Origin of the sequence: Corallococcus silvisoli, from assembly GCF_009909145.1 — a bacterium.
Taxonomy (GTDB): Bacteria; Myxococcota; Myxococcia; order Myxococcales; family Myxococcaceae; genus Corallococcus; species Corallococcus silvisoli.
Window position 1 is genome coordinate 1 of record NZ_JAAAPJ010000026.1, and the last position, 57671, is coordinate 57671.

The 57671-nt window shown below is 70.0% G+C and carries 44 protein-coding genes; 26 read left to right on the plus strand and 18 right to left on the minus strand.

Going from position 1 to position 57671, the window contains the following annotated elements; translation table 11 throughout:
• Positions 1 to 537 precede the first annotated feature (537 nt).
• The 3 genes from GTY96_RS34395 (at position 538) to GTY96_RS34405 (ending at position 6059) form a co-directional block, all read left to right on the plus strand.
• Positions 538 to 3345, plus strand: coding sequence for a serine/threonine-protein kinase (locus GTY96_RS34395; protein WP_161666940.1), 2808 nt, complete (start codon positions 538 to 540; stop codon positions 3343 to 3345).
• Positions 3346 to 3456: 111 nt separating this feature from the next.
• On the plus strand, positions 3457 to 4827 hold the full coding sequence (locus tag GTY96_RS34400) for a KamA family radical SAM protein (protein WP_143908511.1): 1371 nt from the start codon (positions 3457 to 3459) through the stop codon (positions 4825 to 4827).
• Positions 4827 to 6059: a KamA family radical SAM protein gene (locus GTY96_RS34405; protein WP_161666941.1), complete on the plus strand. Its 1233-nt coding sequence runs from the start codon at positions 4827 to 4829 to the stop codon at positions 6057 to 6059. The genes GTY96_RS34400 and GTY96_RS34405 overlap by 1 nt, the downstream gene beginning before the upstream one ends.
• Before the next feature lie 30 nt (positions 6060 to 6089).
• Here GTY96_RS34405 and GTY96_RS34410 read toward each other — a convergent pair whose 3' ends face one another.
• From GTY96_RS34410 to GTY96_RS34420, 3 genes are all read right to left on the minus strand, one after another.
• A complete protein-coding gene (locus GTY96_RS34410; protein ID WP_143908513.1) occupies positions 6090 to 6671 on the minus strand; it encodes a hypothetical protein in 582 nt (193 codons plus the stop codon).
• 96 nt (positions 6672 to 6767) lie between these two features.
• Positions 6768 to 7106: a hypothetical protein gene (locus tag GTY96_RS34415; protein WP_143908515.1), complete on the minus strand. Its 339-nt coding sequence runs from the start codon at positions 7104 to 7106 to the stop codon at positions 6768 to 6770.
• Between the two features lie 124 nt (positions 7107 to 7230).
• Positions 7231 to 7779 carry a hypothetical protein gene (locus GTY96_RS34420; protein WP_143908516.1) on the minus strand — a complete coding sequence of 183 codons (549 nt, stop codon included), beginning with the start codon at positions 7777 to 7779 and terminating at the stop codon, positions 7231 to 7233.
• A 117-nt stretch (positions 7780 to 7896) separates the two neighbouring features.
• Between GTY96_RS34420 and GTY96_RS34425 the strand changes: the two genes are divergently transcribed.
• The 7 genes from GTY96_RS34425 (at position 7897) to recJ (ending at position 16862) form a co-directional block, all read left to right on the plus strand.
• Complete coding sequence (locus GTY96_RS34425; RefSeq protein WP_143908518.1) at positions 7897 to 9003, plus strand: SpoIID/LytB domain-containing protein; 1107 nt, start codon at positions 7897 to 7899, stop codon at positions 9001 to 9003.
• 9 nt (positions 9004 to 9012) lie between these two features.
• Positions 9013 to 10146: a tRNA preQ1(34) S-adenosylmethionine ribosyltransferase-isomerase QueA gene (queA, locus tag GTY96_RS34430; protein ID WP_161666942.1), complete on the plus strand. Its 1134-nt coding sequence runs from the start codon at positions 9013 to 9015 to the stop codon at positions 10144 to 10146.
• Between the two features lie 56 nt (positions 10147 to 10202).
• On the plus strand, positions 10203 to 11336 hold the full coding sequence (tgt, locus tag GTY96_RS34435) for a tRNA guanosine(34) transglycosylase Tgt (RefSeq protein ID WP_201756672.1): 1134 nt from the start codon (positions 10203 to 10205) through the stop codon (positions 11334 to 11336).
• Positions 11337 to 11487: 151 nt separating this feature from the next.
• On the plus strand, positions 11488 to 11838 hold the full coding sequence (yajC, locus tag GTY96_RS34440; protein ID WP_143908523.1) for a preprotein translocase subunit YajC: 351 nt from the start codon (positions 11488 to 11490) through the stop codon (positions 11836 to 11838).
• Positions 11838 to 13610, plus strand: a complete 1773-nt coding sequence (secD, locus tag GTY96_RS34445; RefSeq protein WP_143908525.1) for a protein translocase subunit SecD — start codon at positions 11838 to 11840, stop codon at positions 13608 to 13610. Before yajC ends, secD begins: the two co-directional genes overlap by 1 nt.
• Before the next feature lie 27 nt (positions 13611 to 13637).
• Entirely contained in the window at positions 13638 to 14801 is a 1164-nt protein-coding gene (gene secF, locus GTY96_RS34450; RefSeq protein ID WP_143908527.1) for a protein translocase subunit SecF, read from the plus strand.
• Between the two features lie 345 nt (positions 14802 to 15146).
• Positions 15147 to 16862 (plus strand): single-stranded-DNA-specific exonuclease RecJ, encoded by a 1716-nt coding sequence (gene recJ / locus GTY96_RS34455; protein WP_143908529.1) that lies wholly within the window; start codon positions 15147 to 15149, stop codon positions 16860 to 16862.
• Positions 16863 to 16905: 43 nt separating this feature from the next.
• Here recJ and GTY96_RS38080 read toward each other — a convergent pair whose 3' ends face one another.
• The 4 genes from GTY96_RS38080 to GTY96_RS34475 all read right to left on the minus strand — a co-directional run bounded on the left by GTY96_RS38080 (position 16906) and on the right by GTY96_RS34475 (position 20545).
• On the minus strand, positions 16906 to 17142 hold the full coding sequence (locus tag GTY96_RS38080) for a YHS domain-containing protein (RefSeq protein ID WP_255442942.1): 237 nt from the start codon (positions 17140 to 17142) through the stop codon (positions 16906 to 16908).
• Between the two features lie 192 nt (positions 17143 to 17334).
• A complete protein-coding gene (locus GTY96_RS34465; RefSeq protein ID WP_143908533.1) occupies positions 17335 to 18111 on the minus strand; it encodes a hypothetical protein in 777 nt (258 codons plus the stop codon).
• An 11-nt stretch (positions 18112 to 18122) separates the two neighbouring features.
• Positions 18123 to 19418, minus strand: coding sequence for a hypothetical protein (locus GTY96_RS34470; RefSeq protein WP_161666943.1), 1296 nt, complete (start codon positions 19416 to 19418; stop codon positions 18123 to 18125).
• Positions 19419 to 19441: 23 nt separating this feature from the next.
• Positions 19442 to 20545: a hypothetical protein gene (locus GTY96_RS34475; RefSeq protein WP_161666944.1), complete on the minus strand. Its 1104-nt coding sequence runs from the start codon at positions 20543 to 20545 to the stop codon at positions 19442 to 19444.
• 190 nt (positions 20546 to 20735) lie between these two features.
• Between GTY96_RS34475 and aspS the strand changes: the two genes are divergently transcribed.
• The 5 genes from aspS to GTY96_RS34500 all read left to right on the plus strand — a co-directional run bounded on the left by aspS (position 20736) and on the right by GTY96_RS34500 (position 27244).
• Complete coding sequence (gene aspS / locus GTY96_RS34480) at positions 20736 to 22553, plus strand: aspartate--tRNA ligase (protein ID WP_143908539.1); 1818 nt, start codon at positions 20736 to 20738, stop codon at positions 22551 to 22553.
• A gap of 148 nt (positions 22554 to 22701) precedes the next feature.
• A complete protein-coding gene (locus GTY96_RS34485; protein ID WP_161666945.1) occupies positions 22702 to 24003 on the plus strand; it encodes a carbohydrate porin in 1302 nt (433 codons plus the stop codon).
• A gap of 78 nt (positions 24004 to 24081) precedes the next feature.
• The gene (locus GTY96_RS34490) at positions 24082 to 25071 is read left to right on the plus strand and encodes a cupin-like domain-containing protein (protein WP_161666946.1); all 990 of its coding nucleotides are present in this window, start codon (positions 24082 to 24084) and stop codon (positions 25069 to 25071) included.
• Positions 25072 to 25400: 329 nt separating this feature from the next.
• A complete protein-coding gene (locus GTY96_RS34495) occupies positions 25401 to 26357 on the plus strand; it encodes a cupin-like domain-containing protein (RefSeq protein ID WP_328701101.1) in 957 nt (318 codons plus the stop codon).
• Entirely contained in the window at positions 26354 to 27244 is an 891-nt protein-coding gene (locus GTY96_RS34500; protein WP_161666947.1) for a hypothetical protein, read from the plus strand. The genes GTY96_RS34495 and GTY96_RS34500 overlap by 4 nt, the downstream gene beginning before the upstream one ends.
• A gap of 30 nt (positions 27245 to 27274) precedes the next feature.
• On the opposite strand, the gene GTY96_RS34505 is transcribed toward GTY96_RS34500, so the two are convergent.
• Together GTY96_RS34505 and GTY96_RS34510 are read right to left on the minus strand one after the other, a co-directional pair.
• Positions 27275 to 30058: a CHAT domain-containing protein gene (locus GTY96_RS34505; protein WP_161666948.1), complete on the minus strand. Its 2784-nt coding sequence runs from the start codon at positions 30056 to 30058 to the stop codon at positions 27275 to 27277.
• Positions 30059 to 30188: 130 nt separating this feature from the next.
• Positions 30189 to 31865, minus strand: coding sequence for a M14 family metallopeptidase (locus GTY96_RS34510; RefSeq protein ID WP_235686072.1), 1677 nt, complete (start codon positions 31863 to 31865; stop codon positions 30189 to 30191).
• A gap of 109 nt (positions 31866 to 31974) precedes the next feature.
• On the opposite strand from GTY96_RS34510, the gene GTY96_RS34515 reads away from it, so the two are divergent.
• The 3 genes from GTY96_RS34515 to GTY96_RS34525 all read left to right on the plus strand — a co-directional run bounded on the left by GTY96_RS34515 (position 31975) and on the right by GTY96_RS34525 (position 34469).
• Positions 31975 to 33039, plus strand: coding sequence for a hypothetical protein (locus GTY96_RS34515; RefSeq protein ID WP_161666949.1), 1065 nt, complete (start codon positions 31975 to 31977; stop codon positions 33037 to 33039).
• 184 nt (positions 33040 to 33223) lie between these two features.
• Positions 33224 to 33574, plus strand: a complete 351-nt coding sequence (locus tag GTY96_RS34520; protein ID WP_186002179.1) for a hypothetical protein — start codon at positions 33224 to 33226, stop codon at positions 33572 to 33574.
• A 142-nt stretch (positions 33575 to 33716) separates the two neighbouring features.
• Positions 33717 to 34469 carry a hypothetical protein gene (locus GTY96_RS34525; RefSeq protein WP_143908552.1) on the plus strand — a complete coding sequence of 251 codons (753 nt, stop codon included), beginning with the start codon at positions 33717 to 33719 and terminating at the stop codon, positions 34467 to 34469.
• A 9-nt stretch (positions 34470 to 34478) separates the two neighbouring features.
• Here GTY96_RS34525 and nth read toward each other — a convergent pair whose 3' ends face one another.
• From nth to GTY96_RS34540, 3 genes are read right to left on the minus strand one after another with little or no spacing between them, the layout of a single operon-like run.
• Entirely contained in the window at positions 34479 to 35117 is a 639-nt protein-coding gene (gene nth, locus GTY96_RS34530) for an endonuclease III (RefSeq protein WP_143908554.1), read from the minus strand.
• 10 nt (positions 35118 to 35127) lie between these two features.
• Positions 35128 to 36294: an iron-containing alcohol dehydrogenase gene (locus tag GTY96_RS34535; RefSeq protein WP_143908556.1), complete on the minus strand. Its 1167-nt coding sequence runs from the start codon at positions 36292 to 36294 to the stop codon at positions 35128 to 35130.
• 1 nt (position 36295) lies between these two features.
• Positions 36296 to 36613 carry an antibiotic biosynthesis monooxygenase gene (locus GTY96_RS34540; RefSeq protein WP_143908671.1) on the minus strand — a complete coding sequence of 106 codons (318 nt, stop codon included), beginning with the start codon at positions 36611 to 36613 and terminating at the stop codon, positions 36296 to 36298.
• 87 nt (positions 36614 to 36700) lie between these two features.
• Between GTY96_RS34540 and GTY96_RS34545 the strand changes: the two genes are divergently transcribed.
• The 3 genes from GTY96_RS34545 to GTY96_RS34555 all read left to right on the plus strand — a co-directional run bounded on the left by GTY96_RS34545 (position 36701) and on the right by GTY96_RS34555 (position 38489).
• Positions 36701 to 37594 (plus strand): 1,4-dihydroxy-2-naphthoyl-CoA synthase, encoded by an 894-nt coding sequence (locus GTY96_RS34545; RefSeq protein WP_143908558.1) that lies wholly within the window; start codon positions 36701 to 36703, stop codon positions 37592 to 37594.
• A gap of 317 nt (positions 37595 to 37911) precedes the next feature.
• Positions 37912 to 38103 (plus strand): hypothetical protein, encoded by a 192-nt coding sequence (locus GTY96_RS34550; protein ID WP_161666950.1) that lies wholly within the window; start codon positions 37912 to 37914, stop codon positions 38101 to 38103.
• 8 nt (positions 38104 to 38111) lie between these two features.
• Positions 38112 to 38489 (plus strand): hypothetical protein, encoded by a 378-nt coding sequence (locus GTY96_RS34555; protein WP_161666951.1) that lies wholly within the window; start codon positions 38112 to 38114, stop codon positions 38487 to 38489.
• A gap of 6 nt (positions 38490 to 38495) precedes the next feature.
• Here the strand turns inward: GTY96_RS34555 and GTY96_RS34560 are convergent, their stop codons facing one another.
• The gene (locus GTY96_RS34560; protein WP_161666952.1) at positions 38496 to 40559 is read right to left on the minus strand and encodes a lipoxygenase family protein; all 2064 of its coding nucleotides are present in this window, start codon (positions 40557 to 40559) and stop codon (positions 38496 to 38498) included.
• A gap of 331 nt (positions 40560 to 40890) precedes the next feature.
• On the opposite strand from GTY96_RS34560, the gene GTY96_RS34565 reads away from it, so the two are divergent.
• Together GTY96_RS34565 and GTY96_RS34570 are read left to right on the plus strand one after the other, a co-directional pair.
• Positions 40891 to 42921 (plus strand): lipoxygenase family protein, encoded by a 2031-nt coding sequence (locus GTY96_RS34565; RefSeq protein WP_161666953.1) that lies wholly within the window; start codon positions 40891 to 40893, stop codon positions 42919 to 42921.
• Positions 42922 to 42941: 20 nt separating this feature from the next.
• Positions 42942 to 44357: a cytochrome P450 gene (locus GTY96_RS34570; protein ID WP_161666954.1), complete on the plus strand. Its 1416-nt coding sequence runs from the start codon at positions 42942 to 42944 to the stop codon at positions 44355 to 44357.
• A gap of 18 nt (positions 44358 to 44375) precedes the next feature.
• Here GTY96_RS34570 and GTY96_RS34575 read toward each other — a convergent pair whose 3' ends face one another.
• From GTY96_RS34575 to GTY96_RS34585, 3 genes are all read right to left on the minus strand, one after another.
• Entirely contained in the window at positions 44376 to 45128 is a 753-nt protein-coding gene (locus tag GTY96_RS34575) for a 2OG-Fe(II) oxygenase (protein WP_201756670.1), read from the minus strand.
• Positions 45125 to 46198, minus strand: coding sequence for a bifunctional DNA-binding transcriptional regulator/O6-methylguanine-DNA methyltransferase Ada (gene ada / locus GTY96_RS34580; protein ID WP_161666955.1), 1074 nt, complete (start codon positions 46196 to 46198; stop codon positions 45125 to 45127). Before ada ends, GTY96_RS34575 begins: the two co-directional genes overlap by 4 nt.
• A gap of 148 nt (positions 46199 to 46346) precedes the next feature.
• Positions 46347 to 47378 (minus strand): 1,9-bis(guanidino)-5-aza-nonane synthase, encoded by a 1032-nt coding sequence (locus tag GTY96_RS34585; protein WP_161666956.1) that lies wholly within the window; start codon positions 47376 to 47378, stop codon positions 46347 to 46349.
• Between the two features lie 239 nt (positions 47379 to 47617).
• Between GTY96_RS34585 and GTY96_RS34590 the strand changes: the two genes are divergently transcribed.
• Positions 47618 to 50890 carry a C45 family autoproteolytic acyltransferase/hydolase gene (locus GTY96_RS34590; RefSeq protein ID WP_161666957.1) on the plus strand — a complete coding sequence of 1091 codons (3273 nt, stop codon included), beginning with the start codon at positions 47618 to 47620 and terminating at the stop codon, positions 50888 to 50890.
• A gap of 88 nt (positions 50891 to 50978) precedes the next feature.
• On the opposite strand, the gene GTY96_RS34595 is transcribed toward GTY96_RS34590, so the two are convergent.
• Entirely contained in the window at positions 50979 to 51965 is a 987-nt protein-coding gene (locus GTY96_RS34595) for a tetratricopeptide repeat protein (RefSeq protein ID WP_161666958.1), read from the minus strand.
• A 277-nt stretch (positions 51966 to 52242) separates the two neighbouring features.
• On the opposite strand from GTY96_RS34595, the gene GTY96_RS34600 reads away from it, so the two are divergent.
• Positions 52243 to 52818 (plus strand): class I SAM-dependent DNA methyltransferase, encoded by a 576-nt coding sequence (locus GTY96_RS34600; protein WP_161666959.1) that lies wholly within the window; start codon positions 52243 to 52245, stop codon positions 52816 to 52818.
• A 193-nt stretch (positions 52819 to 53011) separates the two neighbouring features.
• A complete protein-coding gene (locus GTY96_RS34605) occupies positions 53012 to 54148 on the plus strand; it encodes a serine hydrolase domain-containing protein (RefSeq protein ID WP_328701106.1) in 1137 nt (378 codons plus the stop codon).
• Between the two features lie 206 nt (positions 54149 to 54354).
• Here the strand turns inward: GTY96_RS34605 and GTY96_RS34610 are convergent, their stop codons facing one another.
• A complete protein-coding gene (locus GTY96_RS34610; protein ID WP_235686075.1) occupies positions 54355 to 57228 on the minus strand; it encodes a PQQ-dependent sugar dehydrogenase in 2874 nt (957 codons plus the stop codon).
• Positions 57229 to 57671 lie beyond the last annotated feature (443 nt).

The following is a 57671-nucleotide window of genomic DNA, read 5'->3' on the forward strand; positions in this document are numbered from 1 at the left end:
GAGAGTAGGTCGCTGCCGGATTCTTTTTGAAAGCCCCTGGTGCCTCATGGCGCCAGGGGCTTTGTCTTTGCGGGCTTCGGATCGCCTGCCGTGAACGCACGTGTTCGCGTTCGCTCGGCTTCATGCGCTCCTTCCTACAGAATGGCGCGCTGCGTTGTGTTGAGTCGACCTCGCTCGGAGTCCGCTGTCCAGAAGGTTCAGGAGCGTCGGGCAATCTCCTCATGTGGCGGTCCAAGAAGCGCGATTCGCTGGGGGGCGAACTGCCCTCGCGGATACCCCTCGGACTGCTTCGCCTGGCCTCTTGGGGCCGCCTGGGAGGGCCGCGATTGTGATCGGATCGGTGACGTTGGCGCGCCCCGCGAATGAGGGGTGGGTCAGCTCCAGGGCGTCTGGACTCCAAGTTCTCGGATTCCTTGGGGAATCGCGTCATTGTGGATGTTTGACCGCCGTTCCTACTGGATCTAGAGTCATTGCTCCCCCCGGTCTGCGCACCGCCTGCCGCGGTTCGTACTCGCCGGCGCCGGGCAGCCCCGCGAGATGAAGAAGCCGACCTTCTTTGGGAAGTACCTGCTCCTCGAGCGCGTCAACGTCGGCGGTATGGCCGAGGTCTTCATCGCGAAGGCCTTTGGCGTCGAGGGCTTCGAGCGCATCCTGGCCATCAAGAAGATCCTCCCGACGATGGCCGAGGATGACGAGTTCATCACGATGTTCATCGATGAGGCGCGAATCAGCGTTCAGCTGAACCACGCCAACATCGTGCACATCCACGAGCTCGGGAAGCACGAGGACGCGTACTTCATCGCCATGGAGTACGTGGCGGGCCGCGACGTTCGCACGCTCCTGGAGCGCTATCGCCGTCGCAAGGAGATCATGCCCACCGCACAGGCGGTGTTCATCGTCTCGAAGATGTGTGAGGGCCTGGACTACGCCCACCGCAAGAAGGACGCGCGCGGCCAGGATCTGCACATCATCCACCGCGACGTGTCTCCGCAGAACATCCTCGTCTCCTACGAAGGCGAGGTGAAGATCATCGACTTTGGCATCGCCAAGGCCGCCAACCGCTCTCAGAAGACCCAGGCCGGCATCCTCAAGGGGAAGTTCGGCTACATGAGCCCGGAGCAGGTCCGGGGCATGCCCATCGACCGGCGCAGCGACATCTTCGCGGTCGGTGTGCTGCTCTACGAGATGCTCACGGGCGAGAAGCTCTTCGTGGGCGAGTCGGACTTCTCCACGCTGGAGAAGGTGCGCAACGCGGACATCCCGCTGCCGCGGGAATTCAACCCGAACATCTCCTCGGGCCTGGAGAAGGTCGTCCTCAAGGCGCTCGCTCGCGAGCCCGAGGACCGCTACCAGTGGGCGTCGGACCTCCAGGAGGACCTGATGCGCTTCCTCCTCGCGGGGGATGCCATCTACTCGTCGAAGCACCTGTCCGGCTTCATGAAAGAGGCCTTCGCCGAGGACATGCTCCGCGAGGCCGAGAAGATGGAGCGCTATGCCTCCGTCGAGCGCCCCGACCAGATTGAGCACTCGGGCGTGACGGTCCCGCCGCCTGCGGCGGCGCCGCCGCCCCGCGCGACCGCGCAGAAGAAGTCTCCTGCTCCCTCGGCGTCGGGCTCTCCCGTGGGCCGCGCCTCCACGGCGCCTGCCCAGCCCGCGCCAGGCTACATCCCGCCGCCCACCGCCGAGGAGCTGGCGGAGATGGATGGCGCCGCGGACAAGACGCAGATCGTCGACTCGACGCACACGTTCCGCGCGCCCGAGACCCGCATCGCTGACAGCAGCGTCGTGGTGGATGACAGCATCACGGGCCGTTCGGAGAACCCCATCGACCGGGCCGGGCACCACACCAGTGCTTCTCCGTTCGCTCGCGACGATGCGCCGCGCGGCAAGGGCAAGAGTGGCCCCAAGTCGCAGGTCATCATCGGGGATGAGGGCGGCGAGGCCTATGCCGGCGCGACCATGATCGGTCCGGCTCCAACGGCTCCTCCCTCCCGCGGGCGTGGGGGATCGGCCGCCCCGGTGCTCGACCCCGAGGAAGAGGAGACGACGGGCAACATCACTCTCCCCGTGGGGTCCCGCCACAACGGGCTCCGCGCCCAGGCCGCCGACGAGGAGGACCCGGACGGCGCCTACGACGACCAGGGCGACGAGTTCGACCGTGGAGGCGAGGAAGACTACGGGGACGAAGGGCAGCAGGACGCGGACGAGCCGCCCTATGACGACGAGGCCGACGGCCCGGCGACCATTCCCCAGAAGGCTTCCAAGATGGCGAAGCCGGCCCCGGCCGCCAAGGTCGAGGCCAAGGCCAAGGCCAAGCCGAAGGCACCGGCAGGGCCGAAGAAGCCGCTTCCCAAGCCCGCCATCATCGGCGCGGCCGTCGCGGTGGCACTGCTCCTCATCGGGGGCGTCGTGGTGATGGTCCGTGGCTCGTCCACGGGCTCCGTCAACTTCATCGTGAACGCGATGAACGCCACCGTCCTCGTGGACGGGGAGCCGGTGATCGCCAATCAGGTCATCGAGTTGTCCGCGGGCCTGCACCAGGTGACGGCCTCCGCTCCCGGCTACCAGCCCGTGAAGCAGCAGGTGGAGGTCGTCGCGGGGCAGGCGGCGACCCCCATCCTCCTGGGACTGACGGCCACCGCGCCCACTCCCAAGGAGCCCGAGCCCAAGCCGCCGGAGCCGAAACAGCCGGAGCCCCAGGTTCCCCCCACGACGCCGCCCCCGGTCGTCGACAACACGCCCCCGCCCACGACGCCGGAGCCCCCGCCGCAGAAGCCTGTCGAGCCGCCAGCGCCGAAGACGTTCACCGCCGTGTTCGAAGGCCAGGAGGGCGCGGAGATCACGGTCAACGGCAAGTCCCTGGGCAAGCTGCCCGGGGCGAAGCTCGCGGACCTGGAGATCGGCAAGAAGTACACCTTCACGGCGAAGCGCTCGGGCTACAAGCCCTTCTCGGGCGACTTCCTGTCCGGCGGTGACACGGAAGTGCGCGTGGCCGTGGACATGGAGGCCGAACCCGCGCCCGAGCCGCCCAAGCCCACGCCGCCGAAGCCGAAGCCGAAGCCTCCCGTCGTCGTCGCGACCCCGAAGCCTCCGCCTCCTCCCAAGCCCGTGGCGGCCGCCGCGATGGGCAAGTTCGCCTGCAGCACGTCTCCAGCGGGCGCCCAAATCTGGGTGGATGGAAAGAACACGGGTCGGGTCAGCCCCGTCCCGCTGGGCAATCCGCTGTCGCTCGCCGTGGGCAAGCGCAAGGTCGTCTTCAAGCTCAACGGCAAGTCGACCAAGCCCCAGGTGGTGGTCATCGAGGCGGAGGGCGTGGCCAAGCTCATCAACGTTCCGGTGAACTGAGCGGACGGGCCAGAGGGCATCTTGTGCCCTCCGAGATTGTTGAGCAGGGATGGCAGGGGGCGGGCTATGACGCCCCGCCCACGACGCTCCTTACGTTGAGGTGATGTGTCCATGAACACGATGTCCACTCGAGCCAAGCCCGACGCTGGCCCCGCGCAGCAGCCCTTCACCTATCCACTCCGCAAGGAGTTCGTGGAGCCCGACTGGCGGCGCATCCCCGGCTACAAGGACGTCACCGCGGCGGAGTGGGAGAGCTCGGTGTGGCAGCGCAAGCACACCGTGAAGAACCTGCGCGAGCTGCGGGCGACGCTCGGGGCGCTGCTGCCCGACGACCTGGCGGCGAGCATGGAGCTGGACCAGAAGGAGCGGGCGACGATGTCCATCCTCGTCCCGCCCCAGATGCTCAACACCATGAACCTGGAGGACCTGTGGAGCGACCCGGTCCGCCGGTACATGCTCCCGGCGATCGCCGACCGCCGCACCGACTGGCCCAACCACCCGCGCGCCAGCCGTGACAGCCTCCACGAGGCGGACATGTGGGTCGTCGAGGGCCTGACGCACCGCTATCCGACCAAGGTGCTGGCGGAGATGCTGCCCACCTGCCCGCAGTACTGCGGCCACTGCACGCGCATGGACCTGGTGGGCAACGACGTCCCCCAGGTGTCCAAGCACAAGTTCGCGACCGGTCAGAAGGAGCGCTACGAGCAGATGCTGGACTACCTGCGCCGCACGCCCACCGTGCGCGACGTGGTGGTGTCCGGCGGCGACATCGCGAACCTGCCCATCCAGGCGCTGGAGCCGTTCGTCAGCGCGCTGATGGACATCCCGAACATCCGGGACATCCGCCTGGCCAGCAAGGGGCTCATGGCCCTGCCGCAGCACTTCCTCCAGGACAGCGTCCTGGCGGGCCTGGACCGGCTGGCGAAGAAGGCCGTGGACCGTGGCGTGGACCTGGCGCTGCACACGCACGTCAACCACGCGCAGCAGCTCACGCCGCTGGTGGGCAAGGCCGTGCGCAAGCTGCTCGACATGGGCTTCCGCGACGTGCGCAACCAGGGGGTGTTGCTGCGCGGCGTGAACGACAGTCCCAAGGCGCTGTTGGACCTGTGCTTCACGCTGCTCGACCACGCGAAGATCCTGCCGTACTACTTCTACATGTGCGACATGATCCCCAACAGCGAGCACTGGCGGCTGTCGGTGGCCCAGGCGCAGAAGCTCCAGCACGACATCATGGGGTACATGCCGGGCTTCGCCACGCCGCGCATCGTGTGTGACGTGCCGTTCGTGGGCAAGCGGTGGATCCACCAGGTGTCGGAGTACGACCGCGAGCGCGGCATCTCCTACTGGACCAAGAACTACCGCACGAGCGTCGAGGCGAACGACGCCGACGCACTTGATCGGAAGTACGAGTACTACGATCCCATCGACACGCTGCCGGAGTCCGGTCAGGCGTGGTGGCGGGAGCAGCCCAAGGCCGCGTGATGGATTCCTCCGCGGGCGCGCTGGCGCCCTTGTTCACCCGTCCCTCGCTCAGCGCGGAGGGGCGGGCCCGGTTGTTTCCCTCCGCGACCGACGCGGAGTGGGGCGACTGGCGCTGGCAGCAGCGGCATTCGGTGCGCAACCTGGAGCAACTGGAGCGCTACGTGCGCCTGACCCCGGAGGAGCGCGCCGGGGTGCAGGAGACGTCCTCGCTGTTCCGCGTGGGCATCAGCCCCTACTACCTGTCGCTCATCGATCCCGACCACGCGTCGTGCCCGGTGCGCATGCAGTCCATCCCGGTGCGTGCCGAGGCGCGGGTGCGGCCCGGGGAGCTGGAGGATCCGCTCGGCGAGGACAAGACGCGCCCGGAGGAGTGCATCATCCATAAGTATCCGGACCGGGTGCTGTTCCTGGCCATCGATACGTGTTCCGTCTACTGCCGGCACTGCACCCGGCGGCGCATCACCAAGGGCGGCGAGGCGGAGCTCACCAAGGATCAGATGCGCCGGGGCATCGACTATGTGCGCAACCACCCCGAGGTGCGCGACGTGCTCATCTCCGGGGGCGATCCGTTCCTGCTGAGCGAGGAGCGGCTGGAGTCGCTGCTCGCGCCGCTGAGCGAGATTCCGCACGTGGAGATGATCCGCATCGGGACGCGCGTTCCGGTGGTGCTGCCCATGCGGGTCACGGATTCGTTGGCGCGCCTGCTGCGCCGCTACGCGCCCGTCTACGTCATCACCCACTTCAACCACCCGAAGGAAGTGACGCCCGAGGCCCGTGAGGCGTGCGAGCGGTTGGTGGACCATGGCGTGCCGGTGGAGAACCAGGCGGTGCTGATGCGGCAGCTCAACTCGGATGCGCGCATCATCAAGGAGCTGTCGCACGTGCTCCTGCGCAGCCGCGTGCGTCCGTACTACCTGCACCAGATGGATGTGGCGGAGGGGTGCGAGCATCTGCGCACGCCCATCGCCAAGGGGTTGGAGATCCTCCAGCAGCTGCGCGGACACACCAGCGGGCTCGCGGTGCCGCACCTCGCCGTGGACCTGCCCGGCGGGGGAGGGAAGGTCACGCTCCAGCCCGACTACGTCATCGAACGGGGCGAGCGGGAGACGCTGTTCCGCAACTACAAGGGGCAGACGTACGCCTACCCCGAGCCCGAAGAGACGGATTGCTCCTGCCCGTACGACGAGGTGTGGCAGGCCCGGGCGCGGGAGCTGCGCGCCGCGGGTCGCTGACGGCCCCGAAGTCCTGGCGCGCGCTGGGAGCTACTTGCCGCGCTTGGAGCCCGACTTGGACGCCTTCCGGCCGGGGGCCGAGTGCGGGGTGCCGCCCGTGTCACCGATGTCCACGGCCGGCGCGGTCTCCAGCTTGGAGTCGACATCGACGACGGGGTCCGCCCCCTCCTCGGCTTCGAGCTCCACGGGGTCCGCGTCGCTGAAGCCCTGCTGGATGTGGACCTCTCCGTCGCCCTTGCGCTTCTTCGCCTCGGCTTCCTTCTCCGCCTTGGCCTTGTCGTCGAGCCGCTTGGACTCGTTGGCGACGCGCTGGTTGTCCTCGGGCGTCATCCGGGCCGTGTAGCCCGCGTACTCCTTCGCGGAGACGCCGTGCTTCTCCATGACCTTGGCCGCCTCCTCCTGCTGGGCGCGGATGGACTTGCCGCGGTCCTCGTTGCTCATCTCCGACGGTTTGCGGTCGCCGTACTCGGCGTTCACCTTGGCTTGGGCCGCGGCCTCATCTCGCTGGATGGCGGCCACCTTCTCCGGCGTCAGTCCTTCCTCCTCCGCGAAGGCAGGGGTCGCCAGCACCAGCGACGAGGCAGTGAGCATCAACGAGAGACGGGGGATCATGGGGAGGCTCCTCAATCGGACCCATCATAGGCATGGAGCCCGAGGGGACGCATGGGCGAGCGCCTCCCGGTGGGCGGTTCTTCGCCGCGCGCCAGCTCAGGGGGCCTGACAGCGGGTGCAGCCGTCTCCGGCGCCCGCGCACTGCTCGCGTGCCTTGGCGCAACGCGGCGGCAGGTCGTCGCGGTCCGCGTTCCGGTCCACGAGCCCGCAGAGCCGCTCCGCCGTCGCGCAGGTCTTCGCGGAGACGTCGCACTGCTCCGCGCAGCTCATGTTGTCTTCCTGCTCGCGTGCCCGGAGCTCGTCGAGGCGCGCCTCGATGCCGTCGATGGCCGCGTCGTCATCTCCGGCCACCCGCGTGTCCACGTGCTTCGCGCAGCCCGTCAGCGCGAATCCCACCAAGACGAAGAGGGCCATCCACGACCGGGTCGCTCGCATGCCCTACCCATATGCGCCCGCTCCGGGCCGCGTCCAGTCGCCCACTCCCTCGGCTGGGTTCGGCAATGGAGAACGGGTCCTGGGGAAGTGGGGGGCGCTCACCGTGGAGGGCGTGGGCCCGGGGTCAGCGTCGTTCCGGTGAGCGCATGCGGCGCTCGGGTCTGGGGTCTGGCTCCGGGGGCCGGGTCCAATACAGCCAGGCCGTCAGGGCCAGGAGCGCGGCCACGGCCAGCCGGCGCAGCCATTCCTCCCGGGCCCTTCGGGGGGAGTCCGCGTCCGCCTGCGCGGCCTGGGCCAGCGCGGCCTCCACCTGCGGCCCTGCTTCATGCATCCGCCGGCACAGCTGGGCCACCGGGGCGAGCGCGACCGGAACAGGGGCGGTGTCTCGCTCCACGGCCGCGGCCAGCATGCGCTCCCAGGCGGCGGCCTCCTCCGCGCTCTCCGGAGGCCTCGCGGGCTGCCCCGCCTGCCGGGCTAGCTCCACGCCCGCTCGCAACAGGAGCACCGAGAAGGCGTCGCTCGAAATCCCGTACCAGGTCGCGCACTCCTCGAGCGGGCGGCGCTCCACGAGCCGGCGGACCAGCACGGCGGACGCGCGGGGCTCCAACTCGCGCAGGGCCGCGACCAGGGCCTCGGGGGGGAGGCGGGCGGCATCGGGGACGGAGGGGGTCATTCGGGGCTCCATTTTGCGCCATCCGCCGGGGGATTTCGCGGCCTCATCCGCCCCGGCGCGTCCGGGCCCCCGGCCGATTTCTTGAGGCGGATCGCCCCGCCCCTAGACTGTTCAACCATGTTGCAACGTGTGGCATTGCTGCTGCTCCTGCTCGTGTCGTCGCGGGCGTCCGCCGTGGAGACGATGCGCATTGCCATGGACGACCCCGGAGACGAGGTGCGCGTCAGCGGGCGCGGCCTGGGCTTCGGACCCGATGCCGAAGACGGTGCCTTCGTCGCCATCACCGCCGGTCAGGCCCAGGTGCGCCGCCGCAATGGGCGGCTGGAGGTCAACGGGGCCCCCGTCATTGGCGACGCCATCCGCTTCCGAGGCGGCATGGAGGCCTCCGACGCGGGCGGGCCCGGCAACGAGCCCCTCAAGGCCGGCAGCGCGCAGGTCCGCGGCGACGTCGTCGTGCGCCTCTACCGGGACAGCCTCCAGCTCATCAACGTCATCCCGCTGGAGGACTACCTCGCCGCCGTGCTGGGCAGCGAGATGCCCGTGTCGTTTCCCCTGGAGGCGCTCAAGGCCCAGGCCGTCGCCGCGCGCACTTACGCGCTCCAGAAGAAGCTGGACTCCTACGGCGCCGCCTTCCACATGGGCAGCAGCGTGCTCCACCAGGTGTACGGCGGGGTGAACCGCGAGGACGCCAAGACGCGCGCCGCCGTCGAGGCCACCCGCGGCGAGGTGCTGACGTACGACCTGGCGCCCATCGAGGCGTACTTCCACGCCTCCTGCGGCGGCCACACGGAGTCCGGCCAGGACGCCCTGCAGCGGAACCTGCCGTACCTCAGGCCCGTCGACTGCCCGTGCGGAAAGCTGCCCGCCAGCCGCTGGTCCGCGACCCTCTCCGAAGCCGAGCTGCGCAAGGCCCTGAAGTCCTCCCCGGAGGGGCTGCGCGTCACCGGCCGCACGTCCACGCACCGGGTGACCCGCGTGACGCTGAAGGACGGCACCGTGGTGGACGGCGTGCTGTTCCGGCGGAAGCTGGGCTACACGCGCCTCAAGAGCCTGGACTTCGACGTGGAGGCGTCCGGCAAGGACTATGTGTTCACCGGCCGTGGGTTCGGCCATGGCGCGGGCCTGTGTCAGTGGGGCGCCAAGGCCTTCGCGGACCAGGGCCGGACGTACCGGGAAATCCTCTCCCACTACTACCCGGGCGCCGAGTTCCAGCAGCTCTACTGACCGCTCTGGATGGGTTCCCCAGGCGGCGCGGGGGCTGCTACAAGCGCTGACCCCGTGTCGTCCCTCCTCTCCGACTACGATTTCGAGCTCCCCGAGGCGCAGATCGCCCAGGCCCCGCTGCCCCACCGGGACGCGTCGCGCCTGATGGTCGTCAGCCGTGCCACCGGCGCCTGGAGCCACCAGCACTTCACCGACCTCGTGGACCTGCTTCGCGAGGGCGACCTGCTCGTGCTCAACGACGCGCGCGTCATCCCCGCTCGCCTGCTGGGCCAGAAGAGCGGCACCGGAGGCCGCGTGGAGCTGCTGGTGGTCCGGCCCGCCGCGGCCGCGACGCTCACCTCCGCCGCGCTGGGCGGCGCGCCCGAATCGCTCGACTGGGTCTGCCTGGGGCAGGCGTCCAAGGGGCTCAAGCCCGGCCAGTCCGTCACCTTCGCCGGAGGCCTGTCCGCCGAGGTCCTGGAGGCCCTGGGGGGAGGGGAGTACCGGGTGCGCTTCCATGCGGCCCCGGGCGCGTCGCTCGCCAGCCTGTTGGAGGCCGCGGGCCGGCTGCCCCTGCCGCCGTACATCACCCGCGAGCCCGGCGCCGCGGACGCGGAGCGCTACCAGACCGTGTACGCCCGCGCGTCCGGCGCCGTGGCCGCGCCCACCGCCGGGCTGCACTTCACCGAGGACGTGTTCGCGCGGCTCGCGGCGAAGGGCGTGGGGCGCGTGGAGGTGACGCTCGACGTGGGGCCCGGCACCTTCCTCCCCGTGCGCGAGGAGGTGCTGGACAAGCACCACATGCACCCGGAGCGCTTCACCGTGCCGGAGGCCACGGCCGCCGCCGTGAACGGCGCGAAGGCGGAGGGCCGCCGGGTGGTCGCGGTGGGCACCACGGTGGTGCGCACGCTGGAGTCCGCCACCGACCCCCAGACGGGCCGGCTGAGGGCCGGGCCCGGGGAGACGGCGATGTTCATCCGCCCCGGCTATGTCTTCCGCCAGGTGGACGTGCTCCTCACGAACTTCCACCTGCCGCGCTCCACGCTGGTGATGCTGGTGAGCGCGCTCCTGGGCCGGGAGCGCACGCTCGCCGCGTACCAGGAGGCCGTGCGCGCGGGCTACCGGTTCTTCAGTTACGGCGATGCCATGTTGGTGAAGGAGTGAGTGCCGTGGTCGACGAGCAGCGCAAGGAGAAGGGCGATACCCGCGTGCCCCCGGGGCTGGTGCGCTTCGAGCTGTTGCACGAGGACGCCGGCACCCAGGCCCGCCGCGGCCGGCTGCACACGCCCCACGGCCCCATCGAGACGCCCATCTTCATGCCCGTGGGCACCGTGGGCAGCGTCAAGGGCGTGGGCCCGGACGACCTGCTCGCCCTGGAGGCGCAGATCATCCTGGGCAACACCTATCACCTGATGCTGCGCCCGGGAGAGCCGCTCATCGGAGAGATGGGCGGCCTGCACCGCTTCATCTCCTGGGACCGCCCCATGCTCACGGACAGCGGCGGCTTCCAGGTGTTCAGCCTGTCGGAGAAGCGGAAGATCACGGAGGAGGGCGCCGCCTTCCAGTCGCACCTGGACGGCTCCCGGCACTCGCTGTCGCCGGAGCGCTCCATCGCCATCCAGGAGACGCTGGGCGCGGACATCATCATGGCGTTCGATGAGTGCCCCCCGTCCACCGAGGACCGCGCCTACCTGGAGAAGTCCCTGGCCCGCACCACGCGCTGGCTGCACCGGTGCGTGAAGGCGTGGAGCCGGGAGCGCTCGTCGCTGTTCGGCATCGTACAGGGCGGCCTCCACGAGGACCTGCGCAAGCGCCACGCGGAGGAGGTGTGCGCGGTGGACCTGCCCGGCTACGCGCTGGGCGGCTACTCCGTGGGCGAGGCGCCCGAGGCGATGCACGCGGGCGTGGCCTACTCCGCGCCGCTCCTGCCCCGCGACCGCCCGCGCTACCTCATGGGCGTGGGCACGCCGCTGGACCTGGTGACGTGCGTGGAGCACGGCGTGGACATGTTCGACTGCGTGCTGCCCACGCGGTGCGCGCGCAACGGCCTGCTCTTCACCTCGGAGGGCAAGCTGGTCATCCGGAACGCGGCATACGCCAGGGACCCGCGTCCCGTGGACCCGGCGTGCTCCTGCTATACCTGCCGCACGTTCAGCCGCTCCTACCTGCGCCACCTCTTCGCGGCGGGGGAAATCCTCGCGATGCGGCTCAACACGCTGCACAACCTGCACTACTTCCTGGACCTGATGGCCCAGGTGCGCCGGGCCATCGCCGAGGACCGTTTCGCGGCGTTCGCCCGGGACTTCCGGGCCCGGGCCCACGCTCAGGAAGCCGAGCGCAAAGGCGGCCGGTGAGCGGCCAGAGGCTTTGCCACGCTTCCGGCGTTCACTTGCTCACATGGGGCGCCCTTGCTAAGAGGCCACCCTTTCGGATGATTTGCCCCCACCCGTCCGCCGGGTCGGGGCGCGCTTTCCGAGTCCTCCCTCTCAAACGACGAGGCAGTGTGTGGCTGACAGTTTCCTGATTCTCGCGCAGGCCGGGGCCGGTTCTCCCCTGGGGACCTTTGGCTTCCTCGCCGTGCTGGTCGCCATCATGTACTTCGTGATGATCCGCCCCCAGCAGAAGCAGCTCAAGGAGCACCGCGCCCTGCTCGCGGGGCTGAAGAAGGGGGATGACGTCGTGACGCAGGGCGGCATCCTCGGGCGCATCCATCAAGTGGATGACACCACCGTGACGGTGGAAGTGGCCAGCGGCGTGCGCGTGCGCGTGCTGAAGTCGGCTGTCAGTGCGAAGGGGTCCGTTCCGGTGGCCGGGGCCCCGGCGACGACCCCCGCCGAGAAGAAGGAGGAGAAGTAATGGACCGCGGCTGGTGGTGGAAGTTCGGAATGATTGTCGCGGTGACGCTGGGAACGTTCTGGTTCCTCGTCCCGACGTACTACTCGCTGGTGGTGTTGGACCGCTCCGAGCGCAACAACATCGCCGTGCTGGAGCAGCGGCTGCCCAAGTGGGCGCCCCCGGCCAGGTACCGCCTCAACCTGGGGCTGGACCTGCAGGGCGGCATCCACATGGTCATGCGCGTGGACACCAAGACGGCCCTGCAGAAGCGCACCGAGCGCCGCGGCCAGCAGATCGCCACGTACGTCAACGACAAGAAGCTGGGCGAGGTGACGGCGGACACGGATCCGGAGCGGCTGCAGCTGACGCTGACCGCGAAGGACCCGGCGACCATGGACGCCATCCAGAAGGAGGTCCTGGCCACCTTCACCGACTTCTCCCTGGACTCGCGCAACGGCGGCACGCTGGTGCTCAAGCCGGACGAGGGCCAGGTGAACCGCTTCCGCGATGAGGCCGTGGACCAGGCGATGCTCGTCATCCGCCGCCGCATCGACAAGTGGGGCGTGGCGGAAGTGGACGTGCGCAAGCTGGGCACGGACTCCATCCAGATCTCGCTGCCCGGCCGCAGCAACCCGGAACAGGCCAAGGAGCTGGTGGGCACCACCGCGCAGCTGGAGTTCCGGATGGTGGACGACACCAACCCGCAGGTGTTCGCGCAGATGTTCCAGCAGCACCCGCCTCCGGCCGACAGCAAGATCACGCTGGTGGATGACGAGGGCTTCCCGCAGCTGTCCTCGCCCAACCGCGAGGCGCTGCTGGCGTACGCGAAGGACAAGACGCCGGAGGGCCGCGACGTCGTGACCCAGTGCGTGGCGAACCCGGTGAAGAAGAACGACTGCCTGTCCTACCGCAGCTACCTGCTGGACAAGAACGTGCCGCTCACGGGCGAGAGCCTGTCCGGCGCGGATGCGTCCGTCAGCCAGATGAACGAGCCGGAGGTGAACCTGGCGTTCGATCCGGCCGGCGCGCGTGAGTTCGAGAAGCTGACCGAGGCCGCCGTGGGCCGCCGGATGGCCATCGTGCTGGACGACAACGTGCACACCGCCCCGCGCATCAACGAGAAGATTGGCGGCGGCCGGGCGCGCATCACCATGGGCCGCGCCGGCGCGCGCAGCTTCGAGGAGTGGCTGGGCGAGGCGCAGACGCTGGCGCTGGTGCTCAAGGCGGGCGCGCTGCCCGCGCCGGTGACGGTGGGCGAAATCCGTCAGGTGGGCGCGACGCTGGGCGACGAGCTCATCAAGAAGGGCAGCCTGGCCGCGCTGGTGGGCCTGGCGCTCGTCGTGGTGTTCATGGCGGTGTACTACCGCAAGTCCGGCCTCATCGCGGACGTGGCGCTGCTGCTCAACGGCCTGCTCATCCTGGCGGGTCTGGCGTTCTTCAACGCCACGCTGACGCTGCCGGGCATCGCGGGCTTCGTGCTCACGCTGGGCATCGCGGTGGATGCGAACGTGCTCATCAACGAGCGCATCCGCGAGGAGCTGTCCCACGGCAAGTCCGCGCGCGCGGCGGTGGACCAGGGCTACGACCGCGCCTTCTGGACCATCTTCGACGCGCACGTGACGACGCTCATCGCGGGCTTCATCCTGTTCTTCACGGGAACGGGCCCGGTCCGCGGCTTCGCCACCACGCTCATCGTGGGCCTGCTGGCGTCGCTGTTCACGTCCATCGTCGTGACGCGCGTCATCACGACCTACTTCGTCCACGGCCGTAACGCGCAGTCGGTGTCCGTCTAACCGGCCCAGGCGCCACGGGAACCCGCCATGCAGATTCTCAAGCACAAGACGAACTTCGACTTCATCGGCAAGCGCAAGCCGGCCCTCTTCATCTCCACCCTGCTGAACCTGGCCATCATCGTGGGCATCGCCGCGGTGGGGTTCAACTTCGGCGTGGACTTCGCCGGCGGCACGGTGGTGGAGCTGAAGTACGACACGCCCACCACCGCGGAGCAGGTGCGCGAGCGCGCGCAGGCCGGCGGCCTGCACGACGTCAGCGTCCAGGGCGTGGGCGCGGCCGAGGAGAACTCCTTCCTCCTGCGCATGGGCGGCGTCACGCAGCTCACCGAGGAGAACGCGGAGCACGCCAAGGCGGCCATCCAGGGCCTGGGCGAGACGCGCAATGTCTACGCCGACATGGCGAACGGCATCGTCAACTTCCGCTCCGTGAAGCCCATGTCCGTGGAGGCCGTGAAGAAGGCGGTCGAGGGCGCGGGCATCGGCGTGCAGGAGGTGCGTGACCTGGGCGCGAACCAGGGCGGCACGGGCTACGACTACCAGGTCGTGGCGAGCGGCATGGCGGACAAGGTGTTCGCCGCGCTGAGCGCCGGTCTGGACAAGCCCAACTTCGAGCAGCGCCGCGTGGACTACGTGGGCCCGCAGGTGGGCAAGCAGCTGCGCAACCGCGGCGTGATGGCGCTCGTGTACTCCATGGTCGCGATCCTCATCTACGTGGCATTCCGGTTCGACTTCAAGTTCGGCCCGGGCGCGCTGCTGGCCATGCTCCACGACGTCATCATGGTGGCGGGCTACTACCTGGTGAGCCGGCGCGAGTTCAACCTCACGTCCATCGCCGCGCTGCTCACCATCGTGGGCTACTCGGTGAACGACACCATCGTCATCTACGACCGCATCCGCGAGGACATGGCCAAGTACAAGGGCAAGCCCCTGCCGGAGGTCATCAACATCGCGGTCAACGACACGCTGGGCCGCACCATCCTCACCTCCGGCGTGACGGCGCTGTCGCTCATCGGTCTGCTCATCTTCGGCGTGGGCGAGATCTTCGACTTCGCCATGGCGATGCTGGTGGGCATCCTCGTGGGCACGTACTCGTCCGTGTACATCGCCAGCCCGGTGGTCATCTGGCTGGACGAGCGCGCGCACTCCCGCGAGGGCCACTCGGGCACCAAGCACGAGGCGAAGGCGGCCTGAAGCCGTCCCGGTTCGTGACGCCTTGAAGTGACGAGGGCCCTCCTCCCATCCGTGGGAGCGAGGGCCCTTCACTTTTTCGCGCGAGGCCGGCGTGCTCGACGCTCGCGCTCCGCGTGAGGGGCGCGCTCCGGTGCGGTGCCGATGCGTGAAGTCCTCGTCGTCGAGGACGCGGGACGTGCCGCGCACGCCGACGGGTGCGGCCTGGGGGCCGGGCACCGCGCACCCGCGGTGCAGGTGGACGGCGGGAAGGCAGCCGAGTGTGTGTCTGAACGGACGTGCAGGAGGGTGGTGTGAGTGGTCGGGTTGGACTGCCTTGGTCGGACGTCTGAGGTACTGTCTTCTTCCATGCGGTGGTTGCTTCCAGACGTCGTCGAGCAGGAGGTGGGTTCGCTTGCGGGTGAGCTGTCGCTGCACCCGTTGGCGGCAAGGGTGTTGCTCCACCGGGGCTACCGCACGCCCGAGGCGGCATCGGCCTTCCTGTCGGACCGGCTGGCGGACCTGCCGGACCCGTTCCGGATGAAGGGCATGGGCCCCGCGGTGGAGCGCGTGCTGCGCGCCGTGCGGCTCAAAGAGAAGGTGACGCTCTACGGGGACTACGACGTGGACGGCGTGTCCTCCACCTCGCTCATGTACCTGTTCCTCAAGGAGCTGGGCGCCACCCCCGCCACGTACATCCCCCACCGGCTGGACGAGGGCTACGGCCTCAACCTGGGCGCGGTGGAGCGCATCGCGCAGGACGGCACGCGCCTGCTGGTGACGCTGGACTGCGGCATCACCTCCGTGGCGGAGATCGCGCGCGCGAAGGAGATGGGCCTGGACGTCGTGGTGGTGGACCACCACACGGTGCCGCCCACGCTGCCGCCCGCCACGGCGGTGCTCAACCCGCATCAGCCCGGCTGCGAGTACCCCACCAAGGTGCTGTGCGCCGCGGGTGTGGCCTTCAACCTCTGCATGGGGCTGCGCAAGCGCCTGCGCGATGACGGCTTCTTCGCCACGCGCAAGGAGCCCAACCTCAAGGCGCTGATGGACCTGGTGGCCCTGGCCACCGTGGCGGACGTGGTGCCGCTCACCGGCGCCAACCGCATCCTCGTGGCGCACGGCCTCCAGGAGCTCTCCCAGGGCCGCCGCCCCGGCATCCGCGCGCTGAAGGAGGTGGCCGGCCTGGAGCCGGATGCCGCCGTCACCGCGGGGCAGGTGGGCTTCCGCCTGGGGCCCCGCATCAACGCGGCGGGCCGCCTGCATGACGCGTCGCTGGGGCTCCAGCTTTTGTGCGCGGACTCCGTGGAGACGGCGCGCTCGCTGGCGCAGGTGCTGGACCGGGCGAACGCGGAGCGCCAGGGCATCGAGAGCAGCATCCTCACGCAGGCGCTGGCGCAGGCGGAGGAGCACCGGGACGCGCGCGGCTTCGTGCTCTACGACGAGGGCTGGCACCCCGGTGTCATCGGCATCGTCGCGTCGCGCGTGGTGGAGCGCTTCCACCGGCCCACGGTGATGGTGGGCGTGAAGGACGGCGTGGGGAAGGGCTCGGCGCGCAGCATCGAGGCGTTCCACCTGTACGACGCGCTCACCGGCTGCGCGGACCTGCTCACGCGCTACGGCGGGCACAAGCACGCCGCCGGCCTCACCGTGGACGCGAAGCAACTGCCCGCCTTCCGTGAAGCCTTCGCGAAGATCGCCCAGCAGCGCCTGACGCCCGAGGACCTGATTCCGCGCTGCCGCGTGGACGCGGTGGTGAATCCCCGCGACCTGGACGCGACGGCGGTGGAGTCCCTCCAGCGGCTGGGGCCCTTCGGCCAGGGCAACCCGGAGCCCGTGCTGGTGCTGCGCGGCCAGACGGCCCGGCCGCGCGTGCTGCCCGCCAAGTCCGGTGTCAGCGGCGCGGGCCACCTCAAGCTCGCCCTGCTGGACGCGCCGGAGCTGGACGCCATCGGCTTCGGCATGGCGGATCGCGTGTCGCTGGTGGAGGGGCCGGTGGACCTGGCCTTCCAGGCCGGCTTCGACACCTTCCGGGGGCAGCGCAAGCTGTCCCTGCGCCTCAAGGACGTGCGTCAGGCCGCCTGATGCATCCCCCTGGGGCTTCTGGAGCCCCGGGGCGATGTCCGCGCTACGCGAGGCCCCAGCGCACCCGGCCGGGCGACATCAACGCCCCGGCCCGCGCCAACTCGTTGAGGCGGAAGCGCTCCGCCTGGCGCTCGAAGGCGGAGCGGCAGCCCTCCGAGCAGAAGAAGTACCGCCGCCGCTTGTACTCCGACGAGGGGTGGCCTTCTGGCGTTTCCAGGTGCCTGCCGCACACGGGATCCCAGTGCTTGCCGCCCTGCCGCTGCTCGTGCTCACCCTTCACGGTCCACCTCCCTCCGGCGCCCTGACTCCCCCAACCCCCGGCGACGTAAGCAGGGGGCATGCCAGGGAAGCGTCTCCTGGCACCGCCAATCCGAGGGAGCAAGGCCAGGGCATGGAGTGAGAAGAAAGTTCAACCCCCGCGTCCGCTCCCCGGCGGGGAAGGGAGCGGGGGCCAAGGTTCATCCGGGGCGTTCTAGAAGCCGACGCCGGCGCTGGCGCCCAGGAAGATGTCGTTGGCGTAGCCTCGGCGCAGCCCCATGGCCTCCAGTCGGAAGGTGAGGTGCAGCGAGCGCGACAGGGCGGGGCGCCCGCGCAGGCCGACGCCGTACTGGATGAGGGGCTTGAGGCCGTTCACCTTGGTCTCGTTCTCACCAATGGTGATGCCGGTGTTCTGGTAGGCGAGGCCGGCGCCTGCCTGCAGGTAGAAGCCGAAGGGCGAGTCCCCGAAGCGGAACAACCAGGCGGGCGCGAGCGTGAAGTAGTGAAGCCGCGTGTCCCCCTTGATGAATTCCGTGCCGTCACTGAGGCTGCCGTAGAGCCAGCGCAGGTCCGCGAAGAGGGCTTCGCGCAGGGTCTCGTTCTCCGTGATGAGCGAGCGGCCGAACTCCCAGGTGGCGCGCACGCCCAGGCCGGGGCGGTTGTCGGAGAAGTCGCCGCGGGCGCTGTCCACCATCAACAGTCCGCCCACCAGCTCCACCGCGACGCCCAGGTTGGGGTCGTCCAGGCGGGCCATGCGATGGAAGCCGTCGTCGTTCTCCCGCTCGGCGGCTTCGCGGAACTCGTCCGTCTCGTCCACCAGCTTGCGGCGTCGGTCGTAGGCGTCGTCGTCGTCCTTCTGGGCCTTCTTGGCGTTGCGGTCCGCCACGTCCTCCGGGTAGGCGTAGGGGTCGTCGTCGTCCGCGCTCTGGGCGAGCGCGGCGGGGGCGAGGAGCAGGCCGCCAGCGAGGCAGGCCTTGAGCCAGGTGTTCAAGGGAGCGGGCCTCACTGGAAGATGTTGGGGCAGGTGGTGCCGCCCGCGGTGCTGGGCGGGCAGAGGTTGTCGCCGATGAGGTCAGCGCGCGGGATCTGCAGGTGATCCATGAACTCGTTGCAGACGGCCTTGCGCAGCTCCAGGTCGGTGATGTGCGAGATGATGGCGCTGGCGGGGACGGCCAGCGTGAACAGCGACTGGTTGCCCAACACGAGCTGGCTGAGCTGATAGATGCCCGGGTTCGAGGGGTCCGTGTCGTAGTACGCGGAGACGATGGCGCGCTGCAGCTGCGCCTCCTGCCCGCTGGAGCGGCCCGCCTGGTAGAGCGCGGTCGCCAGCAGCGTGCCCACCTGGTACTCGCTGCCCTCGCCGGAGAAGGAGCCCACGTCCAGGCCGTAGAGCCTGTTGTACAGCAGCGCGCTCATGCACCGGTTGCCATTGGACAGGTCGCGCGCGTCCGTGACCGCGGAGAACGGGCCGCCGTCGAAGGAGGACGCGAGGAAGCGCGGATCACACCCGCTGGGGCTGCGGCAGGTGGCGCCGTAGGCGTGGTAGTCCGCCAGGCCCTCGTCGAAGGACTTGAGCACGTTGGCGCCCGGGCTGGGGCTCTCCGCCGACCAGGTGGACAGCGACACGGGCAGCGACTGGGTGGCGTACGCCAGCCGGTTGAAGACCAGGTGCGAGTACTCGTGCGCCATCACCGCCGCGTTGAGCGGCAGGGGGGCGCGCTGGATTTGATCGAACGGCAGCACCAGGAAGGACTGGAGCACCGGGTAGAAGATGGCGTTGTCGCGCGCCGGCTCCTTGCTCGACTGCGCCTGGATGAACTCCGGGAAGTAGTAGAGCCTGGGCGTCGGTTCGAACGACGCCACCTTCACGTTGGCGACGGTGCGGAAGTACTCGTTGGCGCGCTCGAGGTTGTAATACGAGGTCACCATGTTCCAGGAGTGGAAGTCCGCCGGCCAGAGGACGTCCTGGCCCGTCGTCGGGTCCTTCTGGCTGATGTAGCTGGCCTTCACGTCGTGGCCGGTCTTCTTGAGCAGCACATCCTCGAGGGTGTCGACCGTGGCGTTCTGGAGCGCGGGGTCGTTCGCGTCGATGACGATGCGAGCGCCACCCTGGAGGTCGCCGACGCTGCCCTTCAGGCCGACGATGTCCTCGATGGTGGTGAGTTCGACCTGAGTGGGGACGTACTGGCCGTTGCTGGAGCGCGCGAGGACGGAGACCCGCACGGGGGCCTCGCTGTCCGGCGCGCAGCCGGCGGCCAGGGTCAGCCCGACGGCGGCGGTGATGACTGTTCGGAGCATGACGCCGTTTTACTCCGGACCGCTCAGAACGTGTATTCCCCTCCGAGTGTCAGGAGTCCGGAGGACTCCGCCGGGCCGTCCTCCGGGACGTCCCGCTGGAGGGCCACGGAGGCCCACATCCGCACCGTTTCCCCCAGGCGCACCGTCCACCGGGTGGCCACCACATGGGCCACGCCCTGGGTGGGGACGTACCGGGTGAAGGCGTAGGACAGCTGGCCGCGCAGCGCGGGGCCCAGCCGCCAGGTGAGGGACGGCTTCACGTCGAAGCGGGCGGGGGCGGAGGGGAAGCCGGTGCCGGCGTTGACTTCCTCCAGGCGCCGGGTCACGGCCGTGCCCAGGTCGCGCAGCTGCCGCCGGCGCAGGCGCGCCAGGAGCTTCCGGGTGGCGACCTTGCTCTCCAGCTGGGCCTCCAGGGTCGCCGTCTCCGCGTCGGTGAACTGGCCCGCGGTGAGCGGGTCCTCGCTGTAGAAGGAGAAGCCCCCGCGCAGGCCCAGCTCCCAGCGGGCGTCCCAGATGAGCCGGCCCCCCAGGGTGGGCCGGGCCGCCCAGAGGATGTCCTCCTGCGCGTACCGCACGCTCCGGGTGTCGCCGGCGATGGTGAGGAGCTGGCGGCGCAGCGGGTAGCGGCTGACGCCCAGGCCCGCGTCCAGGCCGTACTCCCAGGTGGCGAAGCCGGCGGAGTCCCAGGCCGCCCCCAGCTGCAAGGACTGGCTGCTGTAGCCCGTCCGGGCGGTGAGGCCAGGGATGTCGAGCCGGGGGTACTCCGGGGTCAGCTCCGTGTCGGAGCCCTTGCCCAGGCCCACGCTGACGGCGCCAGACACGAGCCAGTGGTCGCCCGCCAGGTGATCCACGCCGACGGAGAGTTGGTGGGTGGCGGCGGTGCCGGACTCCGGCCGCGCCCCGGTGTAGCCGAGCGTGAGGTAGGTCGCCTCGCCCACGCCCACATCCCCCAGCAGGCTCCAGAGGGCATCGCCGTGGCCGGCGCTCGCCTCGAGCGTGAGCGAGCTGTCCGCGCGCTCCGCCCCGGCGGCGGTCCCCGGCCCCCACAATGCCCACAACACGAGCCCGGCGCGGGCGCACGCGGCCATGCCCCCGGACCTGCGACGGATCTCCTGGTCCCCCTGCATGCCCCCATCAACCCGGAAGCCGGCGCAGGGTTGCGGGGATGGGCCGCCTTGCCTGCTCCAATGCCCATCTTCCGAGGAGGATCCAGGGGTGGACGCAGCGGGGCGTGAGCCATGGATTCCTTGACGCGTCGTTTCCACGATCCGCTATGGTGCCCGGCCTTCTCTCCCGAACCAAACGCAGGCGGTCCCCATGGCAGTTCCGTTCATCTCCGAGGTCAAGCGTACCCATACCTGCGGTCAACTCACGGCCGCGAACGTTGGCGAAGAGGTGGTCCTCTTCGGCTGGGTGCACAATCGCCGCGATCACGGCGGCGCGGTGTTCATCGACCTGAGGGATCGCGACGGGCTGACCCAGGTGGTGTTCGAGCCGGACAGCAAGGAGGCCCATGAGACGGCCGGCCACCTGCGCCTGGAGTACTGCGTCGGCATCAAGGGCAAGGTGCTCTCGCGCGGCAAGAACGTGAACCCGAAGATGAAGACGGGGGAGATCGAGGTGAAGGCCTCGGACCTGACCATCTTCAACCGCTCGGAGCCCACGCCGTTCCTCATCGAGGACAACGTGGACACCTCCGAGGAGAAGCGCCTGGCCCACCGCTACCTGGACCTGCGCCGGGGCCCCCTGCAGAAGACGTTGATGACGCGCTCGAAGATGAACGCGCTCACGCGCTCGTACATGGTGGGCAACGGCTTCCTGGAGCTGGAGACGCCCTTCATGGGCAAGTACACGCCGGGCGGCGCGCGCAACTTCCTGGTCCCCAGCCGGCTCAACCCGGGCAAGTTCTACGCGCTGGCGGAGAGCCCGCAGCTCTACAAGCAGCTGTTCATGGTCGCGGGCTTCGACCGGTACTTCCAGATCGTGAAGTGCTTCCGCGACGAGGACCTGCGCCTGGACCGGCAGCCGGAGTTCACGCAGATCGACGTGGAGATGAGCTTCGTCACCCAGGACGACATCTTCACCATCATCGAAGGGCTGCTGAAGAAGCTGTGGGGCGAGGTGCTGGGCCTGGACATCCCGACGCCGTTCCAGCGGATGGACTTCTACGAGTCCATGGCGAAGTACGGCAACGACAAGCCGGACCTGCGCTTCGGGCTGGAGCACGTGGTGCTCACGGACGTCATCCGCGAGCACGGCGCCGCGGGCGGCGTGCCGATGATGTGGGACGCGGTGCAGGAGAAGGGCATCGTCAAGGCGATGGTCGTCCCGGCGGAGAAGGCGCTGTCCCGCGCGGAGAGCGACAAGCTGGAGGACTTCGCGAAGCAGGCGGGCGCCCGCGGTCTGGCGCGCGCGAAGGTGGGCGAGGGCGGTGAGTGGACCCAGTCCCCGCTGTCCAAGACCATCACCCCGGCGCTGCGGCAGGCCATCAACCAGGCGTGCAACGCGAAGACGGGCGACCTCATCCTGTTCCAGTTCGGCAGGGAGTCGCTGGTGCACACGGTGATGGCGAACCTGCGCGTGCACGTGGCGAAGAAGCTGGGCCTCATCCCCGAGTACGGCAGCGGCGGCCAGTGGCGGTTCCTCTGGGTGGTGAACCCGCCGCTCTTCGAGTTCGACGAGGAGACGAACACCTGGGCGGCGGCGCACCACGCCTTCACCCGTCCGCACGACGAGGACGTGCAGTACCTGCTGACGGATCCGGGCCGCGTGAAGTGCCACCGCTACGACGTGGTGCTCAACGGCTTCGAGATCGGCGGCGGCTCCATCCGTCTGCATGATCCGAAGGTGCAGGCGGAGGTCTTCCAGGCGCTGGGCATCCAGGAGGAGGAGGCGCGCACCAAGTTCGGCTTCCTCCTGGACGCGCTCAAGTTCGGCGCGCCTCCGCACGGCGGCATCGCGCTGGGCATGGACCGCCTGGTGATGTTGCTGACGGGCGCGGAGTCCCTGCGCGACGTGATTCCGTTCCCGAAGACGAAGACGGGCACGGACACGATGACGGGCGCCCCTGGCGACGTGGACGAGAAGCAGCTGCGCGACCTGCACGTGCGCACGGTGCCGCTGCCGCAGAAGTAGCGGGGACGGCGGTGCGGCGACGCCGGGTGGAGGACACTCCCGGCGGGCCGCTCCGTCGCGTGCCACACCCCGGCCCCTTCAAGAGGGCGGGGGCCGTGGCCGGTAGGGGACGGATGGCCCCCAGGCCCAGGTGGACATCCTTGCGGCCGTGACCATTGAGGACCCCGAGGCGTGCGAGGGGGAGGTCGCGATGCGGGGACGGTCCTGGGTGGGATGGCTGGCGGCGTGGGTCCTGCTGTGCGCGGGGCCAGGGTTCGCCGCCGACTCCGAGACGAAGATGACTCCGGGCCTCACCGACAGCCTGGGGGGACCGCGGGGGCTGCTCTTCGAGATGGGCATCTCCACCCAGCTCCGCTACGTGACGGAGCTGGCCTACAACGCGCGCGGCGGCAAGGGACACGCCCTGCGGCAGGCGGGCCAGCTCGACGCGCAGCTGGGCCTGGACATGGAGAAGCTGGCGGGCCTCCATGGCGGCACCTTCCAGTTCACCTTCACGTACCGCAACGGCAACAACCTGGGCGCGGACATGGACCTGGGGACGCTCCAGCTGGTGCAGGAGGTGTACGGCCGCGGCAACGTGGGGCGCCTCACGCAGCTCTGGTACGAGCAGCTCTTCTGGGGCGACCGGGTGCACCTGAAGCTGGGCCGCGTCACGATTGGCGAGGACACGGCGGACTTCCCCTGCGACTTCCAGAACTTGAGCTTCTGCGGCGCGCAGCCGGGCAACATCGTGGGCAACTACTGGTTCAACTGGCCGGTGAGCCAGTGGGGCACGCGGCTGCGCGTGGACGTGGCGAAGGTGGCCTACGTGCAGCTGTCCGCGTACGAGATCAACCCGCGCAACCTGGACGAGGCCTTCTACCTGGGGCGCTTCCACGGGGCGACGGGCGTGATGCTGCCCCTGGAGCTGGCGTGGACGCCGAAGTTCAGCGCGGGCCGGCTGGAGGGCACCTACAAGCTGGGCGCCTGGTACGACACGTCCAACGCGCCCGACGTGCTGCTGGACGACGTCGAGCGCGACGGGCGCTATGGCGTGTACTTCGTCGCGCGCCAGCAGCTGACCCACGTGGCGGGCGCGGAGAACAAGGCGCAGGGGCTCAACGTGTTCCTGCGCCTGACGAACACGGACCAGAACACGTCCGCCCAGGACAGCCAGTACACGCTGGGCCTGGGGTACACCGGCATCTTCGGCCGGGCGGATGACGACGTGGGCTTCGCGCTGGGGCGCACGCACTCCAACGGGCGCTACGTGGAGGCCCAGCGGCTGAAGCAGCAGCAGGACCCCACCGTGCTGGTGCCCCGGCCGGAGTACCTGGGCGAGCTGTACTACAGCCTCCACGCGACGCCGTGGCTCGTGCTGCGGCCCAACTTCCAGTTCATCCGCCCCGGCGCCGACGAGACCTCGCGCAACGTCATCGTGCTGGGCCTCAAGGGCGCGCTGAGCCTCTAGGCGGCGCCCTGGCCTTCGGTGCATGTGGGGGAAGCCCCCCCTTTCCGTGCCGCTTCACGGCTGGCCTAGAGTGGCGCGATGGCCCTGTCACCCGCGTGGGATGCGTGGCTGTCGGAGAACCTGCTGCGCGGCGTGGCGGCGGAGGCGCTGGCCCGGACGCTGGTCGCCGGAGGGGTGGCCCCGGAGGAGGCTCGCTCGGAGGTGGCGCGCGCTGGCCGGCACCCGGCGGTGGAGGCCGGGGCCCGGCATGTGGCGCTGAGGGCGGAGGTGGCGTCGCTCCTGGAGGTTCGCTCGGCGCTGCATGCGCAGGCGCGCGCTGGGGTGGAGCGGCGCAGGGGCGTCTCCGCAGGCGAGTTCCAGGCCCGCTACTACCGCGCGCACCGCCCCGTCGTCCTGGAGGACTTCCTGGAGGGCTGGCCGCTCCTGGAGCGCTGGCGGCCGGAGGCGCTGGCGCGTGAGCTGGGCGACGTGGAGGTGGAGGTCATGGCGGGCCGCGACACCCGCGCGGACCACGACCTGTCACCGGATGGGTGCCGCACGGTGATGCGGCTGGCGGACTTCCTCCACCGCCTGGAGCACGGCGGCCCCACCAACGATCTGTACCTCACCGCGCGCAACTTCGCGCTGGAGCGGCCGGAGCTGCGCCGCTTGTTGGACGACGTGCAGCCGGCCCCCGGCTTCCTCCAACCCCAGCCTCCACCCGGAGGCATCAAGCTGTGGGTGGGGCCGGCGGGCACTCGCACGGCGCTGCACCATGACGTGGACTCGGTGCTGTTCTGCCAGGTGCACGGCCGCAAACGCTTCTGGTTGATTCCGTCCTTCGAGACGCCGCGCGTGTACAACCGCGAGCATGTGTGGAGCGCGGTGGATGCGGCCGCGCCTGACCTGGCGCGCTTCCCCGGCTTCGCCACGGCCCACGTGCACGAGGTGGTGCTGGGCCCGGGCGAGATGCTCTTCATCCCCGTGGGCTGGTGGCACCAGGTGCATGCGCTCGACGTGAGCGTGTCGGTGACGTTCCAGTCGCTGGACGTGCCGGGTGGCAACGCGCGGTGGCACACCTCCGGATGAGGTGTGCCCCGGCTGGGCCGATGCTAGCCGTTGATGTTTTCGACTCGCGGCGTTTCAGGAAGGGGCGGCGTGGGCGGCGGCGGCGTGGGCGCGGGCGGCTCGGGGGCCTTCTTCCGGCGCGTCTCGTCTTCGCTAGGGGCTGGCGGGGGGTTCGGGACGATGAGATGTGCGTTCGCAGGAGTGGTCATGGAGTCCGCTCTAGGTGGATGTGGACAACCCAACAGGTCCAGCCCGATTCGAGGGGTCCGGCGATGAATTCCACCATTCCCCCCAGAATGAAAACGTGGCTCGCGGAGAACCTTGTGCGTGGGGTCCCCCATGAGCGGCTGGTGGCTCGGCTGGAAGCGGCGGGCGTGGCTCCGCAGGTCGCCTGGGAAACGGTTCGCTCCGCGGAGGCGCACCCCGCGGTGATGGGCGGACGCGGGCGCGCGGCGCGTCTGGGATTGCTGGAGTCGTTGCTCGCGGCGCGGTCGGGATTGCGACGGCAGGGGGCTGCCGGGGCGCGGGTGGAGCGGCGGTCGCGGCTGTCTCCAGACGCGTTCTTCACGGACTACTACCGGCGCAACCGGCCGGTCGTCATCGAAGGGCTGATGGAGGACTGGCCCGCGCGGAAGCGGTGGACGCCCGCGTGGCTGGCCGAGCACTTCGGTGACGAGACGGTGGAGGTGATGGCGGGGCGGGAGGCGCAGGACCTGCCGGACCTCCACGCGGACCTCCTGCGCCGGGAGGTGCCGCTGCGGAAGTTGCTCGCGGGCTTCGCCGATGCGCCGAGCAACGACATGTATCTGGTGGCGCGCAACAGCCTGCTCCTGCGCGCCGCCTTCCGGCCACTGCTGGAGGACCTGCGCGCGCCCGCGGGTTACATCCAGCCGGAGTTGCACGGGCCGGACCGCGTGCACGTGTGGCTGGGGCCCGCGGGGACGCTGTCCAACCTGCACCACGATCACCTCAACGTCCTCTTCTGCCAGGTGTGGGGGCGCAAGCAGGTGTGGCTCGCGCCGTCGTGGGAGACGCCGTGGATGTCCAACGTGAACGGCTTCTACAGCGCGGTGGACGTGCTGGCGCCGGACACGGAGCGCTTCCCGGACTTCGCCCGCGTGGCGCTGCACACGGTGGAGGTGGGGCCGGGAGACGCGCTCTTCATTCCGGTGGGATGGTGGCATGCGCTGCGGGCCCTGGAGCCGAGCCTGTCCGTGACGTTCGTGAGCTTCGAGCAGACACCTGGCCTCAACACCTGCTGGCGCGAGGGCTGGTTGGGCCCCCTGCCTCCGGAGGAGCACCGATGAAGACGCCGCGCGACGTGCAGGCGGGGCCTTCGCCCCTGACTCCCGAGTGGCGGCGCTGGCTGGTGGAGAACCTGCTGCGCGGCACGCTGCCACGGGAGCTGGTGGCGGCGCTGGAGAAGGCGGGGGTGGGCGCGGAGGACGCGAGGCGCGCGGTGGAGGCGGAGCAGACAGAGCCCTTCGTCGCCGGGGCGCTGCGCGCGGTGGGCATGCAGCGCAAGCTGGAGGGCCTGCTGGATGTGTATTCGGAGCTGTTCCAGCAGACGGAGGGGCCGCCCCGGGTGGAGCGCCACGAGGCGCTGACGCCCGCCGTGTTCTTCGAGCGCTACTACTTCGAGAACCTGCCCGTGGTGCTGCGGCATGACTGGAGTGCTTCGCTCGAGCAGGAGGCGTGGACTCCGGCGCGCGTCGCGGCGTTGTTGGGCGAACGGGCGGCGAAGTACGCGTGCTGCGTCCCCCTGTTCGATGAACCCCGGTGGGAGCCGTTGGTGCGCGGCCTGGCGTCGCCTCGGGGGTATGCAGCGGAGGAGGCTCGGGCGTGCGAGCCGCGCCTGTGGTGGGACCCGCCAGCGGCGGAGGCCCCGCTGCGGGCCGCGCGGCGCAACGTGCTGCTGGCCCAGGTGCATGGGGTGCGGCGGCTCCAGCTCGTCCCGGCGTTCGAGCTGCGGCGCGTGGCTGCTTCCGACGAACCTGGGGATGCGCCCTTGAGCCTGGACGTGCTGCTGTCGCCCGGGGAGCTGCTCCTGCTTCCGGTGGGGTGGTGGTACGGCTTCACCGCGCCAGACGGAGGCGTCGCTGTTTCGTTCGAGGCCTTCGCGCTGCCGGAGCCGAATGTCACGTGGGACGTCGACGCGGAGCCCCAGCCTTCGCCCTTGCCCCCGCGCGACTGAGGGGCGTCTTGGGTAGGAGGGCCCGCGCGGCTACTGGTACAGCAGCACCTTGTCCACCCACCGGATGCCGGGCTGCTTCTGGTGCCAGTCCAGGCGTTCGGCGCGCAGGGCCTGGGCGGGCTCCGTGCCGGCCTGGATGCGCTCGCGCACCGCGCGGAAGAACGCCCCCGCGTCGTTGGGGATGTCCGACGTGGCCGCGAACACGGCGCGGGCCCCCGAGGCGACGAAGGCCTGCGGCAGTGACTTCGTCTGATGCAGGAAGGGCGCGAGGTGGGCCGCGCTACAGGCGCCCAGCACCACCAGCGGCGCGCCATGCAGGTGGCGGCGGCGCAGCTCCTCCGCGGTGAGGCCGTAGCGGCCATCCGGCTGCGGCGACAGCGCGATGACGGTGGCGTCCGACAGCGCGCGGTCCACCACGCCGTGCGCGTGGATGTCGATGTCGGTGGCCTGCTCCATGGCCTCCAGCACGTGCTCGGGCGTGGCCTGCGCGCCCTTGAGTCGCAGCAGCCGCTGCGCTCCCGCCAGGTCCGCCTCCGCCGCCGAAGGCAGTCGCGCCAGCCGCAGCGTCGACGGTGGCTCCACGTCCGACACCACCACGTGCAGCGGCGGCTTCGCGGGGGACGCCGCATGGGTGTCCGTGCCCACGCGGTAGCTCCAGGCGAGGTCCGGCGGGAGGATGCCCGCGCGGCTGTCCAGGGGCGGCGCGGCCAGCACCGCGACGCGCGAGCAGCCGCGCAGCAGCTCCACCAACTCGGCCGGCACCAGCCCCGTCAGGTCATCGCGCAGGGGCTCCGTGCGGGAGGCGTCGTAGTGGCCTTGGAGCTGGCCTTGGGGCCCACGCACGACCGCCACCGTGCGCTCACCCTCCACCGCCGCCGCCAGGACGCAGCCCTCTGGCACGGAGACCTGGAGGCTCTCGGCCACCACGTCCATCGCGTCGCGGAAGGCGCCCACCTGTCCCGCGCTCACCGCGAGCGTCTGGAAGGCCACCGCCCGCGCGTCGCGCGCGTCCGCGTTGGTGCGCAGCAGCGGCTCCGCCTCCGCGATGGTGCGGCGGAGCACCTGCTGGCCCTCGCTCCAGTCGCGGTCCACCGTGAAGCGGCCCAGGATGAGCGTGGCCAGCACGCGCCGCCCCGCGTTCTCCCGCAGCGGCGTCACCCGCGCCAGCTCCGCCTTGAGGCGCGCCTCGTCGGACGGACGGGGATCCAACCGCGCCAGGTCCGCGAGGATCCACGCGCCTTGCAACCCGGGTGTCTGGCCGCAGGCCAGGGCCTCCTCCATCTCCTGCCGGGCCTCCCGCGGACGGAAGCGCATCAGCGCCAGCGAGGCCAGGTTGCGGTGGACCTGGGTTCGCGCGATGCAGTCGTCCGGTTGCCGGGCCAGGGACTCGGCGAGGTAGGCCCGCGCGAGCGCCACCCGCACCTGGAACCGCGTCGCGTTGGCCAACATCACGAGCGCGGTGCCCTCGCGGTCCCACTCCCCCAGCGCGGCGGCCTCCTGCCACGCGGCCCTGGCGGACTCCTCGGCTTCCACCAGCCGGTTCGACGCGGTCGCGCGCTGGCTCAGCCGCACGAGCAGATCCACGCAGCGCAGGTGCAGCTTGCGCGCGCGGCACTCTTCCAGCGCCTCCCGCAACCGGTCTCCGCCCTGGGACTCCTGTCCCGCCAGGTCATCCAGCCGGGCCCCTTCTTGCGCCAGCCGCGAGAGGATCCATGGGTCCCTCTCACCGTGCATCAGCGCGTGCAGCTCCTCCTGGGTGCGCGCCACGCTCGGCGCGCGGAGCAGCGCGCCCAGCAGCAGGTCCCGGGCCGTGCCCTCCTGGCGCAGCCGTTCGACGAGGCCCTCGGGGCTGGGATGCTCCTCCCGCACCAGCTTCGCGTACTCGCGCGCGAGCGGCGCCCGGCGCGTGAAGTCCAGCGCGGCCACGCGCTGCACGGTGTCCTGCAACACGGAGGTGTCCCCGGACGCGTGGTCCAACACCCGCGCGAGCGGCCACAGCTCCTGCACCCGCGAGGGCTCCTCCGCGGTCGCCAGCAGTTCGTAGAAGGACTCGCGAGCCAGCCCCGGGAAGCGGGCCGCGGCCTCCACCGGCAGGGGCGCGGTGGGTGAGCGCGACCGGGCGAGGAACGCGTCGCGCGCGGCCTTCCACGCGGCGGCCCGTGCCCCCAGCCGGGAGCGCAGCGCTCGCGCCTGCTCGCGCGCCTCGTCGCTCCAGCCGGGCTCGCCCTTCGCGGCCACTGCCTCGAAGGTGGTGGCCGCCAGGAGCGTCAGGCCCAGCTCGCGCGCCATCACCGCCCGGTTCCAGCGCGCCTGCGGGTGGTCGGGCATGGCTTCGAGCGTGGCGTCCAGCAGCGTCAGGGCCTCGTCGGGGCGCTCCCGCAGGAGCGCCACGGCGGCCAGGTCGCTGTCCCGGTCCAGCGAGGGCGGCGTGCGCGTCAGGTACGCGAGCGCCTGCTCCGTATCGCCGTGCAGCAGGTAGCTGAGGCCCAGGCCGTGCGTGTCGCCGCGCTCCTCCAGGCGGGACAGCGCGCCCAGGGGCACCGGAGGGGGCACGGCGTCCCGAGCGCGGGGCGGGACATAGGGCCGGTAGGCGTCCGCGGCGGGCCGGCTCAACCGCACCTCCAGGGGGCGCGTGGACGCATCCGACAGCCACAGCGCGGGCAGCTCGGGGCGCGGGTCCCATTGACTCCAGAGGCGCACCGCGGCGAAGCCCAGGGCCACGCACAGCGTCAGGGCCAAGCCGCCCCCCACGCGCGTCATGCCTGTGCGCCCCGGAAGGCGCATGCCTCGGGGCGTGACCAGCCAGCCAGCCATCTGGGGCCTCCCGCGTGCCCCCGCCTGTCCTCCGCGGGTCTTGCAGGCGACAGTCTAGGGCGAATCCCGCCGGGCACGACAGGGCCCGGGGAAAAGCACGCGGAGGCGCCGGAGGCCGGACGGCGGGGACCTACTCCACCTTCAGGGGCGCGCGCGTGGACTCCACGACCCGGTGGATGGGGTACAGCTCGCCCACGGTGAGGCTGTCGTCCAGGAACTGCCAGCGGCAGAGGCCGTCATCCGAATGCGGCTCCAGCAGGTAGGTGATGAGCGTGCCGGTGCGCTGGTCGGTGGGGACCTTGAGGGTGCCCGCGGGGAACTCGCGCTCGGAGCGCTCGGGGGCCACGGTGAGGATGGTCTCGAAGCGCACGGGCTTGGGCTTCTGGCTGAGCGGGACTTCATCCTGCCCCGGCGGCGGCACGTTGGCGGCCACGTCCGGGCTGAAGGTCTGCTCGCGGCGGGCGATGCGGTAGCTGTCCACCTGGAAGCGCTGCGCCTGGGCGAGCTTCTCGAAGCGGATGCCGTGGCCCTCCAGCCGGGAGGCGAGCGACGCGGGCACCAGGTACGCGGACGGCGTGCTCACCGACTGCGTGGGCACGAAGGTGCGGTAGTGCGGCGTCTTGTAGACCTTGCGGCGCTTGCCCGGGTAGCGCCGGCCTTCGATGCTGGCCTCGTCGAAGGAGTGGATGACGGCGGTGTCGTCGCCCAGCACGTAGGCCGGGTAGTCGAACACCAGCGCGCCCTCCGCGTCGCGCTGGGCGACGCCGTAGTTGATGCCCACGAGGTCCTGCACGTCGGGCGTCTTGCCGCGCGCGATGATGGCCGCCTCCTCGAAGTCGGTGGCGGCGCGGTAGGCCTTGGCGTAGCGGGCGGCGTCGCGGATCAGCTCCAGCACCCACGCGCGGATGACGGCGACGCGGCGGGGGAAGTCGATGTAGCTGTACGTCTCCAGCAGCACGTCCAGCCGGCCCAGCAGGCCGCGGTAGTGGCTGCCGAAGCGGGGCAGCGCGGGGTAGGTGTGCCAGCCGGAGCGCGGGTCGCCCTCCTTGCGGAAGTTGCCGTACCAGAAGCTGTCGAAGCCGTGCTTCTTCTTCACCGCGGCGGACACGCGCTCGGCCAGCTCGCGGTTGTAGCCGCGCGAGGTGTGCATCAGGGTCGCGTTGCCGTGGGGGACGTCGAAGGTGAGATCGAAGCCGTGGATGCTGCCGTCCGTGGTGTGGCAGTCCACGAAGAGGTGCGGCCACCACGCCTGATACAGCTTCGCGAGCGCGCGCGTCTCCGGCGCCTCCTGCTTCATGTTGTCGCGGTTGAGGTTCCAGCCCTCGCCGGTGTAGCGCGTGCCCACGCCGCCGGGCGGGTTCACCTGGCCCTCCAGGTTCTTCAGGTCCAACGCGCGGTTGCCCTTGCTGATGCGGTCGTTGCCGTCCGGGTTGAAGTTGGGGACGAACACGAGGCACAGCCGGTCCAAGAGCTTCTTGCCCAGGGAGGTGAGGGTGAGCTCGCGCGCCAGGGCCTGCAGCGCCTCCTTGCCCTCCACCTCACCGGAGTGGATGTTGGCCTCCACCATCACGATGAGCTTCTTCTGCTTGCGCGCCAGCTCCGGCGTGAAGCACTGGCGGTCGCTGAGGATGAGCGACACGAGGGGCTGGCCTTCACCGCTCTGGCCGAAGTCCACGCGCTTGGCGAGCTTCGTCTGGCCGCAGAGCGCGTCGACGAAGGCGACCACGTCGGCGCTGCGGGAGGTTTCCTGATAGTCGGTGGCTTCCGCGCGGGTGCGCAGCTGGGAGATGGGCATAGGTGCGCGCATCCGAGCGCTCCGGCCATGCGTCGTCAAGCGCGCCAAGCGGGGCCACCTTGCCGCACCGTGGCGGTGTCCCATATGAGACCGGACGGAAAGTGTCACTCGAGGGGGCTTCATGATGCGGGCTGGACACCGGCGCGGGCATGTCCTGGGCGCGCTCCTCCTGGGGTGCGCGGTAGGGGTCGCCGGGACGGGGTGCAAGCGGGATGCTCCCGCGGCGAGCACGCCCCTGGATGCGGGCGTGGCGGCCGTGGCCGTACCCGACGCGGGGAGTCAGGACGCGGGCGCGGTCGAGAAGGTGGCGAAACCGTTGCGGTTCTCGGACGTGGCGCTCACGCGCAGCGGCGACGACGTGGCGGTGACGTACACCCTCACCAACCCCGGCACGGCGCAGGGGCGTGGCGACGCGTGCCTGTCCCTGCACGACGAGCACGGGCGGGGCATCGACGCGGTGAAGCTGGGCAGCATCACCGTGAAGGGCGAGACGACCGACACGTTCGAGGACCGGGTGCGGGTGAGCCGGGGATTCTGGACGCAGGCCCGCTCGCTGCTGCTCTACACGACCTCCGCGTACTCCTGCTCTGCGGGGATCCTCAAGCCGACCAGCGAGGTGTCGCGGTTGCTGCCGTCGGGTCAGCCTGCTCCGGCGGGGACGCCGGCCTTCCAGGCGCCGGAGGACGCGACGGCGGCGGACTTCGCGGTGTCCAACATCCGGGTGAGACAGGATTCGGAAGCGGGCGAGTACCTCATCACGTACACGGTGAAGAACCTGACCGCGCGGCGCGTGTCGGGGGCCGGGTGCCTGCGGGCGTACCTCACGGAAGGTGGCCGAGGCGTGGAGGAGGACCGGGTGGGCGACTTCAGCCTCCCTCCGGGAGGTTCGGAGACGATCACCGACTCCATCCTCTTCGACGACGAGCGGCACTGGGATGAGGTCCAGGTGCTGCGGCTCTTCACGGGCCCCTATGGGTGCGCGACCGACGTGAGCGAGGACAACGCCGGCACCGCGTTCAACAAGCCCGCGGACGTCCATGCTCCGCCGTTGAACGAGGACGGGCCGGAACGGGACTCGATCGAGCTCAATGGGATTCCGAGCGAGGAACCCGCGTCGGACGAGGAGGCCCTGGCTCCGACCGAGGACGAACCCGAGGACGAGCCTCAGGACGAGCCCACCTACTGAGGCTTCGCCGCCCAACGCGCCTCGAAGCCGTGGGAAGACATTCCCTTCCGGTGAGGCGCCTCGGGTCAGGGCCTGACGGGCGAGCGGCGCCCCCTGTCTGTCCGGGCGGGGGAGCGGGACTCCGTCTGGATGCGGGCGTGCCTACGTTTGAGCCCAGAGGGCCGGGACCCTCGGGGAGACCATCATGTGGACACGCCGCTTCAACGGGCTCGTCGTGCTGGGGGTGATTGGAACCGTGGGCTTCGCGGTGGGCTGCAACGAACGCCAGCAGCAGACCGTGAACGAGAACGCACGTCAGGCCGGGCAGCAGGTAGGCGAGGCCGCCCGGGACGTCCAGCACGGCGCCCACCGCGCCGCCGAGAGCGTCCGCGAGTCCAGCCGCGAGGCCGCGAACGGCTTCCGGCAAGGAGTGGGCGGTTCGGGGCACACGGGCCCAGAGCAGCAGAAGCCGGGCGAACCCTGCCAGAACGGCCAGGACGCCGGCCGCGACCCAGGCTGCCCCCACGACGGCGCTGGTCCCCAGGAACAACGCTGAGACGCACCCGGCCAGACACCCTCCGTCCGTGGGGTGTGTTTGAATGTGAACCATGGATGTGGCCCCTGTCCTCCGTGGTCCCCGTGCGTCCCCTGGCCGTTGGCTGTGCCTGTGGCCGTTCCTGTTGATGACGGTTGCCTGCGTGACGACCGGCCAACCCCGTCACATCCCCACCTTGCAGGAGCGCTGCGAAGGCGGGAGCCCCTCGGCCTGCGAGACGTGGGGCCAGCAGCTCATGGTGGACAACCGGGTGGAGGAGGCGGATCACGCGTACGGACTGGCGTGCGCGACGGGCTCCACCTCCGCCTGCGTGACACAAGGCAAGCTCCGGCTGGAGCACGGCGACGTGACCGGCGCGGAGCCGCCCCTGCGCAAGGCCTACGACGACGACACGGAGGAGGGCGCGCTGGCGCTCGCGGACCTCGAGGACGCGCGCGGGGATGCGGAGGCCGCTTCGCGGCTGCGCTGGGAGGCGCTGGCCATCGACAAGTCGACGGTGGAGTTCGGCCTGGGCTGGCGCGTCCCGTGGTCGGGCGGCTTCGGCATGTCCATGGACTTGAACGTACAGCCCATGGGCCTGAAGGCGCGGCGGCTGGTCCTGGGGCTCAACCTGGGGCTCGAACACGAGCTGGTGTCGCTCAACGCCACGGTGGGCTACCAGCACTTCGTGACGAACTGGTTCGCGCCCTACGGACGGGCGCTCGTGGGGCCCACGCTGAGCGGAGCGCGGGGCAGCACGGTCAACCTGGGCGTCGAAGCGGGCGTGAAGGTCTTCGGGGGCCCGCTGGGCCACCTGGGCGTCGCGCTGGGCGGCTCGCTCGATGGCGCCTCCTACATCGTGTTCGAGCTCGGCATGGACTGGGTGCTGGCGCTGATGGTGGCCGCGCACATGTGACGCGGCGGCTCAGGCCGCGACGCCCAGCTTCGGGCACACGTCGTCGAGGACGCACTCGGCGCACTTGGGCTTCTTGGCGACGCAGGTGTAGCGGCCGTGCAGCACCACGGCGGGGCCGAAGAACGTCCAGTCGTCCTTGGGCACGAGCTTCATCAGGTCCGCCTCGATGGCCTCCGGCTTCTCCTGCTTGGACAGGCCCAGCCGCTGGCTGACCCGGGCCACGTGCGTGTCCACGATGATGCCGGACGCCTGCTGGAACGCGGTGTTGAGCACCACGTTGGCCGTCTTGCGCGCCACGCCGGGGAGCGTCACCAGGTCCTCCATGCGCGGTGGCACCTTGCCGTGGAAGGCGTCGAGCAGCGCGCGGCTCATGGCCTGCACCGTCTTCGTCTTCTGCTTGTAGAAGCCCGTGGGCTTCAGGTCCTCCTCCAGCTCCGCGGTGTCCGCGTCCGCGAGGGCCTGGGGGCCGTCGTACTTCTTCCACAGCTCGGCGGTGACGCGGTTGACGCGCTCGTCCGTGCACTGCGCGGCCAGGATGGTGGCGACCAGCAGCTCGAAGGGGGTGTTCCAGTTCAGCTCGTACTTCGCGTCGGGATACTTCTCGCGCAGGCGTTCGAGCACCACGGGGACGAGGGCGGTGGGTTTCATGGGTGGGTCCTCACATCGACCGTTCGACGAGCGTCGTCAACTCCGCATCGGTGAGCGCCAGCGGATTGCCCTTCATGCTGCTGGCGGCGCGGGCCTTCGTCACCAGGCCGGGCACGTCCGCGTCCGCGAGGCCCATGTCGCGCAGGCCCCGGATGCGCACGGCGTGGACCAGGTCCTTCACCCAGGCGATGCCGTCCTCGGCGCGCGCATTCGACTGGCCGGTGAGGATCCCCGCCAGCTCGCGGAAGCGGGGGAGGGCGGGGTGGTCCGGGGCGCGGGCGCGCAGGGCCTCCAGGTTCACCTCCAGCGTGGCCCCGAGCAGCGCGGCGCACAGCGCTCCATGGGGCGCGCCGAGCATCCCCCCCAGCGGCGCCGCGAAGCCATGCACCGCGCCCAGGCCCGCGTTGGCGAGGCACAGGCCGCCAAGGAGGCTGGCGATGGCCAGGTCCTCGCGCTCCTCCGGGCCGGGGCCGTGGAGCACCGCCTTGCGCAGCGAGCGCGCCGAGCGCCGCATGCCTTCGCGCGCGAGCGCGTCCGTGAGGGGCTGGGCGCGCACGGAGACGAACGGTTCAATGAGCTGCGACAGCGCGTCCAGGCCGCCCGCGGCGAGCACGGCGGCGGGCGCGTGCTCCAGGAAGTCCGGATCCACCAGGGCCACGCGCGGCAGCATCATGGGGCTGCGCAGGCTGGCCTTCACGCCCGCCTCCTTCGAGCCCAGCACCGCGTTGCGGGTCACCTCGGAGCCGGTGCCCGCCGTGGTCGGCACGGCCACGAACGGCAGCGGCGGCTTCGTCAGCGCCTGTCCGCGCCCGATGACCTCCAGGTAGTCCAGCGGGTCGCCCCCATTGGCAGCGAGCGCGGCGATGGCCTTGCCCGCGTCGAGCGCGCTGCCACCGCCCAGGGCGACCACGGCATCGCAGCCGGCCTCCACGGCGGCGGCGGTGCCTTCACGGGCGAGCTCGACGGTGGGCTCGCCCGCGACGCGGAAGGGGACGGACGGGATGCCCAGGCGTTCGAGTCCGGCGCGGGTGGGCTCGGCGCGGCCAGGGTGGGTGCCGGTGACGAGGAGGACCTTCCGTCCGCCGAGCCCGCGCACGAGGTCGGGGAGCTCCGCGAGGCGGCCGGGGCCGAAGAGGACGCGGGCGGCGGTGGCGAACTCGAAGCTCGTGGGGGGCATGTCACCAGCCCGCGTCGTCGGGGAAGCGGTTGACGAAGCGGCGGGCGGCGCGGGGCTCGGCCATCATGGGGGCCACGGCGTCGCGCCAGGTGAGGTAGTGGGCGGTCTGCTTGTGCGCGGCGGGGGCGTCGGGAGCGCGGTAGACCTCGACGAGGACGAAGCGGGTGGGGTCCTCGGTGTCCTGGCAGAAGTCGAAGCGGGCGATGCCGGGCTCCTTCACGCTCTCGCGGGCGTTGGCGAGGGTGGCCTGGAGGAAGGCGTCGACGTGCTGGGGGAGCACGCGCACGTGGACATGGACGACGAGCAGGCTCGTGGGCATGGCTCGCACGGTAGCGCGGGCGTCCCCGAGCGGAAACCGGTAGGGTGCCGGGCCGTTCACTCCCTCATTTTCGGAGCAAGACCGCGCATGGTTTCGGACCTCTTCGACGCGTCCCGCTGGCAGGCGGTGGAAGGCTTCAAGTTCAAGGACATCACGTTCCACCGCGCGGTGGACCAGGGCACGGTGCGCATCGCGTTCAACCGTCCGGAGGTGCGCAACGCGTTCCGTCCGAAGACGGTGGACGAGCTGGCCCGGGCGTTGGAGGCCACGCGGTTCATGACGGACGTGGGCGTGGTGCTGCTCACGGGCAACGGGCCCTCGCCGAAGGACGGCGGGTGGGCGTTCTGTTCGGGAGGGGACCAGCGCATCCGCGGCAAGGACGGCTACAAGTACGAGCCGGGTGAGGACGCGGCGGATCCGGCGCGGCTGGGGCGGCTGCACATCCTGGAGGTGCAGCGGCAGATCCGCTTCCTGCCCAAGGTGGTCATCGCGGTGGTGCCGGGCTGGACGGCGGGCGGCGGGCACAGCTTGCACGTGATCTGCGACATGACGATCGCGAGCAAGGAGCACGGCATGTTCAAGCAGACGGACGCGGACGTGGCCAGCTACGACGCGGGCTACGGGTCCGCGCTGCTGGCGCGGCAGGTGGGGCAGAAGCGGGCGCGGGAGATCTTCTTCCTGGGCCAGTCCTACACGGCGGACGAGGCGTTCCAGATGAACGCCATCAACGCGTCGGTGCCGCACAAGGACCTGGAGAAGGTGGCGCTGGAGTGGGCGGCGGAGATCAACACCAAGAGCCCCACGGCCATCAAGATGCTGAAGTATGCCTTCAACCTCCCGGACGACGGCCTCGTGGGCCAGCAGCTCTTCGCCGGAGAGGCGACGCGTCTGGGCTACGGCACGGAGGAGGCGCAGGAGGGCCGCGACGCGTTCGTCCAGAAGCGCAAGCGCGACTTCAAGCGCTTCCCCTGGACGTACTGAGGCACGCGCCCCAGTGATGGAGATGGGGGACTCGGATGCGCTCGTTGAAAGGAACGGTGCTCCTGCCTCTCTTGCTGGGGCTTGGGTGTGCACATGCCCCGGGACCCGCCGCGCGCTCGTATGTCATCGCGGACTCCTCCGAAGGCGTGGGAGCCGCGCTCGCGACAGGCGGCGCCGGCACACGGGATTGCCAAGCGGAACATGAGGCCTGCTTCCGAGAGTGCTGGACGAGGAGCCGTCCTCCGTATCCACACAAGCACGACGAGTGGTACTACAAGCGATGCACCGCGGATTGTGGAAAGGCTTTCAACGACTGCGTGGATGAGCAGGAAGAGGCTGCGTCCAAGGCTCGACGCGTGGAGTTCGACAGCGTTCATCAAGCCAGGGACTGGCTGCTTGAACACAAGTCCGAAGTCGCACTTGGCACGTTGGTCGTTGTTGGCGGAACGGGTTTCATCCTGACCCTTGGCGCGGCTGGAACTTTGATCCTGGCGCCCTTTGCCCTGTAGGGACAATCGTGGCCTATAACTCCAACTTTGACGTGGATGCCGTGATGGCGATCCTGGGGACCGTGGGCGAGCAGTTCCAGGACGGAGCGCCCGAAGACGAAGCCCTCCGGATCGCGGCGGTGGCGCTACTCTATGTCCGCGACAGCGGGAAGCTGGAGGACTACCGCGAGTACTTCCGGAGGTTCTTCGTTCCAGCCACGGAGTCGATCTCCGTGGTCCAGTCATTCTCGACGACAGCAGAGGCCGACGCCTGGCTCGCTCAGGGGCAGGTACAGGAAGGGGACCTCGTTCGGGTCGCAGGGAAGGGCTTCCGTGTCATTGCTCACAGGAAGGGCGGCGGGCTGATGTTTCTTCGCACGCCGCTCCCTGACGAAATGGCGCCCTGAACACGGTCAGATGTTGATGCGGGAGCTGACGGTCCGGACATCCAGGCCCAGGGCCGCGAACTGCGCGGCATGGGCCCGGAGCAGCTCCAGCAACCGGGGATGCACGTCTTCATCCTCGTTGGACAGGATGAAGCCGTAGTTCGTCTTCGACAGCATCCAGGAGATCCACAGCATCTCCGTGGCCTCGTCCGGCGTGGGCGCGACGTCCAGGTCCTCCTCCGTGGACAGCGCACCCCCCTTGCCCCAGCGCAATCCCAGACACGCGTACAGCACCTCTCCCGCGTCCTCCCACTGGAGGTTGTTCGCCCAGGCATGCCGGAACGTCGCGAAGAAGATGACGTAGCGGCAGAGGTTCTTCAGCGCCTCCAGCTCACCGGGCTGGGGAGTGTCGGTCCGCGTCACCGCGCTCACGGCCCGGGGCGGCGGCTCCGCCACCTTCGCGTCCAGGTCCATGCGCTCCGAGCGCACGAACCACGGCGCCTCCTTGCCCGGCACCCGTGCCCTCAAATACCGGCACACGAACGCGGGCGCCGAATGCGCGACGAGGTCGTCCGAGAACCGGCGCACCTCCCGCCACTGCTCCTCCACCGCCGCGCCGTGCTCCGCGAAGAACGCGTCCACATGCTCCCCGAGCAGCTTCCAGAAGAGCTGCCCCGCCTGCGCGTACCGGTGCCCCTCGCACACCGGCGTCGCGGGCGCGAAGCCCTTCCAGTCGTAGCTGCCCAGCAGGTGCTCCAGCCGCTGGTTGATGCCTGCCTCCGTCAACGCGCTGGCCCGCGTGATGTACCCCGTGGGCCCCACCAGGAACCCGTTGGCCGAATGGTTGATCAACACCACCTCGCGCAGGTGCGGCATCAGCAGCCACCGCAATGGATTGCGCCGCAGGTTCCGGTGCGCGGCGATGGCGTATTGCTCGACGTTGAAGTGGCACTGGCCCAGGTGGTTGCCCAGCTCCACGTCCAGCGTCGCGCTCACCCGCGCCATCCGCTTCGCTGCCTCCCAATCCGCGCCGTCTCCGGGCGCGAAGGAGCGGCGGGTCACCGGTGAGCCGGGCGCGGTCGCGCCGGGCTCGCGCATCCCCAGGATGATGCGCTGGGGCATCAGCCGGCCTTCCTCCAGGCGCAGCCGGAGGTCCACGTCCGGCAGACAGTGGACGCCGTCCTGTTCATAGGCATTCCACGGCAGGTACAGCCGGAAGGCCCGCGGGTCGCCCGGCGCCTCCGGGTCACGGTCCAGGATGCTGGAGAACATCCCGTTGAGCAGCCGCTCACCAAACCACGCATCACTCCGCGAGGAGCCCGGCGCCTGCTGCTCCATGCGGACCGTCATCGACTCCGGATACTCCGCCTGGATTCTCGCGAGGCTCGGCGCCTGTCCCAATCGAATCTGGAGTTGATGCTGCCGCTTCACCAGCTCGATGGGCGCGACGGCCTTGAGCATCGCCAGCGCCCGTCCCGGCGCATACGCCGTGGGCGGCGTGCCTTCCTCCACCACCAGCAGCCGCGCCAGCGGCGTCGACGGGTCGTATTCCCAATACGGCAGCCGCAGCGTCCCGAAGTCGTACTCCAGCCCGGCATGGTCGTCCGGCCCACGCTCCGTGCCGATGCGCCGCCAGTCCTCCACCACCCGGCCATCCTTCCGGAACGTGTGCTGGGGCTCGAAGAAGCGCAGCTCCAGGTCCGGCAGGTCGCCTTCCCCCGCATCCGCGGGGTCGTAGCGGATGGCGAAGGTGCCATCCGCCGCCGTGAAGCCCTCGCCCAGGAAATCATCCGGCGTGCCGAAGTCCCGGTCCCACAGCTCGACCTTGAGGTGATGCAGGGGAACGGGGCCCTGGGGCCCGTCCACCTCGAACACGAGCCGACCCGTGACGACCGCGGGCAGCGCGGACGGATCGCGGAGCGCTCGGGGCGCACGCACGCGCTTGACCAGATCGCGGCTCACCGCCAGCCGCTGCTTCAGGTCGAGCCCCGCGTACCACCGGGCCAGCTCGTCCGCCTCCAGGAGCGGAGGCTCCGGTGCGCGGGATGTGAAACCCAACGAGGCCATCAGACGGCGCCAGGCGGACGACATCAGCTCCACACCTCGGTTGCATCCGTGGTCAGGACCGACCCTCGGGAGGTATGGCGGGAACCACCTTCGCTTCGGGTGTCGCGGGGAGCGGACTTCATCAAGCGGCGAAGGTAACACGGCGCCCCTTCACCCTGGCACTTCCGTGACCCCGCCCCCCTCGCGCCCCTACGGCAAACCCATACATGGGCGCTCGCACTGAAGGGCAATCCGGTATCAATTTCAAAGCATGCGCGAAACGTCACGCACCCGTGCCTCCACGGTGCGCGGCCATTGCTTGTCCGTCGCTATTTCACCGGCGTACTTTCGGCGTTACGTGCTAGTGGGAGATTCCATGCCTGTCGATTACACGCTAACGATTCGCACGAGTTCGAAGCTGGGCGCGGGAACGAACGCCGCCATCTCCGTGGTCCTGGTGGGCACCAAGGGTGAGAGTCAGTCGCACCTGTTGGACAAGCGCTTCCACAACGACTTCGAGGCTGGGGCGGTGGATGCGTACACCGTCAAGACCGACGACCTGGGCGACCTGCTCCTGCTCCGGTTCTCCAATGCAGGAGGGGGCGTCGGCAGTGACTGGCTCCTCGACTCCGTGACGGTCACCGCCACGGGGAAGCTCTGGTTCTTCCCGTACTACCGCTGGGTGCTGGGCCGGTCGACCGCGGAGGTCCTCAATGGCATCGCCCGGCTGCCACAGCAGGTCGAGCACGAGCGGGAGCTGGCGGCCCGTCAGGAGCTGATCCAGGCGCGTCGGAAGATGTACCCCTGGCGTCCCGCGGAGGCCACCGCCGGCCTGCCCGGCGCGCTGGACATCACCGCGACACAGCCGCTCCCGAAGGACGAGCTCTACCGGGGCCTCGTGGATGGCAGCTATGAGGTCGTCATCGCGAAGACGCTCGCGGCCATCAAGCTGCACATGCCCGTGCTCAGCAAGGCGTGGAATGGCCTCGTGGACATCTTCGACTTCTTCAAGAGCATCGAGCTGCCCAAGCTGGCCCAGCGCTGGCAGGACGACTACGAGTTCGCCCGACAGGCGGTCCAGGGCATCAGCCCTGTTCACATCCAATCCGTCACTTCGTTGCCGGAGGGCATGCCCCTGACGGACGAGGAGCTGCGGGGCCTGCTCCCTCCGGGCATGTCGCTCCCGCAATCGCTGGCGGCGAAGCGTGTCTTCCTGCTCGACTTCGAGATCCTCGGCGACGTGCCCATGTTCAGGAAGGTCGACAAGCATGGCGTCGAGGAGCGCCGCTGGGCGCCCGCGTCCCGGTGCCTGTTGCTCCTGGATGAGTCGCACCAGCTGCGGCCCATCGCCATCCAGCTCGGGCGCGACCCCGCGGTGGACCCGGTGTTCACGCCCAATGACAGCCAGCATGACTGGATGGCCGCGAAGATCTACGTCCGGTGCAGCGAGGGCAACACGCACCAGATGGTGGGCCACGCGCTCCGCACGCACTTCGTGGCGGAGCCGTTCGTCATGGCGACGATGCGCAACCTCCCGGACCCGCACCCCGTCTACAAGCTGCTGCGCCGCCACTTCCGCTACACGCTCGCCATCAACGAGGGGGCGCGCAAGGGCCTGCTCGACGCGGGCGGCGTGTTCGACGACATCATCGCCACGGGCGGTCCCGACCAGGGCCACCTGTTCCTGGGCAAGAAGGGCTACAAGGCCTGGAAGCTCTCGGACAACAAGCCGCGTCCGGACATCGAGCGCCGCGGCGTGCTCGACCCGGCGGTGCTCCCGCACTACCCCTACCGGGACGACGCGCTGCTCCTGTGGGACGCGCTGGAGGAGTACGTCGGCGGGGTGCTGGGGCACTTCTACACCTCCGATGACGCCCTGGTGCGCGACACCGACATGCAGCACTGGTGGAAGGACCTCATCGCCCACGGGCTGCCGTTGGAGAAGCTCCCGTGCTCGGAGCTGACGCGCGTCTCCGACCTCACGGACATCCTCACCACCGTCCTCTTCACGGTCAGCGTCCAGCACGCGGCGGTGAACTACCTCCAGTACGAGCACTACGCCTTCGTGCCCAACGCGCCGCTGTGCATGCGCCAGGCGCCGCCGCGCAAGAAGGGCGTGCTCGGCGCGAACGACATCGAGGCGATGATCCCCTCGAAGTCCCAGATGCTCTGGCAGGTGTCCGTGGGCCGCGCCCTGTCCAGCTTCGGGGATGACGAGGAGTACCTGCTCCACGAGGGCGGGTGGCGCGAGGACTACTTCCAGGAGCCGGAGCTGCTGGCGATCCGCGACCGCTTCCACTCCCGGCTGCGCGCGCAGAGCGAAGCGGTCAAGGCACGCAACGCGAAGAGCGCGGTGCCCTACACCGTGCTTCAGGCCGACCGCATCCCCTGCGGCATCACCGTCTAGCGCCGTCCGGAGACCCCACCGTGCCCAACCTCATCTCTCGCGGCATCTTCAACCTGCTCTTCGGTTCGAAGCGCAAGGCGTTCGCCTCCCTCCCGGGGCCCCCGCCGGGAATCCTCGGCACCGCTGGGGACTTCCTGGGCGCTTCGCCCTGGGACGTCTGCGCGCGCTACGGCCGCGAGTACGGTGGCGTCACCCTCATCTGGATGGGACCCAACCCCGGGTTGGTCCTCAACGACCCCGCGCTCATCGCGGAGGTGTACGAGTCCCCGCGCCGGATGGAGTTCGAGAAGGGGAACATCAGCGAGCAGATCCGTCCCACGGTGACGAACGACACGGTCTTCATCGCGAAGCTGAGCGAGGACTGGGCGGAGCGGCGCCAGATGGAGCCCATGGCCCAGCCGTGGTCCTCCGACTGGCTGGCCGAGCAGGTGGTCCCGATGCAGGCGGCCATCTCCGAGTCCGTGGACGCCCTGCTGAAGGAGGGCGTCCACGACCTGACCCCCGCGCTGCGTCGGCTGACCTTCGATGCCTTCTCGGTCGCCACCGTGGGCGAGAAGATGCCGGATCAGGTGTTCGAGGACTTCATGCTGCTCGCGAAGGGGGCGGACGCGCGCATCCAGGCGAAGCTGCCCCTGAAGTTCGTCAAGCCGCCCAAGGGCTTCGACGAAGCCAAGGCGCGCTTCTACGGCCAGTTCGCGGACCGGGTGCGCGCGGCGCGCAAGCACCCGAAGCCCCACGCCGTGGACACGCTGTCGTGGATGCTGCGGGAGAACCCCGGCATGGACGACCAGATGCTGGCGCACCTCCTGGGGGGCACGTTCTACGGAGGGGCCTTCTCCTCGAGCGTCACGCTGGTCGGCGCGTTCCACCAGCTCCAGAAGCACCCCGACGCCGAAGCGCGCCTCGCCGCGGAGGCCGCCGCGCTGGCGGAGGGGCCGCTGTCCATCGGGAAGCTGGCGGGCGCGAAGTGGGTGGAGGCCGTCGTCCTGGAGGCCCTGCGCGTCCTCCCCGCGGTCCGGGTGATGACGCGCACGCCGTCGAAGGACGCGGAGCTGGCCGGGGTCACGCTGCCCGCGGGGGCGATGATCATGATCTCGAACCAGCACCTGCACCGGGACCCGGCGCACTGGCCGGAGCCGGACACCTTCAAGCCCGAGCGCTGGCTGGACGGCGGCGTCGCCCGCGATCCGCTGGGCAGCGGCTACTTCTTCCCGTTCGGCCGGGGGCCGCGCGCGTGCACGGGCGCGGACTTCGCGATGCTGTACCTGAAGACCGCCGTCGCCACCATCGCCGCGCGCGTGAAGGTCCACGTCGATTCGACGGAGCCGTTCGAAGAGGGCTTCTTCTTCGGGGTGGTGCTGCCGAAGGGCGTCACCGGGAAGCTCATCGCGCGCGAGGCCCAGGCCTCGCGGGGCGTGCAGGCCCGGAGCGCCTGAGCGGTCATTGGGCGGGGCTCAGGCCGCGTCGTGGAAGATGATGCCGGCCGTGTGCCGCTGTCCGGCGCGCACACGGCTGACCCCGTGCCGGAGGTTGACGCGGTAGGTGCCCCGCGTGCCCTGCACCGGGCGGTGATGCACCGCGAAGACGACCGCGTCCCCCTGGCGGAGCGGGACGACCTCCGCGCGCGACTGCATCCGGGGACGCTGCTCCGTCAGCACGAACTCGCCGCCGGTGAAGTCGCGCCCCGGCTCGGAGAGGAGGAGGGCCACCTGGAGCGGGAAGACGTGCTCCCCATACAGGTCCTGGTGCAGGCAGTTGTAGTCGTCCACGCCATAGCGCAGGAGCAGCGGCGTGGGCCGCACCTGTCCCGCTTCGTGACAGCGCGCGAGGAAGTCCGCGTGCGTGTCCGGATACCGCACGTCGATGCCCATCGCCGCGTTCCACCGGTTCGCGATGGGCGCCAGGCACGGGTAGAGCGCCGTGCGCAGCTCCGACACCGTGGCCGGGAGCGGATGGTCGAAGTATTTGTATTCGCCCCGCCCGAAGCCGTGGCGCGCCATCACCACGCGGCTGCGAAACGCCTGCTCCACGTCGTAGAGGCGGGCCAGCGCCTCGCACTCCGCGGGCGTGAGCAGCCGCTCCAGGGGCGCGCAGCCCCGGGCGTCCAGCTCCCGTCCGGTCCCCTCCCAATCCACCGCCCGCACCCGCTCCCCGACGCCCTCCGGGGCGCGGGCCGCGAGCGCCCCGACGCGGCGCCGGGGGCTCATCGGCTCGCCTCGCGGTCCAGCAGCGCGCGCTTGCGCTCCACGCCCCAGCGGTAGCCCGACAGCGCGCCGTCGTGGCGCACGACCCGGTGGCAGGGAATCACCACCGCCAGCGCGTTCGCGCCGCACGCCTGCGCCACCGCCCGCACGGACTTCGGTGCGCCAATCCGCTCCGCGATGTCCGTGTAGCTCGCGGTGCTCCCCGCCGGAATCTCCCGCAGGGCCTGCCACACGCGCTGCTGGAACGCCGTGCCGCGCACGTCCAGGGGCAGGTCCAGCCCCAGCCGCGGCGCCTCCACGAAGCCCACGACCTTCGCGACCAACTGCTCGAACGCCGTGTCGCCCCCCACCAGCGCCGCCTGGGGGAACCGGTCCTGGAGGTCCCTCGTCAGGGCGTCCGGATCATCCCCCATCAGGATGGCGCACACGCCCCGGTCGCTCGCGGCCACCAGGATGGGGCCCAGGGAGCACTCCGCGACGGCGAAGCGGATCTCGGTGTTCGCGCCACCGGCGCGGAAGTTCGTTGGCGTCATGCCCAGGACCTGGCTGGAGGTTTCGTAGAAGCGACCGCTGGAGTTGAACCCCGCGTCGTAGATGGCCTCGGTGACGGAGCCGCGCTTCGTCAGGCCGGTGCGGATCCGCTCCGCCCGGTGCGCCGCCGCGTAGCCCTTGGGCGTCAGCCCGGTGACGGCCTTGAACACGCGGTGCAGGTGATAGGGGGACAGCCCCGAGCGCTCCGCCAGCTCCTCCAGGCTCGGCGTCTGCTCCGCGCCTTGGATGAACCGGCACAGCTCGGCCACCTGGTCCGCGTGCTTCACGGCGAGCGAGGGCTCCCCCGGCTTGCACCGCTTGCATGCCCGGAAGCCCGCCCGCTCCGCCGCCACCCCGGTCGCGTGGAACGCGACGTTCTCCGGCCGGGGCGTGCGGGCGCCGCAGGACGGACGGCAGTACACGCCCGTCGTCCGGACGGAATAGAAGAAGCGCCCATCCGCGCCCGCATCCCGCGCGACGACCGCCGCCCAGCGCGGGTCGCCCAGGGTCGCCGCCGCGAGTGTCTCTGTCTTCGCCGCCATGTGTCTTGCCTCCCTTCGAGAGCGGTCTTCATGACCACGATGGGAAACCTAACCCCCGGTCCGGAGGCCAGCACTCCGGGCCTTGCGGTCGAATTCGGGAGCACCCCCGCGTCCGGGGACACCGGAGCGCGGGGGCCAGGGCACCCCGCTACCCGCAGGCGTCCACGAGCCGCCGCTCCGGCCGCTGCTCCCAGCCGCGCCCGTGGAAGGCGGCGCCCACCACCAGCGGCATCGTCACGGTCGCCTCTCCGTACACCATCTGCTCATGCACGGTGGACACCTTGCCCCAACTGCTGGCCTCGCGCAGCGTGGAGCCGGACAGCGCGCCGTCCCGTTCGTCCGCCACGGTGAGCTGCACCGCGTACTTGTGCATGGACACCGGCTGCTCCACGAAGTCCGCCGCCACCACGATGTCCTGGGCGAAGTTCTTCGGCACGCCGCCGCCCACCATGAACAGCCCCGAGTCCTCCATCCGGAGCCGGCACTTCGTCAGCTCCAGGAAGTCCCTCGCGCTGTCGATGGACACCCGCGGCTTCCCCTCGCGGTGCCACTGGTGGTGCACCAGCCCGAAGCCCGCCGAGCAGTCGCTGAAGGCCGGGACGAAGATGGGCACGCCCGCCTCATGCGCGGCCAGCACCACGCTGTCGCGCGCCTTGCCGTGCTTCACCAGGTAGCGGCCCATCTCCCCGATGAACTCCCGCGAGGAGTACGGGCGCGGCTCCAGCCCGGACGCGATGCGCGCGATGGTGGCGTCGCACTCTCGCAGCTGGTCCTCGTCGATGTACGTGTCGTAGATGCGGTCGATGTGCAGCTCGCGCAGCGCGTTGTCGTCCGCGTCCGCGCGGCCCTTGTAGTGGCGGTAGCCCAGGGCCTCGAAGAAGTCCTGGTCCACGATGAGCGCGCCCGTGGACACGATGGCGTCCACCATCCGGTGACGCACCATGTCCACCACCACCTGCTTCAGCCCGGCGGAGAACAGGCTGCCGGCGAGGCAGAGGATGACGCCGCACCGCTCGTCACGGAGCATGGCGTCATAGAGCGTGGTGGCGCGGCTCAGGTTGCGCGCCTGGAAGGCCATCTGGCCCATGGCCTGGACCAGGGGCCGCACGTCGAAGGCCTTGATGTCGATGTGCTGGATGACGTCGCGGAGCAGCTCGGTCCTGCTGGGAGTCGTTGTCACGGCGGGTGTACCCCGACGGCCATGGATGGAGGTCGGGAGGCCCTGGGCCGACAACAAGCGCCACCCGAGACGTCCTACGGTCCGGCCTCGGAGGAGGGGGGACCGCCATCGGAGACGTCAGGTGGCGTGCGACACGCGCTCCCTACCACGGCGACCGGGCGGGGGCGAGCAATGCGTGCCTGCACGCTCGCGGATGACGTGACAGGATGCCGCACCCCACCTTCCAGGATGAGCAAGCCATGCCCCACCTCCGACTGATGTGGAAGCAATCCCGTCTGCTCTGGCCCACGCTGGCCGCATGCGCCGCGGCCCCCGTCTGGGCCGCCCCCGCGCCCGTCGCCGTCCCCAACGCCGGCTTCGAAGCCGCCGCGCCCACGGGCCTCCCCGAGGGCTGGTCCGCGTCCGGACAGGGCAAGGTGTCCACCCGCTCCGACGCGAAGGCCGAGGGCAGCCGCAGCCTCGTCATCGAGAGCCCCCAGGGTGGCGCGGAGACCACGGTGCAGTCCGAACCCGTGAAGCTCCAGGTGGGGCGCCTCTACCGGCTGAGCGCCTGGGTTCGCACGAAGGGCGTGCAGGCGGACGCGCAGGCCCGCTACCCCACGGCGCTGGGCGCGTGTCTGTCCATGCAGAGCTTCCCCTTCACCAACTGCTCACCGCCGCAGGGCGCGGACGCCAGCGGCCGGGTGCAGGTGCTCTTCTTCGCCACCAGCGCCAGCGACCGCGTGCGGGCGCACCTGGGCCACAACGGCAAGGCGACCGGCACCGCGTGGTTCGACGACGTGAAGCTGGAGGAGGTGGACGACATCACCGCGTATGTCCCCATGGAGAGCGTGCGCTGGGCGGGCAAGGGCTTCCGGTATGACGACGGCGGCTGGGTGTACGTGCACATCGAGGGCGAGCCCTACGAGCGCGGCCGTCAGTTCGGCGAGCTCGTGTCGCAGGAGATCGTCCGCTACATCGACAAGCTGGGCGTCCAGAAGGACAAGGCGGACTCCGCGAAGGGCTGGGCGCAGGTGCGCCTGCTGGCGGACTCGCTGTTCCTGCGCCGCTTCGACCCCGAGTACCTGGAGGAGATGAAGGGCATCGCCGACGGCGCGAACGTGGGCGGCGCGAAGTTCAAGGGGCCGGACCAGAAGGAGCGCGACCTGGATGTGCTGGACATCGTCGCGCTCAACTCCGCCGTGGACCTGGGCCAGCTGGAGGACGCCAACCGCGTGACGGCGTCCCCTCTGTCCGGCCGCACCTTCCTCAAGGGCGAGGACGAGAACGGCCGGGCGGGGGAGGGCGACCACTGCTCGTCGTTCGTGGCCACGAAGTCCGCGACGAAGGACGGCCGCGTCGTCATGGGGCAGATCTTCATGTGGAACGGCTACACCGGCGTCCACTGGGACGTGGTGCTGGACGTGCAGCCCACCAAGGGCCACCGCTTCGTGATGCAGACCTTCCCGGGCGGCATCCACAGCGGCTCGGACTGGATGGTCAACGACGCGGGCCTCGTCATCGGTGAGACGACGGTGGGCCAGACGCCCTTCAACATCGACGGCACCCCGCAGAGCAACCGCATCCGCCGGGCCGCGCAGTACGCCTCCTCCATCGACGACGTGGAGCGCATCCTCAAGGACCGCAACAACGGCCTCTACACCAACGACTGGACGCTGGCGGACACGAAGACGGACGAGGGCGCGTGCCTGCTGCTGGGCACCGCGAAGACGCGCCTGTGGCGCACGGGCGCCAAGGGCAAGGTGGCGGACACGCCCGGAAACCTGAAGGACTTCATCTGGGCCAACAACAACAACCGCGACCCGGAGGTCCGCAAGGAGTCCCTGCCCAACGCGAACAACGCCCCGGTGGACCTGGCCTTCAACACCTGGAACCGCGACATCGCCTTCCAGGAGGCCTATGCCCAGTACGGCAAGGGCGGCTTCGACGTGGACAGCGCCACGCGGATGATGGCCTCCAGCCCCATCAATCGCCCCCACGCGTGTGACGGCAAGGTCACCACGTCGGAGATGGCGGAGAAGCTGATGTTCCTGGCCCACTACGGCAAGACGACGCTGCGCGAGAAGATGGTGGGCAGCCGCTGGATTCCCGACCTGCCCGGCGCCACGCCGCACCTGTCCCTGGGCTACACCGCCTTCAGCCCCATCTACGTCGCGGATCAGCTGAAGGCGGCGAAGGCGAAGCAGAAGCCCGAGCCCAAGGAGGAGAAGCCCAAGCGCGACTTCGCCCGCGTGAAGGACGCGCTCTCCTTCGACGAGAAGCTGCTCTGGGCCAACACCGTGTTCCCCGCGACGGACGCGGACAACTGGTTCGTCAGCGGCTCGGCCGCGTACTGGACCCAGGTCAAGGACCTGCCGGAAGGGGACGACCTCTCCAAGGCCTTCGACGCCCAGCGCGACACGCTCGCGGAGCTCAACGCCCGCTACCTCTACCTGACGGCGCGCGAGGGCGACGTGGTGCCCACCGCCGCGCGCACGGACTACGGCCGCTATGGCACGTACGCGGTGCCGCGCATCAAGGGCACGTACCTGCTGCACCAGCTGCGGCTGACGCTGGGCAACGCGAAGTTCGCGAAGGTGATGGGCGCGGTGCACACGAAGTTCGCGAACAAGAAGCTCACCACCCAGGACTTCATCCGCACCGCCTCGGAGGCCGCGGGCCAGGACGTCTCGCCGCTCGTGAAGCAGTGGGTGGAGCGCGGCGGCCTGCCCGCGCCGCGCCTGACGTCCCGTGCCCAGAAGGCGAAGGAGGGCTACGAGGTGACGCTGAAGGTGGACCAGTCCGGCACGCCCTGGCGCTTCGCCACGCTGGTGGAGGTGCAGACGGAGAAGGGGGCCGTGGTGGAGCGCGTGGAGGTGAAGGGGGCCAGCGACACCTTCACGGTGAAGGTCGCGGACCGGCCGGTGCGCGTGGTGTTCAACGTGGGCAATGACATCCCCGTGGCCCGCGAGCGCTACCAGACCCTGGCCAACACGCTGGACGACTGGGAGAGGCTGCTCTTCGTGTACGGCTCCGCGCGCCAGGTGGAGTCCATGCGCACGCTGGCGCTGAACTACCGCGAGCAGCTGGCGGACGCGTCCCCGGAGAAGCTGGCGCCGCTCAAGCCGGACGCGGAGGTGACGGACGCGGAGCTGGCGGACCGCGACCTCGTCGTCTTCGGTGGCGCGGAGGACAACGGGCTGCTGGCGCGGCTGGCCTCGGAGAAGAAGCTGCCGGTGGAGCTGGGACGGCGGTTCTTCCGCTGGCAGGGCAAGACGTATGGCCGCGCGGATGACGGCCTCGCCATGGCGCTGCCCAACCCCTGGAACCCGAAGCGCACGCTCTACCTCTTCGTCGCCAACAGCGGCCTGGAGCTGTGGCACATGACGCGCTCCTTCCAGCGCGGCCTCCAGAGCTGGGCCCTGTTCCGCGCGGGCGAGGTGAGCGGCAAGGGCTTCCACACCCCTGACGGCCTCACCCAGGAGCTGTCCGTGGAGCTGCCCGCGCCCAAGCTGGGCATGCTCACGCCGTAGCGTCAGGAGGGCCTGAAGGCAGCGAGGCTCCCTGGGGCGCGCTCGTGGGGGATGTTCGCCACGAGCGCCCGCCGTACGCGAGGCCCGCTCACATTCCTGCGTCGGTCTGGGGGATCGCGGCGACCTCGAAGCTCAGCTCTTGCACGACGGTCTTGGGCGCCAAGGTGCCGGAGATCTTCAGCCCGGTATCCCGGGTGGTCTCCTGGACGGTGCAGACGGCGCCGTAACGACCCGTGCAGGGGTCGATTGAAACGACCGTGCACCGCGTTCGGGTCGTGAACTCCGCGCATGACTTGCACTCGTTCACGCTGGCCCACGAATCGATTTCGTCCTCGAGCTCCGGCCACGCCTTGCGCGGAGCTGGGGACTCGCGCCAACGGGTGGCCTCCTCGCAAGCCTTCCTCGCGCACGTCTGCTCATTCGCCCCCTTCTTCGATGCGCACTCGAGGGTGCGCGTCGACACGACCTCCGAGTCCTCGCAGGTCCAATCGGGCGTCGCCCCCATGCCCCGGAGCGTCTCCTCGGAGTCCAGGGCGATGCTCAGATTGGAGCAGGGCAGGTCTCCCTGTTGCGCGCAGTCGAGCCGCGCGGGGCATGTGCCTTCGGCACAGGACAGGACCACCAGACCCGCGCTTTGCTCCTCGTGGTACGTGTAGCCCGGGAGCTCGAGCTTGTGGCCGCAGGCGGCGATGCGCTGCCCGCACGCGAGTTCCTTGGGGACCTCGATGGGCGCGCAGCTGCCGTCACTCGTTACGCCCTGGGGTGCGAGGTTCACGCCCGCGAGCCCCAGGTTGAAGTACGCCGACTTGCGGACCTTCTCGTCGCCGTAGCGCACCGCGAGGTTCGAGGCATGGATGGACTCCGTCTTCTTCCCACGCTTCAGCTCGCAGAGCCCGAGGTCCGCCCAGATCGCACCTCGGATCCGGTCGGCCTCGGCGGCCTTCCGCAACAAGGGGCAGGCTCGCGCGAAGTCCTTCTCGCGAAACGAGGCGAGGCCGGCCTTCCAGTCGTCGTCCGAGGACCGGGCGAGCGCGGGCGTGGTGACGAGCAGGAAGAGGACGAGGACCGAACGCATGCGGAAAGTCTCCAAACGGGGTGTGGCTTCTCTCGTGGCCTCCGCTCGATTTGCAAGGCTCGCACCACCCCGTCCGCCCCAGCAATCCGCCTGGGCCGTGGCTGTCCAGCCACGGTCTTGTGTGCCCGGGCGTGGCCGAAATGCGTCACGCCGCCGTCCTGCTCCCTCGCGCACCGATAGCTCCGGCCCACGGAGCGTGCTTCCGTCTGCTCCCATGACGAAGCCACCGAATCGCGGGGAGGTACAAGGCCGCGTGAAACCAGGAGGAGGCTGACGCGTGGACGAGTACGACTGGATCGCGGACTGGTATGCATCCCAACGCGCGGGCCACATGGGCGTTCCGGAGGTGACCGCGCTCGCGGCCTCGCTTCCGGCCGGCGCCTCGGTGCTGGACGTCGGCTGCGGCACGGGGTTGCCGCTGACGAAGGTGCTGCTGGAGCATGGCTGCCATGTGATGGGCGTGGACAGCTCCCGCGAGCTGCTGGCGCGCTTTCAAGAGAACTTCCCTCACGTGCCGGTGATCCATGCGCCCATCCAGTCGTGTGACCTACAGGCGCGAACGTTCGATGCCGCGATCGCTTGGGGAGTCCTGTTCCACCTGACCCACGAAGAGCAGGGACATGCGATCGCCAATATCGCGAGGGCATTGAAGCCCGGCGCCGCGTTCCTCTTCACCTCGGGCGACGCCCACGGCTCCATCGATGGCGAGCCGATGAATGGCGTGCCGTTCCGCTATCACTCGTACAGCGTCGACGGGTATCGGGACCTGCTGCGCGCGCACGGACTCACGCTGGAAGCGACGCGCACGGACGCAGGGGGGAACGTCTACTTCCTGTCGCTCAAGACGGGATGAGCAGCGAGGCACAGGCCGGAGGTCGAGCCGCCGCGGACGGCCTGCTCCGCAATCGTTTGCGCCGCGCATCGTAGGGGCTCTGGCGATCCCTCGCTGCATCCACGACCTTCATCCTGGCCAGGACGCCATGACCTACCGACACTCCCTCCACGGCCAGAGCCCTGCCTCCGCGGCCAGAGCCCTCTCCTTGCTGGTGCTGACCGCCGCGATGGTGCTCACCGTGCCGGCCGTCGCGGCCCCGCGCTCGCCCAGTGGCGCGCCCCCGCAGTTCACCCAGGTCATCGAGCGGGAAGTGCCGGCCATCATGAAGGAGGCCCATATCCAAGGCGCGGCCGTGGGCCTGATCGTCGGAGGCAAGCTGGTCTACGCCAAGGGCTTCGGCTTCGCGGACCACGCGGGCAAGGTGCCTGTGACGCCCGACACGGTGTTCGTCGCTGCCTCGCTGTCCAAGCCGATCGCCAGCTGGGTGACGATGCGTCTGGCCGAGCAGGGGCGCGTGCAGTTGGATGCGTCGGTGGCCGATGTGCTGTCGCCGTGGCCGCTGACGCAGAACCAGTTCGACCATCGCCTGATCACGATCCGCCGCCTGCTGTCGCACACCGCGGGCACGACCCTGGGCGGGTATCAGGGCTGGCTCGACTTCAAGGAGCTGCCGAGCCTGGAGGAGTCGCTGGCCGGCAAGACCAATGGCCGCGGCGCCGTGGAGCTGTTCGCGCCGGTCGGCGTGAAGTTCCAGTACTCCGGCGGCGGCTACACCCTGATGCAGTTGGCCATCGAGCGGACCACGCAGCGCAAGTATTCGGACCTCGCGCGCGAGCTGGTGTTCCGGCCGCTGGGCATGAAACACAGCAGCGTCGCCATGACGCCGGAGGTGCTGGCCGGCGCGGCGCAGGGCCACGACGATGAGGGCAAGCCGGCGCCGGCGCGCTACTACGCCGAGCAGGCGCCTTCGACCCTGACCACCACCGTCCGAGACTTCGCCCGCTGGATGATTGCCGGCATGGCGAACACCGCTGGCGCGCATCCCCTGACCCAGGCGCAGCTGGCCAAGCTGTACACACCCGCGGAGCTGAGCACGCCGCGCGCGCCCGATGAGGCCGTCTACGGCCTGGGCCACTTCATCGAACGCCTCGGCGACGGCAGCACCGCCGTCGGTCACGACGGACGCAACCAGGCCGGCTTCCGCGCCAAGTTCTTGATGCGTCCGCAGTCCGGCGACGGCATCGTCTTCTTCAGCAACTCCCGCAGCGGTCTGGCCTTGGACCGCGTCGTCTGCCTGTGGGGCGCCGACGTGGCCAAGGTCGAGCCGGCGACGACCTGCAAGAAATAGCGTGGCGGTCCACTGGGTGCCCGAATGCGCGGCGCGGCTTGCGCGGACGGGCCCCATCCCTCTGCTTCCGGGAGGACGTCGCCTCGGCGGACATGCTGAACTGACGCCGCCCTTCGCGCGCCTCGCTTGCTCGACTCGACGCGCACATGACGCCGCGGTCGAGCCTTGAGCAGACGCAGGGGATACGCGAAGGGCGGCTCAGGTCATCAGGGGCCCGGGGGCGGGCAGGTCGCGGGCTCCAGGTAGAAGGCCTCCCACGAGCCGGCGTCGGTCGGGTTGCAGATGCCCCCGTTCCCGCCGTTGCCGCTCTGGATGGGAGCGCCGAGGGTGTTCTCCTTCCAGTTGCGCGCGGTGCCCGTCGACGACTCGAAGCCATACCGGCTGCGACCGCCGTAGAGGCCGCAGTCGTGGCGGGTGAACGACTCCGCCGTGCTGAGCGTGGCGTTCACGGTGAGCTGGTCCGCGACCACCGCCAGATACGCGCCGCTCGCTCCCTTGAGCTTGTACTTCGAGCCGCTCGTGACGAGCTCGAAGACCGCGCCACCGGTCTGCGTCGTGCCGAGGGCGGCCACCTTGCCTGTGCCGTCGACGGTGAGCCAGTTGTCGCTGCGCTCGCTCTGGATGCGGAAGCAGCCCGCGCCGCTGGTCTCGATGTGGCACGTCGCATCGCAGCCATCGCCTGACTGGGTGTTGCCATCGTCGCACTGCTCGCCGCTCTCGACGGTGCCGTTGCCGCACACGGGGCTGGTATTGCCACCCGGGCAGGCCACCGGTTCGAGATAGAAGGCCTCCCAGGCGCCGCCATCGGCCGGGTTGCAGGCGCCGCCATTGCCGCCGTCACCGCTCTGGATGGGGCCGTCCGGCGTGGTCTCCTTCCAATGGGGGGCGCTCCCTGACGAAGCCTGGAAGCCGACCCGGGTGCGCCCGCCATAGCCGCAGGGAATCCGCGTGAACGCTTCGCCCGTGGAGAAGTTGGCGCTCATCGCGAGCTGGTTCGTCACCACCGCCATGAACGCGTCGCCCGAGCCCTTGAGCTTGAACTGGGTCCCGTTGGGCACGAGCTGGAAGATCTGCCCGCCTGCCTGCGTCGCGCTGCCAGCGACGACCTTGCCCGCCCCGTCGACGGTGAGCCACTTGTCGGTGCGCTCGCTCTGGATCTGGTAGCAGCTCCCGCCCGAGGTCTCGACGAACGTGGCCGTGTAGGTGGCCGCGCTGGCCGGGGTGGTGAAGGGATGGGATTGCGCGCCGCCGTCGGACCACGAGGTGAACGCCCAGAACTTTCCGTTCGCGTACTGGGGCGACTCGACGCCCACCGAGCGGACGACGCCGACGACGCCGGTCGTGTCGTGCGGCGCGACGAAGGGCCGCCCGTCCATCAGCACCTGGAGCCCGCTCGGCACGCTGGTCACCGTGAGCGGCACCGTGACGGGGAAGACGTCGCGAGACGTCGTGTGGGTGAGGCCGACCGAGTCGCGCACCGTGAGATAGACGCGATACCAGACGTTGGCCGAACTCTCGCCGACGTTCGGGATGGGCCAGCTCCCGCTGGCGATGCCGGTGGTATCGGTCATGGCAGGGTGCGTGTGGGTGTCGTGGTGGAAGACGATGCTCCAGGTCATCGCGCTGGGGGGGAGCGCGCCGTCCTCCTGATCGCTGGCCGAGCCGGAGAACAGCAGGTGGGTGGCCGCGGTGTAGGTCGCGCCCGGGGCTGGCGTCAGGATGGTGGCCACGGGCGGCTTGTTGGACGTCACCGTGAGCACCGCCTCGGTGCTGGTGGTCGACCCAAGCCCGTTGGTCACGACCGCCCGGAAGCGTGCTCCGCTGTCGGTGAGCTGCGCGGCGCTCAGCACGTAGCTCGTGGAGGTCGCACCGGCGATGTTCACGCCGTCGCGCTGCCACTGATAGGTGAGCGGCGGCTCTCCGCTCGCCGACACGGTGAAGGTCGCCGGCGTGCCGACCGAGACCAGCGTGCTCGCCGGTTGCTGCGCGATGCTCGGCGGCAGCGACGCCGTGTAGGCGATGCGACCCACCTGACCCGTGCCGCGCGCCAGATAGTAGAGCGCGCCGTCCGGCCCGACGTCGAGGTCCACGGGCCCCGGGACGGCCGTCGCGAACAGCGAGCGCGCGCCGGAGTTCGGGTCGATGCGCGAAATCCAATTGTTGGTGTAGTCCGCGAAGAAGTACTGACCGACGTACGCGCTGGGAAACGCGGGGATCGGTGGGTTGTAGAAGGCGCCGCCGGCGATGCAGTTGCCCGCGGCCGTGCCGGCGCCATGGGGGTACGCGAAGAACGGCTGCGTGAGGCCCGGGCGATTCGTGAAGTAGCCCTCCGTCATCGGCCAGCCGTAGTTGGCGCCAGCCTGGCCGCGGTTGATCTCTTCCCAGCCGCCTTCGCCCACGTCGTTGATGAACATCGTCCCGGTGCCGGGCTGGATGTCGAAGGTGAAGGGGTTGCGCAGCCCCATCGCCCAGGTCGCCTTGGCGAGCCCGGTGGCGGTCGCGTAGAACGGATTGTCCGTGGGGATGGTGCCGTCCGGGTTGAAGCGCAGCAGCTTGCCGAGGGGCGTGTTCAGGCTCTGCGAGTTGGAGGAGACCGCGTTGTCTCCGACGGAGACATAGAGCTTCCCATCGAGACCGAAGCGAACCGCGCCGCCGTTGTGGTTGGCGGCGTCGAGCGTCGGCAGGTCGGCGAGCACCAGCTCGCTTCCGGGAACCACCCCGTTGCCGTTGGCGGTGAAGCGGCTGATTCGATTGTGAATGCTGCCGGCGATCGACGTGTAATAGACATACAGATAATGGTTGCTGGCGAAGTTGGGGTCGAACGCGACGCCCATCAACCCGCGCTCATTGTCGTTGTCCACGGCGAGCGTCAGGAACGGGGTCGCCAGGAGCTGGCCATTCGCGACGATGCGCAGCGCGCCGTTCTTCTCCGAGACGAACAGGCGCCCGTCGGGCGCGAAGGTCATGGTGGTCGGCCCCTGGAGCCCACTGACGAAGACGGAGTCGGCGAAGTTGGCGTCTTGAACGACCGCGCTCGCACGAGAGACCGCGAGCGCCGGAGGCTCCTGCGTCGGGGGCATCGAGCAGCCCACGACGAGAGACAAGACCGCGCACGCGACGATGAGCGGCTGGGGACACCCCGCTCGTACACTCGTTCTCAGCTGTGATGGCATCGTGACTTCTCCCGGTCGGACAGGCTCACGCGGGTCGTGAGCTGGATGAACGCTGCTGGTGCTGAAAGTCGTTTACGTCGAAGGAATGCTTGTCTGGAAGAGCAGATTAAGAGTGTCTGGCGGGTATGTGGTTCGACGGTGGCGAACCCGCGGCGGCCTGCGCTGTCGATGCCCTTCGAGCTGACGGCTCGCGGCTGAAGCGGGGCGATGACTTTCGCGCGTGGTGCGGTCGCGTCCGGACTCTGGCGAAAGAAATACGACCCCCCGTGGTGGAGAGCGCTGTCGTGGCACACCGGCCGTAGGGGCATGCCCCCGCCTCCCAGCCCACCCATCTCCCCTCTGGGAACCCG

Bases quoted from the DNA above. Each gene is read 5' to 3' on its own strand.
- GTY96_RS34395 (WP_161666940.1), top strand. From the start codon at position 538: ATGAAGAAGCCGACCTTCTTTGGGAAGTACCTGCTCCTCGAGCGCGTC.
- GTY96_RS34400 (WP_143908511.1), top strand. From the start codon at position 3,457: ATGAACACGATGTCCACTCGAGCCAAGCCCGACGCTGGCCCCGCGCAG.
- GTY96_RS34405 (WP_161666941.1), top strand. From the start codon at position 4,827: ATGGATTCCTCCGCGGGCGCGCTGGCGCCCTTGTTCACCCGTCCCTCG.
- GTY96_RS34410 (WP_143908513.1), bottom strand. From the start codon at position 6,671: ATGATCCCCCGTCTCTCGTTGATGCTCACTGCCTCGTCGCTGGTGCTG.
- GTY96_RS34415 (WP_143908515.1), bottom strand. From the start codon at position 7,106: ATGCGAGCGACCCGGTCGTGGATGGCCCTCTTCGTCTTGGTGGGATTC.
- GTY96_RS34420 (WP_143908516.1), bottom strand. From the start codon at position 7,779: ATGACCCCCTCCGTCCCCGATGCCGCCCGCCTCCCCCCCGAGGCCCTG.
- GTY96_RS34425 (WP_143908518.1), top strand. From the start codon at position 7,897: ATGTTGCAACGTGTGGCATTGCTGCTGCTCCTGCTCGTGTCGTCGCGG.
- queA (WP_161666942.1), top strand. From the start codon at position 9,013: ATGGGTTCCCCAGGCGGCGCGGGGGCTGCTACAAGCGCTGACCCCGTG.
- secD (WP_143908525.1), top strand. From the start codon at position 11,838: ATGGACCGCGGCTGGTGGTGGAAGTTCGGAATGATTGTCGCGGTGACG.
- secF (WP_143908527.1), top strand. From the start codon at position 13,638: ATGCAGATTCTCAAGCACAAGACGAACTTCGACTTCATCGGCAAGCGC.
- recJ (WP_143908529.1), top strand. From the start codon at position 15,147: ATGCGGTGGTTGCTTCCAGACGTCGTCGAGCAGGAGGTGGGTTCGCTT.
- GTY96_RS34470 (WP_161666943.1), bottom strand. From the start codon at position 19,418: ATGCTCCGAACAGTCATCACCGCCGCCGTCGGGCTGACCCTGGCCGCC.
- GTY96_RS34475 (WP_161666944.1), bottom strand. From the start codon at position 20,545: ATGCAGGGGGACCAGGAGATCCGTCGCAGGTCCGGGGGCATGGCCGCG.
- aspS (WP_143908539.1), top strand. From the start codon at position 20,736: ATGGCAGTTCCGTTCATCTCCGAGGTCAAGCGTACCCATACCTGCGGT.
- GTY96_RS34490 (WP_161666946.1), top strand. From the start codon at position 24,082: ATGGCCCTGTCACCCGCGTGGGATGCGTGGCTGTCGGAGAACCTGCTG.
- GTY96_RS34500 (WP_161666947.1), top strand. From the start codon at position 26,354: ATGAAGACGCCGCGCGACGTGCAGGCGGGGCCTTCGCCCCTGACTCCC.
- GTY96_RS34505 (WP_161666948.1), bottom strand. From the start codon at position 30,058: ATGGCTGGCTGGCTGGTCACGCCCCGAGGCATGCGCCTTCCGGGGCGC.
- GTY96_RS34510 (WP_235686072.1), bottom strand. From the start codon at position 31,865: ATGCGCGCACCTATGCCCATCTCCCAGCTGCGCACCCGCGCGGAAGCC.
- GTY96_RS34515 (WP_161666949.1), top strand. From the start codon at position 31,975: ATGATGCGGGCTGGACACCGGCGCGGGCATGTCCTGGGCGCGCTCCTC.
- GTY96_RS34520 (WP_186002179.1), top strand. From the start codon at position 33,224: ATGTGGACACGCCGCTTCAACGGGCTCGTCGTGCTGGGGGTGATTGGA.
- nth (WP_143908554.1), bottom strand. From the start codon at position 35,117: ATGAAACCCACCGCCCTCGTCCCCGTGGTGCTCGAACGCCTGCGCGAG.
- GTY96_RS34535 (WP_143908556.1), bottom strand. From the start codon at position 36,294: ATGCCCCCCACGAGCTTCGAGTTCGCCACCGCCGCCCGCGTCCTCTTC.
- GTY96_RS34540 (WP_143908671.1), bottom strand. From the start codon at position 36,613: ATGCCCACGAGCCTGCTCGTCGTCCATGTCCACGTGCGCGTGCTCCCC.
- GTY96_RS34545 (WP_143908558.1), top strand. From the start codon at position 36,701: ATGGTTTCGGACCTCTTCGACGCGTCCCGCTGGCAGGCGGTGGAAGGC.
- GTY96_RS34560 (WP_161666952.1), bottom strand. From the start codon at position 40,559: ATGTCGTCCGCCTGGCGCCGTCTGATGGCCTCGTTGGGTTTCACATCC.
- GTY96_RS34565 (WP_161666953.1), top strand. From the start codon at position 40,891: ATGCCTGTCGATTACACGCTAACGATTCGCACGAGTTCGAAGCTGGGC.
- GTY96_RS34575 (WP_201756670.1), bottom strand. From the start codon at position 45,128: ATGAGCCCCCGGCGCCGCGTCGGGGCGCTCGCGGCCCGCGCCCCGGAG.
- ada (WP_161666955.1), bottom strand. From the start codon at position 46,198: ATGGCGGCGAAGACAGAGACACTCGCGGCGGCGACCCTGGGCGACCCG.
- GTY96_RS34590 (WP_161666957.1), top strand. From the start codon at position 47,618: ATGCCCCACCTCCGACTGATGTGGAAGCAATCCCGTCTGCTCTGGCCC.
- GTY96_RS34595 (WP_161666958.1), bottom strand. From the start codon at position 51,965: ATGCGTTCGGTCCTCGTCCTCTTCCTGCTCGTCACCACGCCCGCGCTC.
- GTY96_RS34610 (WP_235686075.1), bottom strand. From the start codon at position 57,228: ATGCCCCCGACGCAGGAGCCTCCGGCGCTCGCGGTCTCTCGTGCGAGC.